This window comes from Mycobacterium sp. NGS57 (genome assembly GCF_059812405.1).
On record NZ_JCALCP010000005.1, the window covers coordinates 1 to 57,010 of the forward strand.

Annotated in this window: 54 protein-coding genes, 1 tRNA gene and 1 other RNA gene; 24 read left to right on the forward strand and 32 right to left on the reverse strand. The window is 69.5% G+C overall.

Annotated features, from left to right (window positions below):
- From AC5Y43_RS10910 to AC5Y43_RS10950, 9 genes are all read right to left on the reverse strand, one after another.
- A partial coding sequence (locus AC5Y43_RS10910) for a hypothetical protein (protein WP_499972248.1) occupies positions 1-272 on the reverse strand: 272 nt, incomplete at its 3' end.
- Positions 273-351: 79 nt separating this feature from the next.
- Complete coding sequence (locus AC5Y43_RS10915) at positions 352-570, reverse strand: hypothetical protein (RefSeq protein WP_499972249.1); 219 nt, start codon at positions 568-570, stop codon at positions 352-354.
- Positions 571-579: 9 nt separating this feature from the next.
- Positions 580-1,440 (reverse strand): TIGR03619 family F420-dependent LLM class oxidoreductase, encoded by an 861-nt coding sequence (locus AC5Y43_RS10920; protein WP_499972820.1) that lies wholly within the window; start codon positions 1,438-1,440, stop codon positions 580-582.
- The gene (locus AC5Y43_RS10925; protein WP_499972251.1) at positions 1,437-2,084 is read right to left on the reverse strand and encodes a PaaI family thioesterase; all 648 of its coding nucleotides are present in this window, start codon (positions 2,082-2,084) and stop codon (positions 1,437-1,439) included. Before AC5Y43_RS10925 ends, AC5Y43_RS10920 begins: the two co-directional genes overlap by 4 nt.
- The gene (locus AC5Y43_RS10930; RefSeq protein ID WP_499972252.1) at positions 2,081-5,059 is read right to left on the reverse strand and encodes a bifunctional [glutamine synthetase] adenylyltransferase/[glutamine synthetase]-adenylyl-L-tyrosine phosphorylase; all 2,979 of its coding nucleotides are present in this window, start codon (positions 5,057-5,059) and stop codon (positions 2,081-2,083) included. Before AC5Y43_RS10930 ends, AC5Y43_RS10925 begins: the two co-directional genes overlap by 4 nt.
- Before the next feature lie 38 nt (positions 5,060-5,097).
- Positions 5,098-6,438 carry a type I glutamate--ammonia ligase gene (gene glnA, locus AC5Y43_RS10935; protein WP_499972253.1) on the reverse strand — a complete coding sequence of 447 codons (1,341 nt, stop codon included), beginning with the start codon at positions 6,436-6,438 and terminating at the stop codon, positions 5,098-5,100.
- Between the two features lie 78 nt (positions 6,439-6,516).
- On the reverse strand, positions 6,517-8,073 hold the full coding sequence (locus AC5Y43_RS10940; protein WP_499972255.1) for an alpha/beta hydrolase: 1,557 nt from the start codon (positions 8,071-8,073) through the stop codon (positions 6,517-6,519).
- A gap of 145 nt (positions 8,074-8,218) precedes the next feature.
- Positions 8,219-9,784, reverse strand: coding sequence for an alpha/beta hydrolase (locus tag AC5Y43_RS10945; protein ID WP_499972256.1), 1,566 nt, complete (start codon positions 9,782-9,784; stop codon positions 8,219-8,221).
- A 39-nt stretch (positions 9,785-9,823) separates the two neighbouring features.
- Positions 9,824-11,212 carry a WS/DGAT/MGAT family O-acyltransferase gene (locus AC5Y43_RS10950; RefSeq protein WP_499972257.1) on the reverse strand — a complete coding sequence of 463 codons (1,389 nt, stop codon included), beginning with the start codon at positions 11,210-11,212 and terminating at the stop codon, positions 9,824-9,826.
- Between the two features lie 132 nt (positions 11,213-11,344).
- Here AC5Y43_RS10950 and panB point away from each other — a divergent pair, with 132 nt between their 5' ends.
- The 3 genes from panB (at position 11,345) to AC5Y43_RS10965 (ending at position 14,921) form a co-directional block, all read left to right on the forward strand.
- Entirely contained in the window at positions 11,345-12,178 is an 834-nt protein-coding gene (gene panB / locus AC5Y43_RS10955) for a 3-methyl-2-oxobutanoate hydroxymethyltransferase (protein ID WP_499972258.1), read from the forward strand.
- A 90-nt stretch (positions 12,179-12,268) separates the two neighbouring features.
- Positions 12,269-13,429, forward strand: a complete 1,161-nt coding sequence (locus AC5Y43_RS10960) for a cellulase family glycosylhydrolase (protein ID WP_499972259.1) — start codon at positions 12,269-12,271, stop codon at positions 13,427-13,429.
- A 22-nt stretch (positions 13,430-13,451) separates the two neighbouring features.
- A complete protein-coding gene (locus tag AC5Y43_RS10965; protein WP_499972261.1) occupies positions 13,452-14,921 on the forward strand; it encodes a CYTH and CHAD domain-containing protein in 1,470 nt (489 codons plus the stop codon).
- Positions 14,922-14,939: 18 nt separating this feature from the next.
- On the opposite strand, the gene rnpB is transcribed toward AC5Y43_RS10965, so the two are convergent.
- Positions 14,940-15,340: RNase P RNA component class A (gene rnpB, locus AC5Y43_RS10970), an RNA gene on the reverse strand.
- 110 nt (positions 15,341-15,450) lie between these two features.
- Between rnpB and AC5Y43_RS10975 the strand changes: the two genes are divergently transcribed.
- The 3 genes from AC5Y43_RS10975 (at position 15,451) to AC5Y43_RS10985 (ending at position 18,398) form a co-directional block, all read left to right on the forward strand.
- A complete protein-coding gene (locus AC5Y43_RS10975) occupies positions 15,451-16,626 on the forward strand; it encodes a cytochrome P450 (RefSeq protein WP_499972262.1) in 1,176 nt (391 codons plus the stop codon).
- Complete coding sequence (locus tag AC5Y43_RS10980; RefSeq protein WP_499972264.1) at positions 16,623-16,817, forward strand: ferredoxin; 195 nt, start codon at positions 16,623-16,625, stop codon at positions 16,815-16,817. The genes AC5Y43_RS10975 and AC5Y43_RS10980 overlap by 4 nt, the downstream gene beginning before the upstream one ends.
- A gap of 63 nt (positions 16,818-16,880) precedes the next feature.
- On the forward strand, positions 16,881-18,398 hold the full coding sequence (locus AC5Y43_RS10985; RefSeq protein ID WP_499972266.1) for a molybdopterin-dependent oxidoreductase: 1,518 nt from the start codon (positions 16,881-16,883) through the stop codon (positions 18,396-18,398).
- On the opposite strand, the gene AC5Y43_RS10990 is transcribed toward AC5Y43_RS10985, so the two are convergent.
- From AC5Y43_RS10990 to cobC, 8 genes are all read right to left on the reverse strand, one after another.
- The gene (locus tag AC5Y43_RS10990; protein ID WP_499972267.1) at positions 18,395-18,592 is read right to left on the reverse strand and encodes a hypothetical protein; all 198 of its coding nucleotides are present in this window, start codon (positions 18,590-18,592) and stop codon (positions 18,395-18,397) included. The genes AC5Y43_RS10985 and AC5Y43_RS10990 overlap by 4 nt on opposite strands.
- Before the next feature lie 28 nt (positions 18,593-18,620).
- Positions 18,621-19,094 carry a CAP domain-containing protein gene (locus AC5Y43_RS10995; protein ID WP_499972268.1) on the reverse strand — a complete coding sequence of 158 codons (474 nt, stop codon included), beginning with the start codon at positions 19,092-19,094 and terminating at the stop codon, positions 18,621-18,623.
- A gap of 92 nt (positions 19,095-19,186) precedes the next feature.
- A complete protein-coding gene (locus AC5Y43_RS11000; RefSeq protein WP_499972269.1) occupies positions 19,187-19,747 on the reverse strand; it encodes a nuclear transport factor 2 family protein in 561 nt (186 codons plus the stop codon).
- A 407-nt stretch (positions 19,748-20,154) separates the two neighbouring features.
- On the reverse strand, positions 20,155-20,430 hold the full coding sequence (locus tag AC5Y43_RS11005) for a hypothetical protein (protein WP_499972271.1): 276 nt from the start codon (positions 20,428-20,430) through the stop codon (positions 20,155-20,157).
- 249 nt (positions 20,431-20,679) lie between these two features.
- Positions 20,680-21,774: a bifunctional RNase H/acid phosphatase gene (locus AC5Y43_RS11010; protein WP_499972272.1), complete on the reverse strand. Its 1,095-nt coding sequence runs from the start codon at positions 21,772-21,774 to the stop codon at positions 20,680-20,682.
- On the reverse strand, positions 21,771-22,508 hold the full coding sequence (locus tag AC5Y43_RS11015) for a zinc ribbon domain-containing protein (RefSeq protein ID WP_499972274.1): 738 nt from the start codon (positions 22,506-22,508) through the stop codon (positions 21,771-21,773). Before AC5Y43_RS11015 ends, AC5Y43_RS11010 begins: the two co-directional genes overlap by 4 nt.
- On the reverse strand, positions 22,505-23,653 hold the full coding sequence (locus tag AC5Y43_RS11020) for a Nif3-like dinuclear metal center hexameric protein (protein WP_499972276.1): 1,149 nt from the start codon (positions 23,651-23,653) through the stop codon (positions 22,505-22,507). The genes AC5Y43_RS11015 and AC5Y43_RS11020 overlap by 4 nt, the downstream gene beginning before the upstream one ends.
- Positions 23,650-24,678 (reverse strand): Rv2231c family histidinol phosphate aminotransferase CobC, encoded by a 1,029-nt coding sequence (gene cobC / locus AC5Y43_RS11025; RefSeq protein WP_499972278.1) that lies wholly within the window; start codon positions 24,676-24,678, stop codon positions 23,650-23,652. The genes AC5Y43_RS11020 and cobC overlap by 4 nt, the downstream gene beginning before the upstream one ends.
- Positions 24,679-24,879: 201 nt before the next feature.
- On the opposite strand from cobC, the gene AC5Y43_RS11030 reads away from it, so the two are divergent.
- The 3 genes from AC5Y43_RS11030 to AC5Y43_RS11040 are packed head-to-tail and all read left to right on the forward strand — an operon-like array spanning position 24,880 to position 26,808.
- On the forward strand, positions 24,880-25,506 hold the full coding sequence (locus AC5Y43_RS11030; RefSeq protein WP_499972822.1) for an HAD-IA family hydrolase: 627 nt from the start codon (positions 24,880-24,882) through the stop codon (positions 25,504-25,506).
- Positions 25,499-25,990, forward strand: coding sequence for a low molecular weight protein-tyrosine-phosphatase (locus AC5Y43_RS11035; protein WP_499972280.1), 492 nt, complete (start codon positions 25,499-25,501; stop codon positions 25,988-25,990). The genes AC5Y43_RS11030 and AC5Y43_RS11035 overlap by 8 nt, the downstream gene beginning before the upstream one ends.
- Positions 25,990-26,808, forward strand: a complete 819-nt coding sequence (locus AC5Y43_RS11040) for an SURF1 family cytochrome oxidase biogenesis protein (protein ID WP_499972281.1) — start codon at positions 25,990-25,992, stop codon at positions 26,806-26,808. Before AC5Y43_RS11035 ends, AC5Y43_RS11040 begins: the two co-directional genes overlap by 1 nt.
- On the opposite strand, the gene AC5Y43_RS11045 is transcribed toward AC5Y43_RS11040, so the two are convergent.
- Entirely contained in the window at positions 26,790-27,722 is a 933-nt protein-coding gene (locus tag AC5Y43_RS11045; RefSeq protein WP_499972282.1) for a cobalamin biosynthesis protein, read from the reverse strand. The two genes, AC5Y43_RS11040 and AC5Y43_RS11045, sit on opposite strands and share 19 nt — an antisense overlap.
- 51 nt (positions 27,723-27,773) lie before the next feature.
- On the opposite strand from AC5Y43_RS11045, the gene AC5Y43_RS11050 reads away from it, so the two are divergent.
- Both AC5Y43_RS11050 and AC5Y43_RS11055 read left to right on the forward strand, forming a co-directional pair.
- Positions 27,774-28,589 carry an oxygenase MpaB family protein gene (locus AC5Y43_RS11050; protein WP_499972284.1) on the forward strand — a complete coding sequence of 272 codons (816 nt, stop codon included), beginning with the start codon at positions 27,774-27,776 and terminating at the stop codon, positions 28,587-28,589.
- Positions 28,589-29,374 carry an SDR family NAD(P)-dependent oxidoreductase gene (locus AC5Y43_RS11055; protein ID WP_499972285.1) on the forward strand — a complete coding sequence of 262 codons (786 nt, stop codon included), beginning with the start codon at positions 28,589-28,591 and terminating at the stop codon, positions 29,372-29,374. The genes AC5Y43_RS11050 and AC5Y43_RS11055 overlap by 1 nt, the downstream gene beginning before the upstream one ends.
- Before the next feature lie 41 nt (positions 29,375-29,415).
- Here AC5Y43_RS11055 and AC5Y43_RS11060 read toward each other — a convergent pair whose 3' ends face one another.
- Both AC5Y43_RS11060 and AC5Y43_RS11065 read right to left on the reverse strand, forming a co-directional pair.
- Positions 29,416-30,534, reverse strand: a complete 1,119-nt coding sequence (locus AC5Y43_RS11060; protein WP_499972824.1) for an epoxide hydrolase family protein — start codon at positions 30,532-30,534, stop codon at positions 29,416-29,418.
- A gap of 5 nt (positions 30,535-30,539) precedes the next feature.
- On the reverse strand, positions 30,540-31,205 hold the full coding sequence (locus AC5Y43_RS11065) for a nitroreductase family protein (RefSeq protein ID WP_499972287.1): 666 nt from the start codon (positions 31,203-31,205) through the stop codon (positions 30,540-30,542).
- 98 nt (positions 31,206-31,303) lie between these two features.
- Between AC5Y43_RS11065 and AC5Y43_RS11070 the strand changes: the two genes are divergently transcribed.
- The 3 genes from AC5Y43_RS11070 (at position 31,304) to AC5Y43_RS11080 (ending at position 36,226) form a co-directional block, all read left to right on the forward strand.
- Complete coding sequence (locus AC5Y43_RS11070; RefSeq protein WP_499972827.1) at positions 31,304-34,591, forward strand: LuxR family transcriptional regulator; 3,288 nt, start codon at positions 31,304-31,306, stop codon at positions 34,589-34,591.
- Between the two features lie 20 nt (positions 34,592-34,611).
- Positions 34,612-35,277, forward strand: a complete 666-nt coding sequence (locus AC5Y43_RS11075; protein WP_499972288.1) for an adenosylcobinamide amidohydrolase — start codon at positions 34,612-34,614, stop codon at positions 35,275-35,277.
- 163 nt (positions 35,278-35,440) lie between these two features.
- Positions 35,441-36,226, forward strand: coding sequence for a DJ-1/PfpI family protein (locus AC5Y43_RS11080; RefSeq protein ID WP_499972829.1), 786 nt, complete (start codon positions 35,441-35,443; stop codon positions 36,224-36,226).
- Here the strand turns inward: AC5Y43_RS11080 and AC5Y43_RS11085 are convergent.
- The 4 genes from AC5Y43_RS11085 to AC5Y43_RS11100 form a co-directional block, all read right to left on the reverse strand.
- Positions 36,186-36,257: transfer RNA gene (locus tag AC5Y43_RS11085), tRNA-Val, on the reverse strand. The genes AC5Y43_RS11080 and AC5Y43_RS11085 overlap by 41 nt on opposite strands.
- Before the next feature lie 60 nt (positions 36,258-36,317).
- Positions 36,318-36,779 (reverse strand): peroxiredoxin, encoded by a 462-nt coding sequence (locus tag AC5Y43_RS11090; RefSeq protein WP_499972289.1) that lies wholly within the window; start codon positions 36,777-36,779, stop codon positions 36,318-36,320.
- Positions 36,779-37,201 (reverse strand): DUF3052 domain-containing protein, encoded by a 423-nt coding sequence (locus AC5Y43_RS11095; protein WP_499972291.1) that lies wholly within the window; start codon positions 37,199-37,201, stop codon positions 36,779-36,781. The genes AC5Y43_RS11090 and AC5Y43_RS11095 overlap by 1 nt, the downstream gene beginning before the upstream one ends.
- A 90-nt stretch (positions 37,202-37,291) precedes the next feature.
- Complete coding sequence (locus AC5Y43_RS11100) at positions 37,292-37,882, reverse strand: Rv2240c family protein (protein ID WP_499972292.1); 591 nt, start codon at positions 37,880-37,882, stop codon at positions 37,292-37,294.
- A 127-nt stretch (positions 37,883-38,009) separates the two neighbouring features.
- Between AC5Y43_RS11100 and aceE the strand changes: the two genes are divergently transcribed.
- The 7 genes from aceE to AC5Y43_RS11135 all read left to right on the forward strand — a co-directional run bounded on the left by aceE (position 38,010) and on the right by AC5Y43_RS11135 (position 47,752).
- Positions 38,010-40,799 (forward strand): pyruvate dehydrogenase (acetyl-transferring), homodimeric type, encoded by a 2,790-nt coding sequence (gene aceE, locus AC5Y43_RS11105; protein ID WP_499972293.1) that lies wholly within the window; start codon positions 38,010-38,012, stop codon positions 40,797-40,799.
- 134 nt (positions 40,800-40,933) lie between these two features.
- The gene (locus AC5Y43_RS11110) at positions 40,934-42,259 is read left to right on the forward strand and encodes a PucR family transcriptional regulator (protein ID WP_499972295.1); all 1,326 of its coding nucleotides are present in this window, start codon (positions 40,934-40,936) and stop codon (positions 42,257-42,259) included.
- Positions 42,260-42,399: 140 nt separating this feature from the next.
- Positions 42,400-43,308, forward strand: a complete 909-nt coding sequence (locus tag AC5Y43_RS11115) for an ACP S-malonyltransferase (protein ID WP_499972296.1) — start codon at positions 42,400-42,402, stop codon at positions 43,306-43,308.
- Positions 43,309-43,396: 88 nt separating this feature from the next.
- The gene (acpM, locus tag AC5Y43_RS11120; RefSeq protein ID WP_066932760.1) at positions 43,397-43,744 is read left to right on the forward strand and encodes a meromycolate extension acyl carrier protein AcpM; all 348 of its coding nucleotides are present in this window, start codon (positions 43,397-43,399) and stop codon (positions 43,742-43,744) included.
- Positions 43,741-44,991, forward strand: coding sequence for a 3-oxoacyl-ACP synthase KasA (gene kasA / locus AC5Y43_RS11125; RefSeq protein WP_499972298.1), 1,251 nt, complete (start codon positions 43,741-43,743; stop codon positions 44,989-44,991). The genes acpM and kasA overlap by 4 nt, the downstream gene beginning before the upstream one ends.
- Positions 44,992-45,027: 36 nt before the next feature.
- On the forward strand, positions 45,028-46,290 hold the full coding sequence (kasB, locus tag AC5Y43_RS11130; RefSeq protein ID WP_499972301.1) for a 3-oxoacyl-ACP synthase KasB: 1,263 nt from the start codon (positions 45,028-45,030) through the stop codon (positions 46,288-46,290).
- 40 nt (positions 46,291-46,330) lie between these two features.
- Complete coding sequence (locus tag AC5Y43_RS11135; RefSeq protein ID WP_499972303.1) at positions 46,331-47,752, forward strand: acyl-CoA carboxylase subunit beta; 1,422 nt, start codon at positions 46,331-46,333, stop codon at positions 47,750-47,752.
- Between the two features lie 82 nt (positions 47,753-47,834).
- On the opposite strand, the gene AC5Y43_RS11140 is transcribed toward AC5Y43_RS11135, so the two are convergent.
- The 4 genes from AC5Y43_RS11140 to AC5Y43_RS11155 all read right to left on the reverse strand — a co-directional run bounded on the left by AC5Y43_RS11140 (position 47,835) and on the right by AC5Y43_RS11155 (position 52,132).
- Positions 47,835-49,361 carry an FAD-dependent monooxygenase gene (locus AC5Y43_RS11140; RefSeq protein ID WP_499972304.1) on the reverse strand — a complete coding sequence of 509 codons (1,527 nt, stop codon included), beginning with the start codon at positions 49,359-49,361 and terminating at the stop codon, positions 47,835-47,837.
- 62 nt (positions 49,362-49,423) lie between these two features.
- The gene (locus tag AC5Y43_RS11145; protein ID WP_499972306.1) at positions 49,424-50,014 is read right to left on the reverse strand and encodes a TetR/AcrR family transcriptional regulator; all 591 of its coding nucleotides are present in this window, start codon (positions 50,012-50,014) and stop codon (positions 49,424-49,426) included.
- Positions 50,015-50,045: 31 nt separating this feature from the next.
- A complete protein-coding gene (locus AC5Y43_RS11150) occupies positions 50,046-51,566 on the reverse strand; it encodes a glycerol-3-phosphate dehydrogenase/oxidase (RefSeq protein ID WP_499972307.1) in 1,521 nt (506 codons plus the stop codon).
- Positions 51,563-52,132 carry a TetR/AcrR family transcriptional regulator gene (locus AC5Y43_RS11155; protein WP_499972309.1) on the reverse strand — a complete coding sequence of 190 codons (570 nt, stop codon included), beginning with the start codon at positions 52,130-52,132 and terminating at the stop codon, positions 51,563-51,565. Before AC5Y43_RS11155 ends, AC5Y43_RS11150 begins: the two co-directional genes overlap by 4 nt.
- Positions 52,133-52,179: 47 nt before the next feature.
- On the opposite strand from AC5Y43_RS11155, the gene AC5Y43_RS11160 reads away from it, so the two are divergent.
- Both AC5Y43_RS11160 and AC5Y43_RS11165 read left to right on the forward strand, forming a co-directional pair.
- Positions 52,180-53,760, forward strand: coding sequence for an FAD-binding oxidoreductase (locus tag AC5Y43_RS11160; protein ID WP_499972831.1), 1,581 nt, complete (start codon positions 52,180-52,182; stop codon positions 53,758-53,760).
- Positions 53,757-54,668, forward strand: coding sequence for a diacylglycerol kinase (locus tag AC5Y43_RS11165; RefSeq protein WP_499972310.1), 912 nt, complete (start codon positions 53,757-53,759; stop codon positions 54,666-54,668). The genes AC5Y43_RS11160 and AC5Y43_RS11165 overlap by 4 nt, the downstream gene beginning before the upstream one ends.
- A gap of 44 nt (positions 54,669-54,712) precedes the next feature.
- On the opposite strand, the gene AC5Y43_RS11170 is transcribed toward AC5Y43_RS11165, so the two are convergent.
- A complete protein-coding gene (locus tag AC5Y43_RS11170) occupies positions 54,713-55,006 on the reverse strand; it encodes a hypothetical protein (RefSeq protein WP_499972832.1) in 294 nt (97 codons plus the stop codon).
- A gap of 138 nt (positions 55,007-55,144) precedes the next feature.
- On the opposite strand from AC5Y43_RS11170, the gene AC5Y43_RS11175 reads away from it, so the two are divergent.
- Positions 55,145-55,600: a nitroreductase family deazaflavin-dependent oxidoreductase gene (locus AC5Y43_RS11175; protein WP_499972835.1), complete on the forward strand. Its 456-nt coding sequence runs from the start codon at positions 55,145-55,147 to the stop codon at positions 55,598-55,600.
- 11 nt (positions 55,601-55,611) lie between these two features.
- Here AC5Y43_RS11175 and AC5Y43_RS11180 read toward each other — a convergent pair whose 3' ends face one another.
- Together AC5Y43_RS11180 and AC5Y43_RS11185 are read right to left on the reverse strand one after the other, a co-directional pair.
- Entirely contained in the window at positions 55,612-55,911 is a 300-nt protein-coding gene (locus AC5Y43_RS11180; RefSeq protein ID WP_499972838.1) for a DUF488 domain-containing protein, read from the reverse strand.
- A 42-nt stretch (positions 55,912-55,953) separates the two neighbouring features.
- Positions 55,954-56,709 carry a helix-turn-helix transcriptional regulator gene (locus AC5Y43_RS11185; protein ID WP_499972312.1) on the reverse strand — a complete coding sequence of 252 codons (756 nt, stop codon included), beginning with the start codon at positions 56,707-56,709 and terminating at the stop codon, positions 55,954-55,956.
- Between the last annotated feature and the right edge of the window lie 301 nt (positions 56,710-57,010).

The following is a 57,010-nucleotide window of genomic DNA, read 5'->3' on the forward strand; positions in this document are numbered from 1 at the left end:
TCTAGCGCAATGCGCACCTCCCGGCGTCGCCGTTCAGCGTTGTCGTGGCGCAGGGCCTTTTCCGCACGGAACGCGGCGGCCCACAGGCTTGTCGTCAGATAGGGATCGGCTCTGAGGCGTGACGGCCGCGCGGCATCCAGTTTTCGGTCGAAACTGTCGATCAGGTGACCGACTTCTGCTGGAACTGTCGCGGAGCGCTGCAGCAACTTCGTCGTGTCGTTGACGCTCTGCAGCAGCTCGCTGAGCCCGCTTTCCAGCGTCGTCGTAGTCATGTCGCTATGATACGACATATTTGCGCACGCCGCCCAGACTGCGTCTTCTCCCTGCTCCGAGACCCGAACTACGGTGAGATCAGCCGGGGCGGCGGCCCAGGATTCCGCGGGACATCCGGACCGGTTGGCCCTCGGCCATTTCGACGACCTCCAGCCAGCCGCCGGGGGCGATGTAGTGTCGCTCGACGTCCTCGCGGTGCATATGGATGACCAACACCCCCGCGTCGGTGACCTCGTAGTCGTCGAAGGCCCCGTAGTCGCGCGGTTCGCCGTTGCTGAACACCACCGTAAACGCCACGCGCAGAGTCTAACCGTCGAGCGCCAGGTCCTTGCGGAAGCGCTGCATGCCGTCGATCTTGTCCGCCAAAGACGCGTCCGGCCCGGCGTAAAACATCCACGGCATGGTGATGATGCCGGTGATGCCGGCATCGGCGGCGCGCCGGTAGTCGGCGGTGGTGAACGCGTCGGTCAGCGGCGTCAGGACGGTGAAATCGTCCATCGTCAAACCGTTTTCGGCCCGCAGCTGGCGCAGCCGGCCCACCGCCTCGATGGCGCGGTCGGTCTTGATCAAATCGCCGATCCAGCCGTCGTGGCGGGCGGCGCGGCGCAGCGCAATGTCGCTGAGCCCACCGACGTAGACCGGGATCGGCGGCGGGGTCGGCTGCATCTCGAGCCTCGGCGCCCGATAGAACTCGCCCTCGAATTCCGTCCAGCCCGGCGCCCACAGCGCCCGCATCAGCTCGATCATCTCGTCGGTGCGCCGGCCGCGGGCGTCGAACCGCTCCCCCATCAACGCGAACTCCTCGCGGCACCAACCGACGCCGATGCCGAGCTCCACCCGGCCCGACGCCAAAACGGCCGCGGTGCCAATGGCTTTCGCCGCCGAGTACGGATTGCGCATGGCGGGGATGTAGACGGTGTTCACGAACCGCAGCCGGGTGGTGACCTGGGCCAGCGCGCCGACGAGCACCCACGGGTCGGGCCAGTCGGTGAACGGCTGCCAGCGCCGCTCCCCGTCCTTGGTGTACGGGTACGGCGTGTTCAGGGTCTCCAGGTTGACGACGTGATCGGGAATCCCGATCCCGTCGTAGCCGAGATCGTCGGCGGCCTTGGCGATCTCGACGATCTCGGAGGTGTTCAGAAACGCGCTGCTGATGTAGAACTTCACGGCGATTCCCTCGCCCACGACGGCTCGATGAAGACGCCCTCCGCCTCGACGGTGACCCCTGCGGCGTCCGAGATCGTGCCGCGGGCAAAGACTTTGACGCCTTCCTTGCGGTCGATCCAGGCCTCGGACCGCAGCGGCCCCAGCGGGGTGCCGCGCAGGTACTTCACGGTGATGGTTCCGGTGAACCGCGGCTTGGACAGCCCCTCGCTGGCCGCTTCGCCCAGCATGTGGTCGAGGACCAGAGCACTCACCCCGCCGTGCACCAGCTTCGGCGGGCCCTCGTAGGCCACGCCGAGCACAAACTCGCTCCAGCACCGACCGCCGCCGTCGTGGTGGACGATGACGGGCGGCGCGATCGGATTGCCCAACCCGATCGCGGCGTTGCCCAGCGTCAACGGTCGCGCGTCGTCGACGCGGTAGCTCACCCCGGCCGGCCGGGTCCGTTGCCGCAACGACGCGGTGACGGCCTCGATCGCCGAGCGCGCCTCGGCGACGACGTCGTCGTCGGCCTCGGTGCGGATGGTGGCGTCGATGAGTTCCCGGACGGCGTCGGCGAGCGGCGCATACCGGGCCGTCGCCCGTTGCGCCTCGTCCGCGCTGACCACCTCGAAAATGGCATCCAACGCGCCGGCCTCCTGACTCAACTCCCGAACACCTTCCGCACGACGGCCTTCGCTCGCCGCGTCACCCGAAGATAGTTGTCCAGGAATTCGCTGCCGTCGTCGGTCGGCCAGCCCGCGGCCACCGCAACCGCGTTCAGCTGCCGGCCGGGGCCGGGCAGCTGGTCGGTGGGCCTGCCGCGGACCAGCACCAGCGCATTGCGGGCCCGGGTGGCGGTCAGCCAGGCCTGCCGCAGCAGGTCGACCTCGCCGGCGGGCACCAGGTCGGCCTCGGCGATCGCGTCCAGCGACTCCAGCGTCGACGTGTTGTGCAGGGCCGGGATCTCGTGGGCGTGGCGCAGCTGCATGAGCTGCACGGTCCATTCGATGTCGGCCAGTCCCCCGCGGCCCAGCTTGGTGTGGGTGTTGGGATCGGCGCCGCGCGGCAGCCGCTCTGACTCGACGCGGGCCTTGATGCGGCGGATCTCGCGCACGGCCTCGGCCGACACCCCGTCGGGCGGGTAGCGCGTCTTGTCGGCCATCAGCAGGAAGCGCTCGCCCAGGTCGGCGTCGCCGGCGACGGCGTGCGCGCGCAGCAGCGCCTGGATCTCCCAGGGCTGGGCCCACTGTTCGTAGTAGGCCGCGTACGACGCCAGCGTGCGGACCAGCGGGCCGTTGCGGCCCTCGGGGCGCAGGTTGGCGTCGACGTCCAGCGGCGGGTCGACGCTGGGGGTGCCCAGCAGCGTCCGGATCTGTTCGGCGACCGTCGTCGACCACCGGACTGCCTGCGAATCCTCGACGCCGGGGGCGGGCTCGCAGACGAACATCACGTCGGCGTCCGATCCGTAGCCCAGCTCGGCGCCGCCCAGCCTGCCCATGCCGATGACCGCAAGCGCCGCCGGCGCGCGGCCGTTTTCGGGAAGGTTGGCCCGGACCATCGCGTCCAGGGCGGCCTGCAGCACGGCCACCCACACCGCCGTCAGCGCCTGGCACACGTCGCGGACCTCGAGGAAGCCGAGCAGGTCCGCGGAGCCGATGCGGGCCAGCTCGCGGCGGCGCAGCGTGCGCGCGCCGGCGATCGCGCGCACCGGGTCGGGGTAGCGGGCCGCCGCAGCCACCAGCGCGCGTGCCCCCGCGGCCGGCTCGGTCTCGAGCAGCTTGGGCCCGGCCGGGCCGTCGCTGTAGTCCTCGATCACCCTGGGCGCTCGCATCAGCAGGTCGGGCAGGTAGGCGGAGGTCCCCAGCACGTGCATGAGCCGCCGCGCCACCGCCGGCTTGTCGCGCAGCGTGGACAGATACCAGTTCTCCCCGCCCAGCGCCTCGGACAGCCGCCGGTAGGCCAGCAGCCCGCCGTCGGGATCGGGCGCATACGACATCCAGTTCAGCAACCGCGGCAGCAGCACCGACTGCACCCGGCCGCGCCGGCCGCTCTGGTTGACCAGCGCCGACATGTGCTTCAGCGCGGTCTGCGGCCCCTCGTAGCCCAGCGCGGCCAGCTGCCGCTCGGCGGCCTCCGACGTCATGCCGTGCGAGATCTCCAGACCCGCCGGCCCGATCGACTCCAGCAGCGGCTGGTAGAAGAGCTTGGCGTGCAGCTGGGACACCCGCACGTTTTGGTGTTTGAGCTCCTCGCGCAGCACCCCGGCCGCGTCGTGCCGGCCGTCCGGGCGGATGTGCGCCGCGCGCGCCAGCCAGCGCACCGCCTCGTCGTCGTCGACCTCGGGCAGCAGGTGGGTGCGCTTGAGCCGCTGCAGCTGCAGCCGGTGCTCGAGCAGGCGGAGGAACTCGTAGGAGGCGGTGAGGTTGGCCGCGTCCTCGCGGCCGATGTAGCCGCCGTCGCCCAGCGCGGCCAGCGCGTCCACCGTCGAGGCCACGTGCAGCGAGTCGTCGCCGCGGCCGTGCACCAACTGCAGCAGCTGCACCGCGAACTCCACGTCGCGCAGCCCGCCGCTGCCGAGTTTGAGTTCGCGCCCGCGGACCTCGGCGGGCACCAGCTGCTCCACCCGCCGGCGCATGGCCTGCACCTCGACCACGAAATCCTCGCGCTCGCAGGCGACCCAGACCATCGGCAGCAGCGCGGCCAGGTAGCGCTCGCCGAGTTCGGCGTCGCCGACGGCCGCCCGGGCCTTCAGCAGCGCCTGGAACTCCCACGTCTTGGCCCAGCGCTGGTAGTAGGCGATGTGCGACTCGAGGGTGCGCACCAGCTCGCCGCTGCGGCCCTCGGGGCGCAGCCCGGCGTCCACCTGAAAGAAGGCCTCCGAGGCGACGTTCATCATCTCGCCGGCCACCCGCGCGCTCGTCGCGTCGGCCCGCTCGGCGACGAAGATGACGTCGACGTCGCTGACGTAATTCAGTTCGCGCGCACCGCATTTGCCCATCGCGATGACCGCCAGGCGCGGGGGCGTCTTGTCGCCGCACACGCTGGCCTCGGCCACCCGCAGCGCGGCCGCCAGGGCCGCGTCGGCCAGGTCCGACAGCTGCGCCGCCACCACCGTGAACGGCAGCACCGGCTCGTCCTCGACCGTCGCGGCCAGGTCCAGCGCGGCCAGCACCAGCAGCTGGTCGCGGTAGAGGGTGCGCAGCCGCGTCTGCGCCGAATCCGGGCCGGCCGCCCCGGCGCACTCGGTGAACGTCGCGAGCAGCTCATCGCGCGACGGCAGCCGGGCCTTGCCCCGCAACAACTTCCACGACTGAGGGTGGGCGGCCAGGTGATCGCCGAGCGCCAGCGACGAGCCGAGCACCGCGAACAGCCGCCCGCGCAGGTCCCGTTCGGTCAGCAGCGCGGCGTTGAGCTCATCCCATCCGGCGCCGAGTCCCTCCGACAGCCGCACCAGGGCGCGCAGCGCGGCGTCGGGATCCGGCGCGCGCGACAACGACCACAACCGGTCCACGCATTCGGGATCGTCTCGCTCGTACCAACCCAGCCGCGTCAGCCATTCCCCGGCGGTGGGATCGACCAACCCGAGCCGGCCCACGCTGGGCAGCCGGGGTCGTTCCGTCACGGGTTTGGTCACGACCACGACCGTAGCGCAACCGGGTGACCGCTCGGGCCGTGTCGCTACAGCGACAAATAGGTGCTCAACTCGTAGGGCGTGACGTGGCTGCGGTAGTTCGCCCACTCCGCGCGCTTGTTGCGCAGGAAGAAGTCAAACACGTGCTCCCCCAACGTTTCCGCGACGAGCTCGGAGGCCTCCATCGCCTTGAGCGCGCTGTCCAGGCTGGTGGGCAGCTCGCGGTAGCCCATCGTGAGGCGTTCCTCGGGCGTGAGGTCCCAGACGTTGTCCTCGGCCTGCGGGCCCAGCACGTAACCCTTCTCCACGCCGCGCAGCCCGGCGGCCAGCAGCACCGCGAACGTCAGATACGGGTTGCACGCCGAGTCGGGGCTGCGCACCTCGATCCGCCGCGACGACGTCTTGTGCGGCGTGTACATCGGCACCCGCACCAGAGCCGACCGGTTGGCCGCGCCCCACGACGCCGCCGTCGGCGCCTCGCCGCCCTGCACCAGCCGCTTGTAGGAGTTGACCCATTGGTTGGTGACCGCGCTGATCTCCGAGGCGTGCTCGAGGATCCCGGCGATGAACGACTTGCCCACATCGGACAGCTGCAGCGGGTCGTCGGCGCTGTGGAAGGCGTTGACGTCGCCCTCGAACAGGCTCATGTGGGTGTGCATGGCCGAGCCGGGATGTTCGGCAAAGGGCTTGGGCATGAACGACGCCCGCGCGCCGTTCTCGATCGCGACCTCCTTGATGACGTAGCGGAACGTCATCACGTTGTCGGCCATCGACAGCGCGTCGGCGAAGCGCAGGTCGATCTCCTGCTGGCCGGGCGCGCCCTCGTGGTGGCTGAACTCCACCGAGATGCCCATGGATTCCAGCGACTCGATCGCGTGGCGGCGGAAGTTGGACGCCGAGTCGTGCACCGCCTGGTCGAAGTAGCCGGCGTTGTCGACGGGCACCGGCCGCGTCCCGTCGTCGGGGCCGGGCTTGAGCAGGAAGAATTCGATCTCGGGGTGCACGTAGCAGGAAAACCCGAGGTCGTTGGCCTTCTGCAGCTGGCGGCGCAGCACGTGGCGCGGGTCCGCCCACGACGGCGAGCCGTCGGGCATGGTGATGTCGCAGAACATCCGGGCGGAGTGGTGGTGGCCCGAGCTGGTGGCCCAGGGCAGCACCTGGAACGTCGACGGGTCGGGGTTGGCCACGGTGTCGGATTCCGAGACCCGGGAGAAGCCCTCGATCGAGGATCCGTCGAAGCCGATGCCCTCCTCGAAGGCGCCTTCGAGTTCTGCCGGGGCGATGGCCACCGATTTGAGGTAGCCGAGCACGTCGGTGAACCACAGCCGGACGAAGTGGATGTCCCGTTCCTCGAGGGTGCGCAGGACGAATTCCTTCTGGCGATCCATGACCCGACACTAGGCAACGACTGTTAAATCCGTGTTACCGCCTCCCGGTCAGAACGGTCGCCGTCTCGGTTGAAGGGTTCAGGAACGGCACCGCAGCGCGGGCGGCAGCGCCCCGGCGACGAAATAGCGCACCACCGCGGTGTCCACGCATTGGTCGCCGTTGAACACCGCGGTGTGCTGGGTGCCGTCGTAGGTGATCAGCGGGGCGCCCAGTTGGCGGGCCAGGTTCACCCCGGCCTGGTACGGGGTGGCCGGGTCGTGCGTGGTGGAGACGACGACGGCCTTGCCCGGCGGGGCGGGCGGGGCGGCGTGCGGCCGGGACGTGGCCGGCACCGGCCACAGCGCGCACAGGTCGCGGGGGGCGTTGCCGGTGAACTGCCCGTAGCTCAGGAACGGCGCGACCTGGCGCATCCGTTGATCCGCGGCCACCCAGGTCGCCGAGTCCGTCGGTGTCGGCGAGTCGACGCACCGCACCGCGTTGAACGCGTCCTGGTCGTTGCCGTAGTGCCCGTTTTTGTCGCGGTCCTCGTAGTCGTCGGCCAGCAACAGCAGGTCGTCGGCGCCGGTGCCGTGCTGCAGCCCGAGCAGGCCGCTGGTCAGGTACTTCCAGTGCGCCGGGGTGTACAGCGCGTTGATGGTGCCGGTGGTCGCGTCGGCGTAGCTCAGGCCGCGCGGGTCCGAGGTGCGCGCCGGCCTGGTGACCAGCGGGTCGACCAGGGCGTGGTAGCGGTTGACGAACTGTGCCGGGTCGGTGCCCAGCGGGCATCGCGGCGAGCGCGCGCAGTCGGCGGCGTAGTCGTTGAAAGCCGTTTGGAATCCGGCCATTTGGTTGATGTTTTCGGTGACCGGGTCCACCGTCGGGTCGATGGCGCCGTCGAGCACCATCGCGCGCACGTGGGCGCCGAACCCCTCGAGGTAGGCGGTGCCCAGCTCGGTCCCGTAGCTGTAGCCGAGGTAGTTGAGCTGGTCGTCACCCAGCGCCTGGCGCACCATGTCCATGTCGTGCGCGGCCGAGACGGTGCCGACGTTGGCCAAAAAGCCGTTGCCCATCCGGGTGGCGCACTCCTGGGCCAGCTGACGGTAGAGCTGCTCGATGTGCGCCACGCCGGCCGGGCTGTAGTCGACCATCGGTTCGCGCCGGAACGCGTCGAACTCGGCGTCGGTGCGGCAGCGGACCTGCGGGGTCGAGTGGCCCACGCCGCGCGGGTCGAACCCGACGAGGTCGAAGTTGCGGCCGATGTCGGTGTCTTCGAGGTCCGGCGCCATGCTGGCGACCATGTCGACCGCCGACGCGCCCGGCCCGCCCGGGTTGATGAACAGCGACCCCATCCGTCGTCCGGTCGCGGGCACCCGGATGACCGCCAGCTTGGCTTGCGCGCCAACGGGATTGGCGTAGTCGACGGGGACGGACACGGTGGTGCATTGCGCGGTGGGGACGTCGCTGGTGTCGCTCAGGAACGGGGTGCAGTTGCCCCAGTTCTGCAGCCGCGCCGCCGCGGGCGGCGGGGCCGGGCTCGGGGTCTGGCCGGCGCCGGGTTCCGGGGTCGCGCCGGCCACCGGCGGTTGCGCGGCGACAAGCAGCCCGAACGACAGCAGCGCCGAGCTCAACGGTCTGCGGCGCGACATGGCTGTCAATGTTTGCAGCCGCGCATACCCGTGGAGGCGCGAAATGGTTACGCCTTGGTCTCGGCCCACCGGTTCGCCGAGCGTGCAACCATGGCGAAAAACCGGCCAAAATCAGCCGAAATCTCGCCACCACTTCACGTTCGGCGGAACCGACCTAGCACTTCGCGCCGCTCGGCGGCGTGTCGCCGCCGATCAGATACTCCGTCACGTAGTCGTCGATGCAGCTGTCGCCCTGGAAGACGACCGTGTGCTGGGTTCCGTCGAAGGTCAGCAGCGAGCCGCGCAGCTCCTCCGCCAGGTCGACCCCGGCCTTGTACGGCGTGGCCGGGTCGTGCGTGGTCGACACGATCACCGTCGGCGCCAGGCCCGGCGCCGAAATGGGGTGCGGCTTGCTGGACGGCGGCACCGGCCAGAACGCGCAGGTGCCCAGCGGCGCGTCCCCGGTGAACTGCCCGTAGCTCATGAAGGGAGCGATCTCGCGCGACCGGCGGTCCTCGTCGATCACCTTGGCGCGGTCCGTAATCGGCGGCTGGTCGACGCAATTGATCGCCACCCGCGCGTCGGTGGCGTTGGTGTAGTGGCCCTTCGGATCGCGGCGCATGTACATGTCGGCCAGCGCGAGCATGGTGTCGCCGTGGTGGTCGACCATCTCGGACAGGCCGTCGGTCAGGTGGTGCCACAGCGACGGCGAATACAGCGCCATGATCGTGCCCACGATCGCGTCGCTGTAGCTCAACCCGCGCGGGTCCTTCGTCGGCATCGGCCTGCCGACCATCAGGTTGTCGGGATCGACCAGCGGGTCGACCAGGCTGTGGTAGACGTCGACGGCCTTGGCCGGGTCGGTGCCCAGCGGGCAGGTCGGCTGCTTGGCGCAGTCCGCGGCGTAGTGGTCGAACGCATCCTGAAATCCCTTGGCCTGGCGCAGGTCCGCCTCGACCTGGTCGGCGTTGGGGTCGACGGCGCCGTCGAGGATCATCGCCCGCACCTTCGTCGGGTAGGCCTCGGCGTAGGCGGCGCCGATGCGGGTGCCGTACGAGTAGCCGAGGTAGGTCAGCTTGTCGTCACCCAGCGCCGCGCGGATGGCGTCCAGGTCGCGCGCGACGTTGACCGTGCCCGCGTTCGCCAGGAAGTCCTTGCCCATCTTGGCCACGCAGCGGTCGATGAACTGCTTGGTCTCGTCCTCCATGTGGGCCACCCCGGCGGGGCTGTAGTCGACGTTGGGCTCCCTGCGCAGCCGGTCGTTGTCGGCGTCGGAGTTGCACCAGATGGCCGGGCGCGACGAGCCCACGCCGCGGGGGTCGAAGCCGACCAGGTCGAAGCGGTCGCGGATGCGTTTGGGCAAACTCTGCACGACGCTCAGCGCGGCGTCGATGCCCGACTCGCCGGGCCCGCCCGGGTTGATCACCAGCGAGCCGATCCTGTCGCCCGTCGCGGGAAAGCGAATCATCGCCAGGGCGGCCACCTCGCCGTTGTCGAGGTGGTCGTAGTCGACGGGCACGGCCAGCTTGGTGCACATCGCGCCGCCGGGGATCTTGGCCTTGGGGTTGGACGAGCGACACGGCGTCCATTCGATCGCCTGGCCCAGCTTGGGCCCCTTCATGACGGCGCGCCCGGTGACCACGCGCAGGCAGCCGGCCACCGTCAGCGCCACGGCGGCGATCGCGGTCCAGACCAGCAGCGTGCGCGCGAAGTTACCCCGGCGAGACGACCCCATGCCCACCTATGCTGCCAGAGCGATCCTGAGATTCTGATTAACGGGCTAACCCGCGGCCGCCAGCAATTCCTCCATCGCCACCGGAAAGTCGTCGGCCATCGCCCACAGGTCCGGCAGCAGTTCCGGGCACGAGATCAGCCCGACGTCCAGCGTGCCGCACAGCGACATCACGGTCACGTTGAGCCCCGAACCGTGGAAGATCGGGCCCAGCGGATACATGGCCTTGACCTCGCAGCCCAGCAGGTACAGCGGGACCTGGGGACCCGGCACGTTGGAGACGACCAGGTTGTGCACCGGCATGCTCGAGGTCAGCCGCGTGCTGGCATACAGCCGCATGGCGACGCTGTAGACCGCCGGCGCGGCGAACTGCGACCAGTCCTGCAGCAGGGAGGCCCCGATGGCCGAACTGTGTTGCTTGGCAACCGAATTCGCCTCGGCGATGGCCTTCAGGCGCACGGCCGGGTCGGCGACCTGGGTGTGCAGGCTGGAGAACATGGCCGAAACCTGGTTGCGCCCGGGACGATCCGTCTTGCCGTGCACCGACACCGGCACAGAGGCCACCAGCGGCGCGTCGGGCAACGCGTTGCGCTCGGCCAGGTATTGCCGAAGGACCCCGGACACCAGTGCCATCACCACGTCGTTGACCTTGACGCCGAACCGGTTCTTCACGCGCTTGACGTCCTCGAGGTCCAGCTGGGCATACGCGATGTTGCGGCGGCCGGTGATCCTGGCGTTGAACGCGGTCCGCGGCGCGGCGAACGGCCGCGCCATGGCCTGACCCTCGAGGGCCTTGCGCGCGGTCGCAACGGCCGACGACACGGTTTGGGGCACCACGTTGGCCAGGTGCAGTGGCCGGCTGGCGAACCGGAGCAGGCCGCCCGCCGCGATCCGCCACCCGCTGGCACCGCCGACGCCGTCCACCGGATCCGGTGCGGGCGCGTCGGCTTCGGTCGCACACAGCTGCGACATCAGGTTGGCGCCGGTCACCCCGTCCACCCCGGAGTGGTGCACCTTGGTCATCACCGCCAGTCGCCCGTCGCGGCTGTCGGTGCCCGCCACGCCCTCGATGACCCACATCTCCCACAGTGGCCGGCGCCGGTCCAGCGGCAGCGACGCGATATGGCCGCAGATCTCCGACAGCTCATTGCGCCCGCCCGGCGCCGGCAGCCCGATGCGGTGCAGATGACGGTCGACGTGAAAGGACGCGTCGTCCACCCACACCGGGTGATCCAGATTCAGCGGATTGTCGGCGAGCTTCTCGCGGAACTGCGGCATCGCCTTCAGGCGCAGCGACAACGCGTCGCGCAGGCGGTCGAAGGTGTAGCCGCCCGGCATGGTCGACGTGTCCGCCTCGATGATCGAACAGACATGCATCGGCTGTGCGGAGGTCTCCAGGTAGAGGAAGCTGGCGTCGAGTCCGCTGAGCCGCTGCATAGGGCAAATGGTATGTCGCGCGCCACACCCCGGTGCAATTGCGCTGAACAGATGGCAGAATGGCGAAAGTCAGACGAACCCGGGGACCCCAAGCGGCCACGAGGATCGACCCGACCATTACCAGGGACAGTGATGTCTGAGCAAAACGTCTACGGTGCCAACGCGTCCAAGCCGACCAAGATTCGCACCCACCACCTGCAGAAAATGAAGGCCGAGGGCCACAAGTGGGGCATGCTCACGGCCTACGACTATTCGACCGCCCGGATTTTCGACGAGGCCGGCATCCCGGTGCTGCTGGTCGGTGATTCGGCCGCCAACGTCGTGTACGGCTACGACACCACCGTGCCCGTCTCGATCGACGAGCTCATCCCGCTGGTGCGCGGGGTGGTGCGCGGCGCCCAGCACGCGATGGTCGTCGCCGACCTGCCGTTCGGCAGCTACGAGGCGGGCCCGGCCGCCGCGCTGGACTCCGCCACCCGATTCATGAAAGAGGGCGGCGCGCACGCGGTCAAGCTCGAGGGCGGGGAGCGGGTGGCCGAACAGATCGCCTTGCTGACCGCCGCCGGCATCCCCGTCATGGCCCACATCGGCTTCACCCCGCAAAGCGTGAACAGTCTCGGCGGCTTCAAGGTGCAGGGCCGCGGCGACGCGGCGGAGCAAACCGTGCACGACGCGATCGCCGTCGCCGAAGCCGGCGCGTTCGCGGTCGTGATGGAAATGGTGCCCGCCGAGTTGGCCACCCAGATCACCGGCAAGCTCACGATCCCGACCGTCGGGATCGGGGCCGGCCCCAACTGCGACGCCCAGGTGCTGGTCTGGCAGGACATGGCCGGGCTGAGCGACGGCAAGCCCGCCCGCTTCGTCAAGCGCTTCGCCGACATCGGCGGCGAGTTACGCCGGGCCGCAGTGCAATACGCCCAAGAGGTTGCCGGCGGCACGTTCCCCGCCGAGGAGCACTGCTTCTAACCGCGGGCGCAAGTTTGCTGAAAACCCTTGTGTGACACGGTGGTACGCTTGCTCTGTACGCAATCCTAAATCCGTGAGCGGGGGTGGCTGGTGCGCCGCCGCACTGTCTTGAAGCTGCCGTTGCTGGTGGTGGGCGGCGCCGCCCTGGCCCGGGCACCACACGCCTTCGCCGGGTCGCCAAGATCGAGCCGGTGGTCCCCCGACCGCGCCAACCGGTGGTATCAGGGGCAGGGCTGGCTCGTCGGCGCGAACTACATCACGTCCAACGCCATCAATCAGCTGGAGATGTTCCAGCCCGACACCTACGATCCCCGGCGCATCGACATCGAGCTTGGCTGGGCACAGCTGCACGGGTTCAACACGGTGCGGGTATTCCTGCACGATCAGCTGTGGGCCGAGGATTCCCGGGGGTTCCACGACCGCCTCGCGCAGTTCGTCGACATCGCGGCGCGCCACGGCATCAAGCCGCTGTTCGTCTTCTTCGACTCGTGCTGGGATCCGTTCCCGCGCGCGGGCCGCCAGCGCGAACCCAGACCCGGCGTCCACAACTCCGGGTGGGTGCAGAGCCCGGGCGCCGAGCGCCTGGGTGACCCCGGTTACGCCCGCACCCTGCGCGGCTACGTCACGGCGGTGCTGACCCAATTCCGCGACGACGACCGCGTTTTGGGTTGGGACCTGTGGAACGAGCCCGACAATCCCTCGCACCACTATCGCGCCGTCGAGCGCGCCGACAAGCTCAACCTGGTCGCCGAGTTGCTGCCGCAGGTGTTCGCGTGGGCGCGCTCGGTCGGGCCCCGCCAGCCCCTGACGAGCGGCGTGTGGGACGGCGAATCGGAAGAGGATGCCGGGCTGCGCGACACGATCAGCGGCATTCAGCTCGACAACTCCGACGTCGTCACGTTCCATTCCTACCGCGAGCCCGCCGACTTCGAGGACCGCGTCGCGGAGCTCGAAGCGCACGGACGGCCGATCCTGTGCACCGAGTACCTGGCCCGCACGCTGGGCAGCACCGTCGAGGGCATCCTGCCAATTGCCAAGGCGCACAACGTCGGCGCCCTCAACTGGGGGCTGGTCGCCGGCAAGACCCAGACCTACCTTCCCTGGGACTCGTGGGACCATCCCTATCCGAGGCCGCCGGACGTGTGGTTCCACGACCTGCTGGGCCCCGACGGGCACCCCTTCCGGGACAGCGAAACCCAGACGATCAGCCAGCTGACCGGGGTGGCGATGCACCTCAACCCGTCCCCATAGGCGGGTGTGGCAGGCTGTGGCTGTGGCTGTGAAAGCGCCGAAAACCTCCCGCCACGTGGAGGTGGAGCGCAAGTTCGACGTCCTGGACTCGACGGTTTCGCCGTCGTTCGAGGGCATCGCCGCTGTCGCACGCGTCGAGAACGCACCGCACGAATCGCTGGACGCGACCTACTACGACACCCCCGCGCAGGACCTGGCGCGCAACAAGATCACGTTGCGGCGCCGCACCGGCGGCCACGACGCGGGCTGGCACCTGAAGTTGCCGGCGGGGCCCGACGCGCGTACCGAGGTCCGCGCGCCGCTGGACGCGGCCGGGCGGGACTCCGTGCCGGACGAACTGCGGGACATCGTGCTGGCGATCGTCCGCGACCGCCCGCTCGAACCCGTCGCGCGCATCAGCACCGACCGCGAAACCCAGGTGCTCTACGGCGCCGACGGGGCCGCGCTGGCCGAGTTCAGCAACGACCGCGTCACCGCCTCGGCCGCCGGGGACACCGGCGCCGAACAGCAGTGGCGCGAATGGGAACTCGAACTCACCAACGGTGCGGCCGACACCGAGCTGTTGGGCCGGTTGAGCAACCGGCTGCTCGACGCCGGCGCCGCGCCGGCCGGGCACGCCTCCAAGCTGGCGCGCGTGCTCGGCGCGCAGGTTCCGCCCAACGGGACGCGGCCACCCGCCGACCCGGTGCACCGCGCGGTGGCCGAGCAGGTCGCCGAGCTGTTGGTGTGGGACCGCGCGGTTCGCGCCGACGCCGACGACGCCGTGCACCAGATGCGGGTGACCATCCGCAAGCTGCGCAGCCTGCTGGCCGAGGCCGGATCGTCCGATGATGGCTGGCTGCGCGACGAGCTGCGCGAGCTGGCCACCGTGCTGGGCGCGGCCCGCGACGCCGAGGTGTTGGCCGAGCGCTACCAGCAGGCGCTGGACGCGCTACCGCCCGAGCTGGTGCGCGGGCGCATTCGCGATCGCCTCGTCGCGGGGGCGCGGCGCCGCTACCGGACCGGGCTGCGGCGGTCGTTGATCGCGATGCGCTCGCAGCGCTACCTGCGCCTGCTCGACGCCCTCGACGCCTGGGTGGCCGAGCGGCCCGCTACCGGAGGGCCGCCCGAGCCGGTCACCATCGACGCCGCCTACCGGAAGGTCCGCGGGGCCGTGAAGGCCGCCGCCCGGGTCGAACCGGACGCCGAGCACGAACGCGACCTGGCGCTGCACCGAATCCGCAAGCGCGCCAAGCGGCTTCGCTACACCGCGGCGGCCACCGGCGCGACGGCCGTGTCCGAACGGGCCAAGGCGCTGCAGACGCTGCTGGGCGACCACCAGGACAGCGTGGTCAGCCGCGAACACCTGATACATCAGGCCGAGGCCGCGCACGCCGCCGGCGAGGACACTTTCACCTACGGCCTGCTCTACCAGCACGAGGCCGACCTGGCCGAGCGATGCCGCCACCAGCTCGACGACGCGCTGCGCCACCTGGCCAAGGCCGTTCGCTAACGGCTCAGCGGGGCGGGGCGGACGAGCTGGCCTGTAAGCCGGATTCTGTTCCCCGCCGCCGCGGCATAAGCAACGGCAGCGGAGCGGCGACCATCCATCTGGACACACCGTTGCCGGGTGCCTCGAGCGGCCTACCCGCAGGCTCGGGCGAGCAGCCCTCGAGCGCCTGCGCGGCCGCACCGGGTGCGGCCTTCTTGGCCTTGCTTCGGGTGGGGTTTGCCTAGCCACTCCGGTCACCCGGAGTGCTGGTGCGCTCTTACCGCACCGTTTCACCCTTACCACCGCGAGGGTGGCGGTTTGTTTTCTGTGGCACTTTCCCGCGAGTCACCTCGGATTGCCGTTAGCAATCACCCTGCTCTGTGAAGTCCGGACTTTCCTCGAATCGCCTTGCGACGATCCGCGGCCGCCCGGCCAACTCGTCCGCGACGCTCCACGGTACTCGTCGCGCATTCCGCTGACCAGCGGCATTGACCATCGCGCAATTTAATTAGCCATTGCTAAATAAACATGTTGGTGCCACGCTGACCGCATGACGGAAACGGAAGGGTTTGTCGACCAGGCCATGATGGGCCTCGCCGAGCCGCAGCCCATGTACAAGGCGCTGCGCGAATCGACCCCGGTGCTCCGCTCGCCGCAGGCGGTGGTGCTCAGCCGCCTGGCCGACATCGAGATGGCGCTCAAGCACACCGAGCTGTTCTCGTCGAACATGGACGCCGTCGACCTCGGCAACGTGCGCCCGCTCATCCCGTTGCAGATCGACCCGCCCGACCATGCGAAGTACCGGCGCATCCTCGACCCGCTGTTCACCCCGCGCGAGATGGCCCGGCGCGAACCCCGCGTGGCCGAACTGGTCAACGAGATGATCGACCGCTTCGCCGGCCGGGGCGAATGCGACTTCCACGAAGAGTTCGCCGTGCCGCTGCCCTGCACGGTCTTTTTGCAGCTGCTCGGGCTACCGCTGGAGGACCTCGACCAGTTCCTGGTCTGGAAGGACGGGGTGATCCGCCCCGAGGGCGACTCCGGCTTCGACCGCCGCCACGAGGCGTCCGCGGGCGTGGCGCAACAGATCTACGACTACTTCGAGCGCGCGATCGACGACCACATCGCCAGCCCGCGCGACGACGTCCTGTCCGCCATGATCGCGGCGAACTTCAAGGAGGAGGGCGGGCCGCTGTCCCGCGAGGAGCTGCTCGACATCTGCTTCCTGTTCCTCATCGCCGGGCTGGACACCGTCACCGACTCGCTCGACTGCTTCTTCGTCTACCTGGCGCGCCATCCCGAACACCGACACCAGCTCATCGAGCAGCCCGACATCCTGCCCAGCGCCATCGAGGAGTTGTTGCGCTGGGAGACGCCCGTGCCGGGCGTGGCCCGCGTCTGCATGCAGGACACCGAGGTGGCCGGATGCCCGATCAGCAAGGGCGAACGGGTCAGCCCGCTGCTCGGCGCGGCCAACACCGACCCAGCCGAATTCCCCGACCCCGACCTGGTGGACTTTACCCGCAGCCCCAACCGCCACCGTGCGTTCGGCGGCGGCCCGCATCGCTGCCTGGGGTCGCACCTGGCGCGCATGGAGCTGCGGGTCGCGCTGCGCGAATTCCACCGGCGCATACCGGATTACGAGATCAAGCCCGGCACCCAGCTGACCTACACCGCGGCGCTGCGGTCGGTGGAGTCGCTGCCGCTGGTGTTCCCGGTGTCATGACCCGCGTGGTCGTCGACGCCGAGCTCTGCACCGGGCACGGCCGCTGCTACACCCTGGCGCCCGACGTCTTCGATGCCGACGAGGTGGGTCACTGCGTCGTGCGCGTCGAGGACGTCTCGGGCGACCTCGAGGCGCAAGCCGTCATCGGCGAACAAAACTGCCCGGAGGGTGCAATCACCCTGTCCCGCTGAGGATTCAGGCGTGCCGGGGCGAAAGGACAAGGCCCCCAAGAGGAACGCGAGTACAGTGGTTTGATGGCCGCCGCTCCGTCCAGCGATCGGATGATCGCCGGGGTCGCGGCAGCGGCCGTCTCGCTCGGCGTGGCCCAGCTGGCGGGCATCCCGTTCGGCGCGCGGGCCGATGCGCGGTCGGCGATCGGTTCGGTGGCCGTCGACCTGACACCGGGGCCTGTCAAAGAGTGGGCGATTCAGTCGCTGGGCTCGCTGGACAAGCTGTTCCTGGCCATCGTGGTGCTGGTGGCGATTGCCGCGATCGCCGCGATCGCCGGGACCCTCGAGACCCGGCGACGCCCACTGGGCAGCGCCGTGATCGCCGCGGCGGGGGTCCTGGGATGCCTCGCCGTGCTGTCGCGGCACGGTGCGACGGCACTCGACACGATCCCCACCGTCGTGGGCGCGGCCTGCGGCGTGGCGACCCTACGCGCGCTCACCCGCCGTTCCCCACCGGCTCCGGAGGACGGGCCGGACGCCGGCAGGCGCCGATTACTCGTGTGGGGGCTGCTCGGATTCGGGGTGGCGAGCGGGGTGGCGGGAGCCGTCCTCACGCGGTTGGTGCATTCGGTGGCCGCCGACCGCAGCGGCTTCGCATTTCCCCGGCCGCGCACCCCGGTGCCGCCGATACCCGCGGACGTGCAACCGAACGGCGTTGCGCTGCCGAGCTTTATCACCCCCAGCGCCGACTTCTACCGGGTGGACACCGCGCTCGTCGTTCCCCAACTCAGCCGCGGCGACTGGCGGCTGCGCATCCACGGCATGGTGGACCACGAAGTCACGTACGGCTTCGACGACCTCGCGCACTTCGAGGTCGTCGAAAAGGTGACCACCTTGACGTGCGTGTCGAACCCCGTTGGCGGCGAGCTGATTTCGACTGGCATCTGGACGGGCTACCGGGTGGCCGACCTGCTGGCCGCCGCGGGCGTGCACACGGATGCCGACATGGCGCTCTCGACGTCGGTCGACGGGTTCACCGCCGGCACGCCGGTGCAGGCGCTCACCGATGGCCGCGACGCGCTGCTGGCGGTCGGGCTCAACCGTGAGCCGCTGCCGATCGAGCACGGCTACCCGGCGCGGCTGGTGGTACCGGGGCTCTACGGCTACGTGTCGGCCACCAAGTGGGTCGTCGAGCTGGAGCTGACGCGCTTCGACAAAGCGGCGGCGTACTGGACACGGCAGGGCTGGGCGCCGCGGGCACCCATCAAGACCGAGTCGCGCATCGACGTGCCGACCGCCGGCCAGCAGGTGCCGACGGGACCGGTGATGTTCGGCGGGGTGGCGTGGGCACAGAATCGCGGCGTGCGGGCCGTGGAGGTCCGCATCGACGACGGCGAATGGCGGCCCGCGCAACAGGGTGCGAGCTACTCCAACGAGACCTGGCGGCTCTGGAGCTTTCCCTGGCAGGCGAAACGCCCCGGGGCACATAGCATCACCGTACGCGCGACCGACAACACCGGGGCCGTCCAAACCGCGGATGTGGCCAGTCCCGCTCCCGACGGCGCCACCGGCTGGCACACGGTGGCCTTCACCGTGGTCTAGGCGCGAAGTTTGCGCCAACTGAATGCGGCGATCACGATGCCGATCAGTGCCGTGATGGGACCGATGACCGACCAGGTCGTGGTGTTGCTCATCGGGCTACCACCGAGCACCCCGAATCCCTGCAGCGCCCAGATCAGGCCGAACAGTGCCACGATCACGCCGAGCGCGAACGTCACGACGAAAGTCCTTTTCATACCGGGATGCTAAGCGCTCGAGCCGGTTTTACGGACCGGCGAAATCCCCGACTGCGGTCATTTTCCGTCCGTCCGAGGCGGTGGCGAACCCGGCGGACGTGAAGGCGCAGTTCAGGATGATCGCGCGGTGCGGAGGACTCGCCATCCACTGGTCGACCGCCGCGCTGGGCGTCGCGGCGGGTCCGGTGGCCCAGTACACGATCTCGCCGGTGCGGTTGGCCCTGTAGCCCGCATCCGCGATGCGGGTCTGCGGGGAAGAGCCGTCCGAACCGGTGTGGCCGTCCACACCGTTCCTCAGCATGTCGTCGGCGTGCCGCTGCGCGGCCGCAGTCAACCGTGGGTCGTCGCCGAGCGTGCCGCACGTCTGGCGAACCCGGCTGACGCCGTTGAACACCGCGGCCGAATTGTCTGCTCGCGCAACAGCACCAGAACCGGTTCCCAGAGCGCTGATGAACGCGGTTCCCACCGCGCAGATGCCGACGATCTTGGCTTGCCTCGTCATGGTGCCTCTTGCCCCCGCACTGACTTGTTTCTGGCAAATCAATGCTATCCACCGCCGACTGTGAAAAGTCAAGGGTCGGCGGCAAGCGGGGCTCAGCGCGCGGCGACGAAGTCGCGGAACCGCTGCGGAACCTCGGATGCCTCGACCTTGGTGAAGAAGTCGGGCGTCGTGACGGCGCTGTAGGTTTCCTCGCCGACGATGAAGCCCTCGGCATCGAACGGCCAGACGATGAGCATGCGCAGCGTCAAGAGGTAGAAGGCGTTTTGGTCGTCGACGGGAAAGCCCCGCAGCGCCACGTCGGCACCGTAGTAGAGGGAGCGCATGTAGCCTTCGGTGACGATCGTGTCGTCGTCGACGACGATCCGGTCCATCGCCAGTTCGAGAAACCACTGGCCGCCTTTCACGATCGTCTCTTCGTAGAAGGTCCGGACCGCGGCCCGTCCCACCGGGCTCATGTCCGGCGGTGCGCCCCAGGCGACATACCGCGGCTCCACGGCCAGCGTTGACATCACGAGATCGAGGTCCAGCTTGGCCTCGCCCACGGCATGGTCGAGAAGCCGCCTGAGCATCAGCAGATGCCGGGGGTTGGTGGTCCTCGCGATCCGCTCTTCGATGAGCCGGAAAGTCTTGGTCGGGTCGATGAGCTCGGTCATGAAGGTCCTTCCCGCGGGCGACCTGACGAAGCTTTCCACGGCGCGACGAGTCGCGGGGGCTTTCCTCCCATTGGGCGCGAAAGCGGAACCGCAGCGATCGAGGGTGAACCTACGGCTTTCAGTGTGAACGGAGGGCGGGATCCCGGCGATCTTCCCCGCCCGCCATTCACATCCGAAGCCGAGGATTCACAATGGAAGCCCGGGGCGCACACTCGCCGCCCCAACGACCACCGCCGTCACACGAGCCACTCGAGCACCCTCGGGGCGGCCACCATCTTCCAGAAATGGATATCGCCTGCGATATCAAAGCCGAAAGCGAAGCGTGATATCGCATTCGCTATCGCAATTGGAACGACCTTGTGCCGAACTTTCCCGGTGCTGGTCTGACAGGTGCGACCGCGAAGCATTCACGCCTGACGGTCAACTACTTGCGGAGCGCGTGCCACGCCATGTCGGCGATGGCCGCGCAGAACCCGTCGTCGATGGGCTCGTCGGAGTAGAGGGCGCTGATGTTCAGCCGGCGCCAGCACCACCAGCATCACGGCGGCCAGCGTGTTGACGCCGTCGCGCAACTCTCCGCGCTCCCTGGCCCGATCGATCACCGCCCGCACCCCGTGAAAGCGGGCCGCCCAGAACATCTTCCGGGTCTGCTCGCCGTGATGCCCGGGACGGTCCATGGCCACCGCCCGCACCATGGTGCGACCAGCGCCCGGGCCAGGGCGAGCAGGTCTCCGCGCAATGAGCCGGCCCCAGTAGCGGTAGACCATCGCGGCGTCGAGGTGGTGGCGCTCCGCGAGGGCCTCGACGCTGAACCGCTCGGCCCACCCAACGGGCCAGCTCGTCGATCACCGCCGGCATCACCCGTGCCCGGACGTCGGGTGGGACGGATCCATCCGGCTGTTCAGACGGCTGCACCGCTGCCTCCATACGGCCTAAAGATAGCCCGTCTGGTTCACCAGGCGCACCGAAGACGCACCGTCGGAATAGAACTCGGCGATACTCAACGACGCCAGGTCGAGGTGCAACCGGTACAGGATGCCCGGCCCGGCATCCAGCGCCAGCCGCAGCAACATTTTGATCGGCGTCACGTGTGAGACCACCAGCACCGTCTCGCCCGCCTGCGCGGCGACGATCCGGTCGCGCACCCGCAGCACGCGATCCAGCACCGCATCGAAGCTCTCCCCGCCCGGCGGCGTCGTGGCGGTGTCCCGCAGCCAGCGCCGGTGCAGCTCCGGATCGCGTTCGGCCGCTTCGCCGAACGTCAGCCCCTCCCACGCGCCGAAGTCGGTCTCGATCAAGTCGTCGTCGACGGTGACGTTGAGACCCAGCGCCTTGGCGGCCGCGGCCGCGGTGTCGTAGGCCCGCTGCAGCGGCGACGAGAACACCGCGGCGATCCCGCCGCGCTCCGCGACGTACCGCGCCGCCGCCCCGGCCTGCTGGCGGCCCAGATCGGTCAGCGCCGGGTTGCCCCGCCCCGAATAGCGCCGCTGCGCCGACAATTCGGTCTGTCCGTGCCGCAGCAGCAACAACCGGGTCGGGATGCCGCGCGCGCCGGTCCAGCCGGGGGCCGTCAGGGCTTGCTCCGCAACAGCTTTCGCGGGTTTCCGAGGCTTGCTCTCGATGCCGGCCGCGGCGTCCATCGCCTCGTTGGCCAGCCGGTCGGCGTGCGAGTTGCGGGCCCGCGGGACCCAGGCATAGCTGATCCGGTCGAACCGCGACGCCAGCTTGCGGGCCTGCGCGTGCAGGTCGATCAGGTCGGGATGCTTGACCTTCCACCGTCCGCACATCTGCTCGACCACCAGCTTGGAGTCCATGAAGACCTCCGCCTCGGTGGCGCCCATCGTCGCGGCGTCGGCCAAACCCGCGATCAGGGCGCGGTATTCGGCGACGTTGTTGGTCGCGACGCCGATCGCCTCTTTGCTCTCGGCCAGCACGGCCGACCGGTCGGCGCTGCGCACCACCGCGCCGTAGCCGGCGGGGCCGGGGTTGCCGCGCGAACCGCCGTCGGCCTCGACGACGACCTTCATTGCTCGAATCCCCTTACGCGCAGCAGGATCGCGCCACACTCCGGGCACCGCACCAGCTCGTCCTCGGGCGCGGCGGAAATGCGGGACAGCTCCCCGCGGCCGATCTCGATGCGGCACGCGCCGCACCGATGCCCGAGCAGCGGCCCCGCGCCCGGCCCACCCCCGGCGCGCTGCCGTTCGTACAGCGCGGACAGCGCGGGATCCAGGTTGGCGGCCAGCGTGTCGCGCCGCGACGAATGCGCCTGGCGGGCCTCGTCGATCTCGGCGACCGCGGCATCGACGGCGTGCTGCGCGGCTTCCAGCTCGGACTGCAGCGCCTCGACCGCGCCCTCCTCGCAGGTCAGCTCGGTCTGCAGCTCCTCGCGGCGTTCCATGACCTCCAGCAGGGAGTCCTCCAGGCTGGTCTGGCGCCGCATCAGGGTCTCCAGCTCGTGCTGCAGATCAGCCAGTTGCTTGGCGTCCGTGGCGCCGGATTTCAGCAGCGCGCGGTCGCGGTCCTCGCGCTGGCGCACTGCCTCGATCTCCGACTCGAATCGCGTCACCTCGGCGTCCAGGTCTTCCACCGCGATGCGCAGCGCGCCCAGCCGGTCACTGGCGGCGGTGTGGTCGGCCCGGATGCGGTCCAGGTCCTGCCGCTGCGGCAGGTGGGTGGCCCGGTGCGCGATGCGGGACAGCTCCGCGTCCAGCTTCGACAACTCGAGCAGCGACAGTTGCTGCGCCACTTCGGCTTTCATTGCCGGGACCCCCCATCTCCCTTTTCGCGGTAACCGAGTTCCCACGGGTCGGTGCGGATCGCGCTCACCCGCACCGCCAGCGCCTCCCCGAAACGGGACCGCAGTATGCCGGCGGCCTGCTCGCACCACGGGAATTCGCTCGCCCAGTGCGCCACGTCGACCAGCGCGACGTCGGACGCCCGGAGATGCTCGTCGGCCGGATGATGGCGCAGGTCGGCCGTGACGTAGGCCTGCACGCCCGCGCCGGCGGCCGCGGCCAGCAGCGAGTCGCCCGCGCCGCCGCACACCGCGACCCGCGACACCGTCGCTTCGGGATCCCCCGCCGCGCGCACGCCCCAGGACGTCGGCGGCAACGCGGCGCCGACCCGGGAGACGAAGCTGCGCAGCCGTTCCGGTTGCGGCAGCGTGCCGACGCGGCCCAGCCCGGCGTCACCCGGCGGCGGCGCCAACGCGAGGATGTCGAACGCGGGTTCCTCGTAGGGATGGGCGGCGCGCATCGCGGCCAGCACGGCGCCCCGCGCCCGCGCCGGTGCGACGACCTCAATGCGGTCCTCGGCCACCCGCTCGACGCTGCCGACGCTGCCCACCGCGGGCGAGGCACCCTCGTGCGGCAGGAACTGCCCGATGCCGCTGACGCTCCAGCTGCAGTGCGAGTAGTCGCCGATGTGTCCGGCGCCGGCGTCGAACACGGCCTCCCGCACCGCGTCCGCGTTCTCGCTCGGGACGTAGACGACCCACTTGTCGAGATCGCCCGCGGCGGGCAACGGTTCGAGCACGGCCTCCACGGTCAGCCCAAGGGCCTCGGCCAGCGCGTCGGACACGCCCGGGGTTGCCGAGTCGGCGTTGGTGTGCGCGGTGAACAGCGAACGCCCCGTGCGGATCAGGCGATGCACCAGCGCGCCCTTCGGCGTGCTGGCCGCCACGGTGTCGACCCCGCGCAGCAGCAACGGGTGATGGGCCAGCAGCAGGCCGCCCTGGGGAACCTCGTCGACGACGGCCGGCGTCGCGTCGACGGCGACGGTCACCGAGTCCAGCGCCTCGTCGGGGTCGCCGCACACCAGACCGACGGAATCCCACGACTGGGCGAGCCGCGGCGGGTACGCCTCGTCCAGCGCCTCGATGACGTCGGCCAGCCGCACGCTCACCGCAGCACCTCACCGATCGCGTCGGTCAACAGCGGCCACTCGGGCCGCACCGCCGCCCGCAGGTACCGCCCGTCCAGCCCGGCGAACGTGTCGCAGCGGCGGATAGCTATCCCCTTGCGCTCCAAAGCGTTTCGCAGCGCCTCGGCGTCCGGCGTGCGGAACAGCACGAACGGGGCCCGGCCGTCGACCACCTCGACCCCCGTCGCCGCCAGGCCGGCGACCATCGCGGCACGGATCTCGGTCAACCGGGCCGCACCGGCCGCCGCCTCAGCCACGGCCCGCGGCTCGCAGCAGGCCGCGATCGCCGTCAGCTGCAGCGTCCCCACCGGCCAGTGCGCGCGCCGCGCGGCCAGCCGCGCCAACAGGTCCGGCGCTCCCAGTGCGTAGCCGACCCGCAGCCCGGCCAGCGCCCAGGTCTTGGTGAGGCTGCGCAGCACCAGCACGTCGGGCAGCGAGTCCCCGGCCAGCGACTCCGGCTCGCCGGGCACCGAATCGGCGAACGCCTCGTCGATCACCAGAATCCGGCCCGGCCGGCGCAACGCGAGCAGCTGCGCGCGGCCGTGCAGCACCGAGGTGGGGTTGGTCGGGTTGCCCACCACCACCAGGTCGGCGTCGTCGGGCACGCGCGCAGCGTCTAGCCCGAACGGCGGCGCCAGAACGACGTGCTGCACCGGCACCCCCGCCGCCTCCAGCGCCACGGCCGGCTCGGTGAACGACGGCGCGACGATCGCCGCCCGCGCCGGGCGCAGGTTGGGCAGCAACGCAAACCCCTCCGCGGCCCCGGCCAGCGGCAGCACCTCGTCGCGGCTTCGGCCGTGCCGCTCGGCGGCGGCGTCCTGTGCGCGGCGCGCGTCGTCGGCACCCGGGTAGCGCGCCAGGTCTTTTAGGCGCGCGGCCAGGCGCCGCGTCAGCCACTGCGGCGGTTGCGAGTGCCGGACGTTGACGGCGAAGTCGAGCATCCCGGGCGCGACGGCCTGATCGCCGTGATAGCGCGCCGCAGGCGGGCTCGGGTTCAGAGTCGCCATCAGTGAAACACTAGTTGCGCTCGCAAGCGCGGCGTTGGGGGTGCCCCCGCGAAGCTGGGGACCGGGCGCCGCGGATCGCAACCATCGATCAGTGGGCCGCCGCAAGCGCGTGGCAGGAACACCATCGCACCGGGATGCGGCCATCCCCGACGCATCTTGGACAATGGTCTGGTGACAGGCGCCACCGCAACCGCGCAGCTGGTGATCTTCGACCTCGACGGCACGCTGACCGACTCGGCCGAAGGGATCGTGGCCAGCTTCCTGCACGCGCTGGGCCACATCGGCGCGGCGGTGCCCGAGGGCGACCTGACCGCACAGATCGTCGGCCCGCCGATGGACGACACCCTGCGGTCGATGCTGGGCGAGTCCGCCGAGGAGGCGATCGCGGCCTTCCGCGCCGAGTACGGCGCCCGCGGCTGGGCGATGAACACCCTGTTCGACGGGATCGAAACACTGCTGGCCGACCTGCGCACCGCCGGCGTCCGGCTGGCAGTGGCGACGTCCAAGCTGGAACCGACCGCGCGGCGCATCCTCGCCCATTTCGGGCTCGACCGGCATTTCGAGGTCATCGCGGGCGCGGACCCCGACGGCTCCCGCCAGACCAAGGAGGAGGTGCTGGCCCACGCACTCAAACAGCTCGAGCCGCTCCCCGAGCGCGTCCTCATGGTCGGCGACCGCAGCCACGACGTGCACGGCGCGGCCGCCCACGGCATCGACACCGTGGTGGTCGGCTGGGGCTACGGGTCAACGGACATCTACCCGTCCTCCAGCGGCGCTGTCCGGCACGCCGCGACCATCGAGGAGCTACGGAGGGCGCTGGGTGTCTGAACCACTGCACATCACCTTCGTCTGCACCGGCAACATCTGCCGGTCGCCGATGGCCGAGAAGGTGTTCGCCGACCAACTGCAGCGGCGCGGCCTGGCCGACGCGGTGCGGGTGACCAGTGCGGGCACCGGCAACTGGCACATCGGCAGTTGCGCCGACGACCGCGCCGCCCGGGTGCTGCGCGCGCACGGTTATTCCACCGACCATTGCGCCGCTCAGCTCGACGAGGACCACCTGTCGGCCGATCTGGTGATCGCCCTGGGCCGCAACCACGTTCGGATGTTGCGGCAGCTTGGCGTCGAGGACGACCGGATCCGCATGTTGCGGTCGTTCGACCCCCGCTCGGGCAGCCACGCCCCGGACGTCGAGGATCCGTACTACGGAGACCCGCAGGACTTCGAAGAGGTGCTCGCGGTCATCGAGGCCGCGCTGCCCGGTCTGCACGCCTGGGTCGACGAACGGCTCGCGGGGAACGGACACGGCTGATGCGGCGCCTCGCCTTCCTGCTGCGCCCGGGCTGGATAGCGCTGGCGCTGGTGGTCGTCGCCTTCACCTACCTGTGCTTCATGGTGCTCGCGCCCTGGCAGCTCGGGAAGAACACCAGGACGTCGCGGGAGAACCACCAGATCGAATCCTCCCTCAACACCCCGCCCGTGCCGCTGAAAACCGTGCTGCCCCAGCAGGACTCGGCAGCTCCGGGCGCGCAGTGGCGCCGGGTGACGGCGACCGGGCACTACCTGTCCGACCTTCAGGTGCTGGCGCGGCTGCGGGTCGTCGACGGCGACCCGGCGTTCGAGGTGCTGGCGCCGTTCGCCGTCGACGGCGGGCCCACCGTGCTGGTCGACCGCGGCTACGTGCGGCCCGAGCAGGGCTCCCATGTGCCCGCGATCCCCCGGCCGCCGGCCGAGCCCGTGACGATCACGGCACGGCTGCGCGATTCCGAACCCGCCGCACCGGGCAGGGACCCGTTCGTCGGAGACGGTGTGCAGCAGGTGTATTCGATCAACACCGCACAGGTCGCTACGTTGACCAAGGTCCCGCTGGCCGGGTCCTATCTGCAATTGGTCGAGGGCCAGCCCGGCGGGCTGGGCGTAATCGGTGTGCCACACCTCGACGCCGGGCCGTTCCTGTCCTACGGCATCCAGTGGATTTCGTTCGGCATCGTGGCGCCGATCCTGTTGGGCTACTTCGTGTACTCCGAAATCCGGGTCCGGCGGCAGGAAAAGCAACAAGCCGCGGGGGCTCCCGCGACCCCCCAGACCGTGGAGGACAAGCTCGCCGACCGCTACGGCCGCCGGCGGTAGGCCAATAGCCCGACGCACAGCGCGGCCGTCGCCGCCTGCACCACCCGCGACAGCGCCACCGCGCGGCGCAGGTCGGCCACCGCCGGCGCCCGACCGTCCCCGAGCGTTGGCCGGATCTGCAGCTCGTGGCGATATTGGGTGGGCCCGCCGAGCCGGACGCCCAGCGCCCCGGCGAACGCCGCCTCGACCACACCGGCGTTGGGGCTGGGGTGCCGGGCGGCGTCGCGGCGCCAGGACTGCACCGCGCCCGAGCCCGAACCGCCGACCAGCGGCGCGCACACCACCACCAGCCCCGCGGTCACCCGCGCGGCGAGATAGTTGGCGAGGTCATCCAACCGCGCTGCGGCCCAACCGAATCGGAGATACGGCGGGGAGCGGTAGCCGATCATCGCGTCCAGCGTGTTGATGGCGCGATAGGCCAGCACCCCGGGCACCCCTGCCACCGCCGCCCACAGCAGCGGCGCCACCGCCGCGTCGGAGGTGTTCTCCGCGACCGATTCCAGCGCCGCGCGCGTCAGGCCCGCGCCGTCCAGCCGGGCAGGGTCGCGCCCGCACAGCGACGGCAGCAGCCGCCGGGCGCCCTCGACGTCGCCGCCCTCCACCAGCCGCGACATCTGCAACCCGGCGCGCGCCAACGACGTTCCGCCCAGGCACGTCCACGTCGCCGCCGTGAGCGTCCAGGGCCCGCCGCGGCGTTCGGCGACCGCGCCCAGCAGGGTCACCGCGCCCACGGTCAGGCCCACGTGCACCGCGCCGGCGGCCCGCTCGTCGCGGTAGGTGGCCCGCTCCAGCGTGGCGACGGCGCGACCGAACAGCGCGACGGGATGGCCCCGCTTCGGGTCGCCCAGCGCGAGGTCGGCCAGGTAGCCGGCGAACACGCCGGCGGCCCGGGTCCGCCACGTCGTCGCAAACATTCCCGCAGCGTCTCATACATGGTGTACTCGACGAATGAGGTCACAGCCGTCATGAAGCGCCCAGCGACCCGGGTCGCCGACCTGCTGAACCCGGCGGCGATGTTGTTGCCCGCCGCGAACGTGATCATGCAGCTGTCCCTGCCCGGCGTCGGTTACGGGGTGCTGGAAAGCCCGGTGGACAGCGGCAACGTCTACAAGCATCCGTTCAAGCGGGCCCGCACCACGGGGACCTACCTGGCGGTCGCGACGGTCGGGACCGAGTCCGACCGGGCCCTGATCCGCGCCGCGGTGGACGGCGCGCACCGCCAGGTTCGTTCGACGTCGGCAAGCCCGGTGTCCTACAACGCTTTCGACCCCAAGCTGCAGCTGTGGGTGGCCGCATGCCTGTACCGCTATTTCGTCGATCAGCACGAGTTCTTGCACGGCCCCCTGGATGACGCCACCGCCGACGCCGTCTATCGCGACGCCAAGCGGCTGGGGACCACGCTGCAGGTGGCCGAACGCATGTGGCCACCGGACCGGGCCGCGTTCGACGAGTACTGGAAGCGTTCGCTCGACGAGCTGCACATCGACCCGCCGGTGCGGGAACATCTGCGCGGGGTGGCCTCGGTGGTGTTTCTGCCGTGGCCGTTGCGAGCCCTGGCGGGACCGCTGAACCTGTTTGCGACGACGGGGTTTTTGGCGCCGGAGTTCCGCGAGATGATGCGACTGGACTGGTCCCCCGGCCAGCAGCGCCGGTTCGAGTGGCTTTTGGCCGCCCTGCGGCTGGCCGACCGGCTCATCCCGCACCGCGCGTGGATCCTGGGCTACCAGGTTTACCTGTGGGACATGCGTTTTCGCGCACGCCGGGGTTGGCGGATCGTCTAGTGGGACGTCTCGCCGGCAAGGTCGCCATCATCACCGGTGCCGGCTCGGGTATCGGGTGGGCGGCCGCCAAACGATTCGCCGGCGAAGGCGCCCGCGTCGTGTGCGCCGACATCAGCGGGCAGGAAAGCGACATCGCCGAGCAGCTCGGCGATGTCGGCGTGCCGGTGCACGTCGACGTGACCGTCGCCGACGACGTCCAACGCATGATCGCCGCTGCCATCGACAGTTTCGGCCGCGTCGACATCCTGCTCAACAACGCCGGATTCGGTGGGCCGCACGCTGCACTGGCCGACATCGACGAAGCGGTGTTCGACACCATCCTCGCGATCAACCTCAAAGGCGTGTTTTTGGGCATGAAATACGCCATCCCGGCGATGCTCGACGGCGGCGGCGGGGCGATCGTCAACACCGCCTCGGCGTCCGGGCTGGTCGGCTGGAAAGGTTTGTCGTGCTACGCCGCGGCCAAGGCGGCGGTGGTGCAGATGACGAAATCGGCGGCGCTGGACTACGCGAAGACGCGCGTGCGGATCAACGCGATCTGCCCCGGCATGACCTTTACCGGGATGGCCGGCGCCAAGCCCGACGCCGAGGTGCCGCCCGGCGACTACCTGCCGACACCGATGGCGCGCTGGGGTGACCCCGCCGAACTCGCCTCGGCCGCACTGTTTCTCGCAAGCGACGAGGCGTCGTTCGTCACCGGGGCGGCGCTGGCCGTCGACGGCGGCTATTCCGCCAGCGGCCCGATGCTCGCCCGAGATGGCGCGAGCAGACACAAAAGCTCCTGAAACACCGGCGTGTCGGGTGCTTTTGCGTCTGCTCGCCCCACTTAGCGCACCGTCGCGAAGAACGCGCGGAGGTCCTCGACGAACAGCTCCGGCTGTTCGAACGCGGCGAAATGCCCGCCGCGCGGCATGTCGGTCCAGTGGGTGATGTTGTAGGCCGGCTCGCACCAGCTGCGCGGCGGTTTCAGCAGTTCGCCCGGGAAAGCCGCGACGCCGGTGGGCAACTCGACGCGATCCATTTGTCCCCACGCCCGGAAGCTCTCCCAGTACAGCCGCGCCGACGAGGCGCCGGTGCCGGTCACCCAATACACCATCACGTTGTCGAGCAGCTCATCCCGGGTGAACGCGTTTTCGGGATGCCCGTCGCAATCCGCCCAGGCCCAAAACTTTTCGACGATCCACGCCAGCTGCCCCACCGGCGAATCGACCAGCCCGTAACCCACCGTCTGCGGCCGGGTGGACTGCTGCTTGGAGTAGCCGGTGCCCCACTTACGGTGCTCCGCCAGCCCGGCCATGGCCCGCTGCTCCTCGGGGGTCGGGTTGGCCATCGATTCCTTGGTGGGCCGCCCGATCGGCATGTTCAGGTGGATGGCCGCGCAGTGGCCCCGGTTTCGGCCGATCTGGGTGGTGACCGCCGCGCCCCAGTCGCCGCCCTGGGCGCCGTAGCGGTCGTAGCCCAGGCGCAGCATGAGCGCCTCCCACGCCTCGGCGGTCTTCTCGACGCCCCACCCGGTGCGGGCGGGCTTGCCCGAGAAGCCATAGCCGGGAAGCGACGGGCACACGACGTGGAAGGCGTCCTCCGCACGCCCGGACGGCGGATTGGTCAGCGGCTCGATCACCTTGTGAAACTCGACAATCGAGCCGGGCCAGCCGTGGGTGATCACCAGCGGGAAGGCGTCGTCGTGCGGCGAGCGTTGGTGGACGAAATGGATGTCGAGCCCGTCGATGCCGGTGACGAACTGGTCGAAGCGGTTGAGCGCGGCCTCGCGCGGGCGCCAGTCGTAGTCGTCGGCCCAGTAGCCGGCCAGCTCGCGGGTGTAGGCCAGCGGCATGCCCTGACTCCAGTCGTCTACGCATTCGGCTTCGGGCCACCGGGTGCGCGCCAATCGCGACCGCAGATCGTCGAGGACGTCGTCGGAAACGTCGATGCGAAACGGCTTCACCGCGTTCACGATCGCCCCTGCCGAAACGCCCGGTTGCCGTACCGGTCGAGCGAAACGATCTCCCCGACCGGGCGCCGCGTGGTGGGCCCGTATTTGCCCATCGGCCACCCCAGGGGAATCACCGCGCACGGCGTGACGTTTCGCGGCAAGCCCAGCGCGCGCTTGACCAACAGCGTGCTCCACAGCGGCATGGTGATCAGCGCGGCGCCCAACCCCGCCGCGCGCGCCGCCAGCAACAGGTTCTGTACCGCGGGATAGATGGAACCGTAGGAGCTGCTCGCCGCGATGGGGGGCCAGGGCACGACGACACCCCTCAGGCACGCGACGACGACCACCGGGATGTCGTCGAAGTGCTCCGTCTGCCATCGCACGGCTTTCAATGTCCGCTGCCACTTGTCGTCCGGGTGGCGCTTGAGGGCCCGGTTGTAGGCGGGCCCGACGAGTTTCATGGCCGTGCGGCACAACTTGCCCAGCTTCGCGACAACCGCGCGGTCCTTGACCACGACGAACTCCCAGTTCTGCGCGTTCGAACCGGTCGGCGCCTTGGTCGCCAGCTCGAGCAGATGCAGGACCAGCGCGTCGTCGACGGGGTCGGGCTTGAGGCGGCGGATCGCACGCTGGGTCCGCATCGCCTCTTCGAGGGGCATGTTCAGGGGTGCTTGTTGGGTCATGGCCATGATTCAACACGGCCGGCCGGACGCAGCGCCTACGCGTCCCGGCAGCGCAAATGTTGGCGATTTCGCTGATGTTCGGTGCCGCGGGCGGCCGCATGCTGACTAGCATGAGCGAAGTTAGCTGGAGCGACCCAGGGATGGACGCGGTCATGGGCGACCTTCCGACCGGAACGGTCACGTTGCTGCTGGCCGACGTCGAGGGTTCGACCCGGTTGTGGGAGACCCAGCCCGACGTCATGCGGGGCGCGATCGCGCGCCTCGACCGGACCCTGTCCGGCGCCATCGCAACCCACCACGGCGTGCGGCCCGTCGAGCAGGGCGAGGGCGACAGTTTCGTGCTCGCGTTTGCCCGTGCCGCCGACGCGGTGGCCTGCGCGCTGGAGCTGCAGCGGGCGCCGCTGGCGCCGATCAAATTGCGCATCGGCGTGCACACCGGCGACATCCAGATGCGCGACGAAGGGAACTACATCGGCCCGACGATCAACCGGACCGCGCGGCTGCGTGATTTGGCCCACGGCGGCCAGACGGTGCTATCGGGCGCGACGGAACCGCTTGTCGTCGACCAACTCCCGGACGGCGTCACGCTGACCGACCTGGGCACCCACCCGCTGCGCGACCTGCCCCGCCCCGAGCGCGTCGTCCAGCTCTGCCACGCTGATCTGCACAACGATTTCCCGCCACTGCGCACCGCCAATGTCGTTGCCGCCGAACATCTTCCGGCTCAGCTCACCAGTTTCATCGGACGCCAAACGGAAATGCAGGGAATCCGCGCGACCCTGGCCGAAAACCGGCTCGTCACCCTGACCGGCGCCGGTGGCGCCGGCAAGACGCGGTTGGCCATCCAGGTCGCCGCTCAGGCGGCCGGCGAATTCGCCGACGGGGTCTGGTACGTCGACCTGGCACCAATCACCGATCCCGATGTGGTGCCGGTGACGGTGGCCCGCGCTCTGGGTCTGCCCGACCAGCCGGGTCAGCCGACGATGGACGTGCTGCGCCGGTTCATTCGCGATCGCCACATGCTGATGCTGCTGGACAACTGCGAGCACCTGCTGGACGCCAGCGCCGGACTGATCATCGACCTGCTGGGCGTCTGTCCGAGACTGACGCTGCTGACCACGAGCCGCGAGCCGATCGGCGTGACCGGCGAGGTGAGCTGGCGGGTGCCGTCGCTGTCGTTGGCGGACGAAGCCATCGAACTCTTCACCGATCGCGCCCGGCGGACCAAGCCCGACTTTCGGGTGAGCGCCGATAACGCCGAGGCCGTGACCGAGATCTGCCGCCGGCTCGACGGGCTGCCGCTGGCCATCGAGTTGGCCGCCGCGCGGATCCGTGCGTTGTCGCCGACGGAGATCCTGACCAGCCTGCACGACAGCTTCCGCCTGCTGACCGGCGGAGCGCGCACCGCGGTGCGTCGACAACAGACGCTGCGCGCCTCGGTGGATTGGTCCCACGAACTGCTGTCCGAGCCCGAGCAGCGATTGTTCCGCCGGCTGGCGGTGTTCTACGGCGGGTTCGATCTCGACGCCGCCCAAGCGGTCACCGACGAGATGGAGCGCTACCAGGTGCTCGACCAGCTCATGCTGCTGGTGGACAAGTCGCTCGTCGTCGCCGAAGACGGCCCGCACGGTACGCGCTACCGACTGCTGGAAACCGTCCGCCAATACGCGCAGGAAAAGCTCGTCGAGTCCCGGGAAGGCGACGGCGTACGGACCCGTCATCGCGACCACTGCACCGCGACGGCCGCCCTGCTCGACACGCCGGGTGACGCCGACCACGAACGGCGAATCGAGTGGGCGGAAACCGAAATCGACAATTTGCGAGCCGCTTTCGCGTGGAGTCGGGAGCTTTCAGAAGCTGAGCTCGCGCTCGCCTTGGCGTCGTCACTGCAACCGCTGTGGTTGACGCGTGGACGCATCCAGGAAGGACTGAACTGGCTCGGCACCGCCCTTGCCGATGCGGGCGAGGCGATTTCGGCGCCCTACGTGCGAGCGTCGGCGAACAAGGCCCAACTGCTCTCCCAGCTCGGCAGGGCCGACGTCCTCGATGAGGCCGTGCGAATCTTGGCGGTGGCGCGCGAATTTGGCGACCCTTCGCCCGTGATGCGGACGCTGACCGCCTGCGGGATGATCGCTGCCAACGATGCCGACACCGCACGGCTGTACTACACCGAGGCGGCCGGTATCGCCCGGGATCTCGGCGATTTGCCGACGTTGGCTCAAATCCGTGCCCACCAGGCTATTTCGGGCCTCATCGGCAACGAATCGCTTTCTGCTGTTCAGGCCGCCGCGGAGGAAGGACTTCGGACAGCGGCAGACATCGACGACGCCTTCGTCTCCCGCCAGTGCCGCTTGGCGCTGGGCTGGATGGAGCTATTCGGTGTCGACCCGCGCGGCGCGGCAGTTCGGTTGGGTGAGGTCGCCGAGGATTCGGCCGCGGCCCACGACGCCATGTACGCGATGTACACGCGCGTGCTTCGGGCATATGCGCTCGCCCACACGGGGGATGTGGCCGGTGCTCGCGTTGCCGCGGAGGCGGCGCTCCGCAGCGCATCCGCGCTCTTCGAATTCTACGAAGGTCCGGTCCACACCGCGTTCGGCATCGCCCACCTGGCGGCAGGAGACGCGGCCGCGGCGTGGCAAGCCTACGAAGCAGCGCGCCGCCGCAGCGGCCTGGATCGCATGATCGCCTCGACCTTCTGCTGGGCACCGTTGGCGCCGTTGGCGTGCGGCGATCTCGCCGCGGCTCGTCGCTGGGCCGACGACATAGTTGCGGTGACCAACGGCCGCGGCCTGTCGCTCTCGTTGGTGTCGCGCGCATGCGTGGAGATCGCGCAGGGCGAACTCGACGCCGCCGAACGCGATGCCTCCGACTCCCTCGACCTGGCCGCCCACCTCGAGGCTGACCTCGTGGTCCCCTCTGCTCTCGACTGCCTCGCCATGGTCGCGGGTGATGCCGGCAACCATCGGGTCGCGGCACGCCTGTTCGGCGCGGCCGACACCGCCCGCCAGAGCATGGGATTGGTGCGATTCAAGGCGCTCGAAGCCGAGGACGATCGCAGGATCGCCACGGTTCGAGAAGCGCTGGGCGACAGCGACTTCGACGCAGCATGGGCCGAAGGAGCGGCGCTATCGATCCAGGAGGCGATCGCCTACGCGCAGCGCGGCCGTGGCGAACGCAAGCGCGCCGCCACCGGCTGGGCGTCGCTGACCCGCGCCGAGCTCGACGTCGTAAGGTTGGTCAGTGCGGGCCTGGGCAACAAGGACGTCGCCGCCCGGTTGTTCGTCTCGCCGCGCACCGTGCAGGCACACCTCACCCACGTCTACAGCAAGCTGGGGCTGACCTCGCGGGTGCAGCTCGCCCAGGAGGCCGCGCGTCACAGCTGACCGTGCGCGAGGATGGGACCGTGCATCCCAGGCTGACCGAGCGGGTCGAACAAGCTCGACGGCTCCCGGTCCTCGTCTGGGAATTCGCCGAGCCCCGGCTGTGCATCTCGTCGGGCCCGCTCGGCGGCGGCATCGGCGCCCGCGACTGGTTGATCAACGCCACGGTCCCGCTCGATTACGACCGGATGGACCCGGACCACCACCTGACCGAGATCGGCGCCGGGCTCGGGCTCGTCGGCACCGGCGGTGGGCTGCTCACCGCTGTCGACGTGACCCGCCATCACCTGGCCGCGGACGGCGGCGTGCACGCCGCCGCCACCGTCGGCCTGTCCAGCCCGGCCTGGGCGGCCGCGCCCGACCACCACTTCCGCCGCGAGGCGCCGTACCGCGTCGGCACGATCAACGTCGTTATCGCGGTGCCGGTGCGGCTGTCGCAGGGCGCCCTGGTCAACGCCGCGGCCACCGCGACCGAGGCGAAGGTACAGGCGTTGCACGAGACCGGGATACGAGCCACCGGGACCGCCTCGGACGCGGTCGTCGTGCACTGCCCGACGGACGGGACACCGGAGGCATTCGGCGGACCCCGCTCGGCATCCGGCGCCCGCATCGCGCGGGCGGTGCATGCCGCCGTGCTCGCCGGCGCCCGCTCGTGGATCGCGGAGCACTTCGAGGAGCCGCGAGTGTAAGCGGTTGTCACGGCGCGGCGTGGGTATCGCTGACAACATGCCAACGACGATGCGGCCGCGCGTGCTTGTGGTGGTGTCAGCGGCCGACCGGATTCCCCTACGAGGAGGTCGCAGCGAGCTGACCGGCACCTATCTGGGTGAGCTGGTCGAACCGACCGACGCGATGCGGGAGGCTGGATTTGAGCTCGCGTTCGCCACACCGGGCGCGAGGATTCCCACCATCGACGGCACCTCGTGCAGTCTGATGTACTTCGCCGGCTCGCGGAAAAAGCGCGACGCCGCCCTGAGCAGCTACCGGGAGCTCCTCGAACTCGGCCTGGCGACGCCGGCCAAACTGGAAGAAATCGCCCACGACGCCCGGCGCCTGGACGAATTCGACGCGATGTTCGTGCCGGGCGGTCATGCGCCCCTGGTCGACCTGCTGCACCGCGACGCATTCGCCGACTCCCTCAACGACGACTTCGGCGCGCTTGTTCGGTACTTCCACGACGCCCAACGGCCCACCGGGCTGATCTGTCACGCCCCGGCCGCACTCGCGGCGGCCCCCACCATCGAGGGCCGCTGGACCTACCAGGGCTACCGCATGACCTGCTTCAAGACGGGGGTGGACACGATGTTGTCGACGATCCCGTTGGCGCGCCGCTTCCGCGGACATCTCAAAGACGACCCGACCGAGTTGCTCAAATCTCGCGGCGCCAAGGTGGAACAGACGGTCCTGCCGATGGGCAGCAAGGTCGTCGAGGATCGCGAACTGATCACCGGCCAGGACCCCTATTCGGCGAAGGCGTTCGGCGCGGCCTTCGTCAGAAAGGTCCGCGCCTCCTTCCATGGACCGCGAGCCGAACCGCACCGCGAAAATACGCCGCCGAAATCGCAGCCAGGTTCGGCTCGCGAGCGGGCCAGAACAGTGGGCGCGGACGGTATCGAACCGCCGACCGCTGGTGTGTAAAACCAGAGCTCTACCACTGAGCTACGCGCCCTTGAAGCCGACTTGAACCCCGCCGCAGGCTACACGCCCACCGACCAGGCACCCAAAAAATCTAAGCCTTCAAAGCAGCTAAAGCATCCGTCCATAACCCCTGGTCGCGGGCCTCGCCGGGCTGCTTCATCTCGGCGAACCGAATTATCCCCGACCGATCGACCACGAAAGTCCCGCGGTTGGGATATCCGGCGTCGGCGTTGAACACGCCGTAGGCCTCGCTGACGGCGCCGTGCGGCCAGAAATCCGAGAGCACCGGGAACGTGAACCCGCTCTCCAGCGCCCAGATCTTGTGCGTGGGCGGCGGCCCCACCGAGATCGCCAGCGCCACGCTGTCGTCGTTCTCGAACTCCGGCAAATGGTCGCGCAGCAGGTCCAGCTCGCCCTGGCAGATCCCGGTGAACGCCAGCGGGAAGAAGACCAGCAGTACGTTCTTGGCGCCGTGATACGAGCTCAGCGTGACGGGCTGCTGGTTCTGGTCGCGCAAGGTGAAGTCGGGGGCGGTGGTGCCAACGGGCAGCATCAACGCTTCCCGGCCCGGGACTTCGGCTGCACCAGCCGGCTGCCACTCCAGTTGCCCAGGTTGACCGACGAGGTCGGCATCAGCCCGGCGGTCGGTGCCGCCTCGGCGATCTCGGCGGGCAGCACGTGGCCGGGCTTGCCGGTCTTGGGCGTCAGCACCCAGATCACGCCGTCCTCGGCCAGCGGGCCGATCGCGTCCATCAGGGTGTCCACCAGGTCGCCGTCCCCGTCGCGCCACCACAGCAGCACGACGTCGGTCACGTCGTCGCTGTCCTCGTCGAGCAGCTCGCTGCCGCAGGCCTCCTCGACCGCGGCGCGGATGTCGTCGTCGGTGTCCTCGTCCCAGCCCCATTCCTGGACGACTTGGTCGGGTTGGATGCCCAGTTTGCGAGCGTAGCTCGGGGCGTCATCCGCCGCGACCACCGTGGAGCCTCCTACATCTGTCCGCAAGCTATTTCCGCGCTGCTGTGCGAATTATGGTCGCACAGCCAGAACGCGGTCCATAGCGGTGCCTCAGAACGATCCCAGGCAGAGTTTCAGCGCCTTCGTCTTGGTGTCGTTCAGCTGGTCCACGCGCCTGTTGAACTCCGGAATCGACGCGTGCGTGCCGATGGCGTTGGCCACCCCGTGGGCCGCGTCGACATACGCGTTGAAAGCGTCCTTGAGCTGCTGCGACAGCGCGTCGCTGAAGCTATTGGACACGGTAGTGGCGCTGTCGTTGAGCGCGCCGATCGCGGGGCCCTCGGCCGGGCCGGTGTTGCGGCCACCGTTGAATGCCGAGACGTAGGCGTTCACCTTGTCGATCGCCTCCTTGCTGGAGGTTGCCAGCGAGTCGCACGAGGTGCGCACCGCTCGCGTCGTCAGGGACTGCTGGCGCTGCGACTCCTTGACCCGCGACGTCGCCGACGAGGCCGACACCGACGCGGACACGGACTGCCGGTAGGCCGGGGCGACCTTGGTATCGGGCGTGGCCGTGCCGTTGGTGACGGAGGTACACCCGACGATCCCCATGACCACCGCCGCGACACAGCCCAGCGCCAGCGCGCCTCGCCGGGGGATGTCCCCCACGTGCCTGCGTGCGACGGCACGCCATCCGATGAGCACGTTGCTGACGTTACCGGGTGCCCATCCCGCACCCCCGGGACGCACCGAGTTACCTCCCCGAACGCCGGTGCGGCACGATAGAGGGATACAGCGCAAACCGTTACACCGCCGACTACAGGAGCGGAAGTTGACCACCGAGTTCGCTCGCCACGACCTGGCCAAAACCCCAAGCAGCGCAAGCGAACCCGATCGCGTTCGGGTCATCCGCGAAGGTGTGGCGTCCTACCTGCCCGACATCGACCCCGACGAAACCGCCGAGTGGCTGGAGTCCTTCGACCAACTGCTGGAACGCTCGGGGCCGTCGCGGGCCCGCTACCTGATGCTGCGGCTACTCGAACGCGCCGGCGAGCAGCGGGTCGCGATCCCGGCGCTGACGTCGACCGACTACGTCAACACCATCCCGACCGAGCTGGAACCGTGGTTCCCCGGCGACGAGGACGTCGAGCGCCGGTATCGGGCCTGGATCAGGTGGAACGCGGCGATCATGGTGCACCGCGCCCAACGGCCGGGAATCGGCGTGGGCGGCCACATTTCGACCTACGCCTCATCCGCGGCGCTCTACGAGGTCGGCTTCAACCACTTCTTCCGCGGCAAGTCCCATTCCGGTGGGGGCGACCAGATCTTCATCCAGGGGCACGCATCGCCGGGCATCTACGCCCGCGCGTTCCTCGAGGGCCGGCTGAGCACCGACCAGCTGGACGGTTTCCGCCAGGAGCACAGCCATCCCGGCGGTGGCCTGCCGTCCTACCCGCACCCGCGGCTGATGCCCGACTTCTGGGAATTCCCGACGGTGTCGATGGGCCTGGGCCCGATGAACGCGATCTACCAGGCGCGCTTCAACCACTACCTGCACGACCGCGGCATCAAGGACACCTCCGACCAGCACGTGTGGTGCTTCCTCGGCGACGGCGAGATGGACGAACCGGAGAGCCGCGGCCTGCTGCACGTCGCCGCTCTGGAGGCGCTGGACAACCTGACCTTCGTGATCAACTGCAACCTGCAGCGCCTCGACGGCCCGGTGCGCGGCAACGGCAAGATCATCCAGGAGCTGGAGTCGTTCTTCCGGGGCGCCGGCTGGAACGTCATCAAGGTGGTGTGGGGCCGCGAGTGGGACGCGCTGTTGCACGCCGATAAGGACGGCGCGCTGGTCAACCTGATGAACACCACCCCCGATGGTGATTACCAGACCTACAAGGCCAACGACGGCGCGTACGTGCGTGACCACTTCTTCGGTCGCGATCCGCGCACCAAGGCCCTCGTCGAGCACATGACCGATTCGGAGATCTGGAACCTCAAGCGCGGGGGGCACGACTACCGCAAGGTCTACGCCGCCTACCGCGCCGCCGTCGAGCACAAGGGGCAGCCGACGGTGATCCTGGCCAAGACCATCAAGGGCTACTCGCTGGGCGCGCATTTCCAGGGCCGCAACGCCACGCACCAGATGAAAAAGCTTGCCCTGGAAGACCTCAAGTGGTTCCGCGACGCCATCCGGATCCCGGTCAGCGACGCCCAGCTCGAGGAAGACCCCTACCTTCCCCCGTACTTTCACCCCGGTCCCGAGGCGCCCGAGATCCGGTACCTGCTCGACCGGCGTCGCGCGTTGGGCGGCTTCGTGCCGGAACGGCGGACCAAGGCCAAGGTCCTGGCACTGCCGCGCCGCGATACCTACAAGGCGCTCAAGAAGGGCTCGGGAACCCAGGAGGTGGCCACCACCATGGCCACCGTGCGCACGTTCAAGGAACTGTTGCGCGACAAGGAAATTGGGCCCCGCATCGTGCCGATCATCCCCGACGAGGCGCGCACGTTCGGAATGGACTCGTGGTTCCCGAACCTGAAGATCTACAACCGCAACGGTCAGCTCTACACGTCCGTCGACGCCGAACTCATGTTGGCGTACAAGGAAAGTGAAGTCGGCCACATCCTGCACGAGGGCATCAACGAGGCCGGGTCCGCCGCTTGCTTCACCGCCGTCGGCACGTCGTATGCGACGCACAACGAGCCGATGATTCCGATCTACATCTTTTATTCCATGTTTGGGTTCCAGCGCACCGGCGACGGCCTGTGGGCCGCCGCCGACCAGATGGCGCGCGGCTTCCTGCTCGGCGCGACCGCCGGGCGCACCACGCTGACCGGTGAGGGCCTGCAGCACGCCGACGGCCACTCGCAGCTGCTGGCGTCCACCAACCCGGCGGTGGTGTCCTACGACCCGGCGTTCGCCTTCGAGATCGCCTACATCGTGGAGAGCGGGCTGGCGCGGATGTTCGGGGAGAACCCGGAGAACGTGTACTTCTACATCACCATCTACAACGAGCCCTACGTGCAGCCACCGGAGCCGGAGAACTTCGATCCCGAGGGCGTGCTGCGCGGCATCTACCGCTACCGCGCCGCCACCGAGCAGCGCACCAGCAAGGCGCAGCTGCTGGCCTCCGGGGTCGCCATGCCGTCGGCGCTGCGGGCGGCCGACATGCTGGCCGCCGAGTGGGACGTCGCCGCCGACGTGTGGTCGGTGACCAGCTGGGGCGAGCTCAACCGCGACGGCGTCGGCGTCGAGCGGGCCCGCCTGCGCCACCCCGACCAGCCGGCCGGCACCCCGTATGTGACCCGGGTGCTGGCGGACGCCGCCGGCCCGGTCGTCGCCGTGTCGGACTGGATGCGCGCGGTGCCCGAGCAGATCCGGCCGTGGGTGCCCGGCACCTTCGTCACGCTGGGCACCGACGGGTTCGGCTTCTCCGACACCCGGCCCGCCGCGCGGCGCTACTTCAACACCGATGCCGAGTCGCAGGTGGTCGCGGTGCTCGAGGCGCTGGCGCGCGACGGCGAGATCGACCCGTCGGTGCCGGTCGCGGCCGCCCGGCAGTACCGCATCGACGACGTGCTGGCCGCGCCGGAACAGACGTCCGACCCCGGCGTGGCCTGACCCAACACAGTCCCGTCCTCCCCCGCCGAGCGTGCGGCCAGCCGCACGTTGGAGCTCGAGCGTGCGGACAGCCGCACGCTCGTCGAGCGCCCGTCTTGGCGGAAACTTCCAGAAAACTCGCGTAGCTTTTAGGGGTGAACGACAACGCCTTCGCCGGCCCGTTTGCCAAACACCCCCGCTCGCCGCTCGAGCAGCTGGACACCGTCCCGGAATCGCTGCTGCGCCGGCTCAAGCAGTACTCGGGCCGGCTGGCCACCGAGGCGGTGTCGGCCATGCACGAGCGGCTGCCGTTCTTCGCCGACCTGGAGGCCTCCCAGCGGGCCAGCGTGGCGCTGGTGGTGCAGACGGCCGTCGTCAACTTCGTCGAGTGGATGCACGACCCGCACAGCAACGTCAGCCACACCGCGCAGGCCTTCGAGCTCTTCCCGCAGGACCTGACCCGCCGCATCGCGCTGCGCCACAGCGTCGACATGGTGCGGGTGACCATGGAGTTCTTCGAGGAGGTGGTGCCGCTGCTGGCCCGCTCCGAGGAACAGCTGACCGCACTCACCGTGGGAATTTTGAAGTACAGCCGCGACCTGGCGTTCGCCGCCGCCACCGCCTACGCGAACGCGGCCGAGGCCCGCGGCACCTGGGACAGCCGGATGGAGGCCAGCGTGGTCGACGCGGTCGTGCGCGGCGACACCGGCCCCGAGCTGCTGTCCCGCGCCGCGGCGCTGAACTGGGACACCACCGCGCCGGCGACGGTCGTGGTCGGCATCCCGGCGCCCGGGCGCGACGGCTCGGTCGGGCCGGACGACAGCCAGCGGGCCAGCCAGCACGTCCGCGACATCGCCGCCAACCACGTCCGCGCGGCCCTCACCGACGTGCACGGCACCTGGCTGGTGGCGATCGTGTCGGGCCAACTGTCACCAACCGACAAATTCCTCCGCGACCTGTTGCAGGCGTTCTCCGACGGCCCGGTGGTCATCGGGCCCACCGCGCCCATGCTGACCGCGGCCTACCACAGCGCCAGCGAGGCCATCTCCGGGATGAACGCGGTCGCGGGCTGGCGCGGTGCGCCGCGGCCGGTGCTGGCCCGGGAATTGCTGCCCGAGCGGGCCCTGATGGGCGACGCGTCGGCGATCGTCGCTTTGCACACCGACGTGATGGGGCCGCTGGCCGACGCGGGGCCGACGCTGATCGAGACGCTCGATGCGTACCTGGATTGTGGCGGCGCCATTGAGGCCTGTGCCAGAAAGTTGTTCGTTCATCCAAACACGGTGCGCTACCGACTCAAGCGCATCACCGACTTCACCGGGCGTGATCCCACCCAGCCCCGCGACGCGTACGTGCTGCGTGTGGCGTCGACGATCGGCCAACTCAACTATCCGGCGCAGCCGGCCGGCGCCGCCGCCGGCACCGTGACTCCGGCTCCCGTGCCGGTCAGAGGCGGTATTGTGGGCCCGGCCGAACGATAGTGATCTAGCCAACATGTCGCGGCGCGGTATCAAAACCGTAGCTTACCGAGCCGTTTTGTAGGTTGTACACAAAAAGCTAAGACGAGGTTCATAATCTGTTACACCCGCCAAAATCGTTTCCACAGTGTTCTCTTAGACACGTGATCGCATTTCTTGCGCCCGGACAGGGCTCGCAGACCGAGGGGATGCTGTCGCCGTGGCTGGAGTTGCCCGGGGCGGCCGACCAGTTGGCGCTGTGGTCCAAGGCGAGCGGCCTGGACCTGGTCCGGCTGGGGACCACGGCGTCGGCCGAGGAAATCACCGACACCGCGGTGACGCAGCCGCTGGTCGTGGCCACCACGCTGCTGGCTCACCAGGAGCTGAGCAAGCGGGGCGTGGTCAGCGACACCGGACTGATCGTCGCGGGTCACTCCGTCGGGGAGATCGCGGCCTACGCGATCGCCGGCGTGATGGCCGCCGACGACGCCGTCGCGCTGGCCGCCACCCGAGGCGCCGAAATGGCCAAGGCCTGCGCCCTCGAGCCCACCGGCATGTCGGCGGTGCTCGGCGGCGACGAGGCCGAGGTGCTCAGCCGCCTCGAGCAGCTCGAACTGTTCCCCGCCAACCGCAACGCGCCCGGCCAGATCGTGGCCGCGGGCCCGCTGACCGCGCTGGAGAAGCTGGCCGAGGACCCGCCCGCCAAGGCGCGGGTGCGCGCCCTCGGCGTGGCCGGGGCGTTCCACACCAAGTACATGGCTCCGGCCCTGGACGGCTACGCCGCCGCGGCGGCCGCCGTCGTGACCGCCGAGCCCACCGCCACGCTGCTGTCCAACCACGACGGAAAGCCCGTCGCCTCGGCCGCCGCGGCGATGGACACGCTCGTCGCCCAGCTGACCCAGCCGGTGCGCTGGGACCTGTGCAACGAGTACCTGCGTGAGCAGGATGTCACGGCGATCGTGGAGTTCCCCCCGGCGGGGACGCTCACGGGTATCGCCAAACGCGAACTTCGGGGGGTGACGGCCCGTGCCGTCAAGTCACCCGCAGACCTGGACGAGTTGGCCGACATCTAAGCCGCCGGCTCCGCCAGGACAATAACAACTGCAAACAACTGCAATCTCAATCAGGTTTGCACACAACACATTACGAAGGGAATAGGCTGTGGCCGTCACTCAGGAAGAAATCATCGCCGGTATCGCCGAGATCATCGAAGAGGTGACCGGTATCGAGCCCTCCGAGGTCACCCCGGAGAAGTCGTTCGTCGACGACCTGGACATCGACTCGCTGTCGATGGTCGAGATCGCGGTGCAGACCGAGGACAAGTACGGCGTCAAGATCCCCGACGAGGACCTCGCCGGCCTGCGCACCGTCGGTGACGTCGTCGCCTACATCCAGAAGCTCGAGGAAGAGAACCCCGAAGCCGCCGAGGCGCTGCGCGCCAAGCTGGAGACCGAGAACCCCGAGGCCGTCGCGAACGTCAAGGCGCGGCTGGAGGCGGACAGCAAGTGACAAAGCCTTCCACTGCTAATGGCGGTTACCCCAGCGTTGTGGTAACCGCCGTCACGGCGACGACCTCGCTCGCGCCGGACATCGAGAGCACGTGGAAGGGTTTGTTGGCCGGAGAGAGCGGCATCCACGTCCTCGAAGACGATTTCGTCACCAAGTGGGACCTGCCCGTCAAGATCGGTGGACACCTCAAGGAGCCCGTCGACGTCCACATGGGCAGGCTGGACATGCGGCGCATGTCCTACGTCCAGCGGATGAGCAAGCTGCTGTCCGGTCACTTGTGGGAGAACGCGGGCAGCCCGGACGTCGACCCCGACCGTTTCACGGTCGTGGTCGGCACCGGCCTCGGTGGTGCCGAGCGGATCGTCGAGAGCTATGACCTGATGAACGAGGGCGGCCCCCGCAAGGTGTCGCCGCTCGCCGTTCAGATGATCATGCCCAACGGCGCCGCGGCCACCGTCGGCCTGCAGCTGGGGGCCCGCGCGGGCGTGATGACGCCCGTGTCGGCCTGCTCGTCGGGCTCGGAGGCCATCGCCCACGCGTGGCGTCAGATCGTCATGGGCGACGCCGACGTCGCCGTGTGTGGCGGCGTGGAGGGCCCCATCGAGGCGCTGCCCATCGCGGCGTTCTCGATGATGCGCGCCATGTCGACCCGCAACGACGAGCCCGAGCGCGCGTCGCGTCCGTTCGACAAGGACCGCGACGGCTTCGTGTTCGGCGAGGCCGGGGCGCTCATGCTCATCGAGACCGAGGAGCACGCCAAGGCCCGCGGCGCAAAGCCGCTGGCCCGGCTGATGGGTGCCGGCATCACCTCGGACGCCTTCCACATGGTGGCGCCCGCGGCGGACGGCGTGCGCGCGGGTCGTGCGATGACACGGGCTCTCGAGCTGGCGGGCTTGTCCGCCAAGGACATTGACCACGTGAACGCGCACGGGACGGCGACGCCGATCGGTGACACCGCGGAGGCCAATGCAATTCGGGTCGCCGGCTGCGAGCGGGCGGCGGTCTATGCGCCGAAGTCGGCGCTGGGCCACTCGATCGGCGCGGTTGGCGCGCTGGAATCTGTTCTGACGGTATTGAGCCTGCGGGACGGCGTGATACCGCCCACCCTGAACTACGAGACCCCCGATCCCGAGATCGACCTTGATGTCGTCGCGGGCGAACCTCGCTACGGCGAGTTCCGTTACGCGATCAACAACTCGTTCGGGTTCGGCGGCCACAACGTGGCGCTCGCGTTCGGGCGTTACTAAAGCTGGCCGAACACGGAAGGAACTTTCGTTAGACCAATGACGACATCGCCTGAGCTGGTTACCGGGAAAGCGCTCCCGAATGTGGTCGTCACCGGCGTTGCCATGACGACCGCACTGGCCACTGATGTCGAGGGCACCTGGAAGTTGTTGCTCGACAGCCGAAGTGGGATCCGTAAGCTCGACGACCCGTTCGTCGAGGAGTTCGACCTGCCGGTGCGCATCGGCGGACACCTGTTGGAGGAATTCGACAGCCAGCTCACCCGCGTCGAACTGCGCCGGATGAGCTACCTGCAGAAGATGTCCACCATCCTGGGTCGCCGGGTGTGGGAGAACGCGGGCGCCCCCGAGGTCGACACCGATCGGTTGATGGTGTCGATCGGCACCGGCATGGGCTCCTCGGAGGAGATGGTCTTCAGCTACGACGACATGCGCGCGCGTGGGATGAAGGCCGTGTCGCCGCTCGGCGTGCAGAAGTACATGCCCAACGGGGCGGCGGCGGCGGTCGGGCTGGAGCGGCACGCGAAGGCCGGGGTCATCACGCCGGTGTCGGCGTGCGCGTCGGGCTCGGAGGGCATCGCCCAGGCGTGGCGCAACATCGTGTTCGGCGAGGCAGACATCGCCATCTGCGGCGGCGTCGAGACCAAGATCGAGGCCGTGCCGATCGCCGCGTTCGCTCAGATGCGCATCGTGATGTCCACCAGGAACGACGACCCCGAGGGGGCCTGTCGCCCGTTCGACAAGGACCGCAACGGTTTCGTGTTCGGCGAGGCCGGCGCGCTCATGGTCATCGAGACCGAGGAGCACGCCAAGGCCCGCGGGGCGACCATTTTGGCCCGGCTGATGGGGGCGAGCATCACCTCCGATGGCCACCACATGGTGGCGCCGGATCCCAACGGTGAGCGCGCCGGGCACGCGATGAGCCGCGCGATTCAGCTCGCCGGGCTGACGCCCGGCGACATCGACCACGTCAACGCCCACGCCACCGGCACGTCGGTGGGTGACTTGGCCGAGGGCCGGGCCATCAACAACGCGCTGGGCTCGAACAAGCCGGCGGTGTACGCACCCAAGGCGGCGCTGGGCCACTCGGTCGGCGCGGTCGGCGCGGTGGAGTCGATCCTGACCGTGCTCGCGCTGCGCGATCAGGTGGTTCCGCCGACACTGAACCTGCAAAACCTCGATCCGGAAATCGATCTGGACGTGGTGGCGGGCAAGCCGCGGCCCGGTGAATACCGGTACGCGATCAACAACTCGTTCGGATTCGGCGGGCATAACGTCGCACTCGCCTTTGGGCGGTACTGACCCGTCCGTACGCCGGGCAACTCGGAACAGGAGATTTGCGATGACGATCATGGCCCCTGGGTCGGTTGGCGAGTCGCTCGACCCTCGCGACCCCTTGTTGCGTCTGAGCAATTTCTTCGACGACGGCAGCGTGGAGCTGCTGCACGAGCGCGACCGTTCCGGTGTGCTCGCGGCGGCCGGCACCGTTAATGGCTTGCGCACCATCGCGTTCTGCACGGACGGGACTGTGATGGGCGGCGCGATGGGCATCGAGGGCTGCACGCACATCGTGAACGCCTACGACACCGCCATCGAGGAGCAGAGCCCGATCGTGGGCATCTGGCACTCGGGTGGTGCCCGGCTGGCCGAGGGGGTGCGGGCGCTGCACGCGGTCGGCCTCGTGTTCGAGGCCATGATCCGCGCATCGGGTTACATCCCACAGGTTTCCGTGGTCGTCGGCTTCGCCGCCGGCGGCGCGGCCTACGGGCCCGCGCTGACCGACGTCGTCGTCATGGCGCCCGAGAGCCGGGTGTTCGTCACCGGGCCCGACGTGGTGCGCAGCGTCACCGGTGAGGACGTCGACATGGCGTCGCTCGGCGGTCCTGAGACCCACCACAAGAAGTCGGGCGTATGCCACATCGTCGCCGACGACGAGCTCGACGCCTACGAACGCGGCCGCCGGCTGGTCGGGTTGTTCTGCCAGCAGGGGCATTTCGACCGCAGCAAGGCCGAGGCCGGGGACACCGACATCCACGCGCTGCTGCCCGAGTCCGCCCGGCGCGCGTACGAGGTGCGCCCGATCGTGACCGCGATCCTCGACTCCGACACCCCCTTCGACGAGTTCCAGGCCAACTGGGCCCCGTCCATGGTGGTCGGGCTGGGCCGGCTGTCGGGTCGCACCGTCGGCGTGCTGGCCAACAACCCGCTGCGCCTGGGCGGCTGCCTGAACTCCGAAAGCGCCGAGAAGGCGGCACGTTTCGTGCGGCTGTGCGACGCGTTCGGGATCCCGCTGATCGTGGTCGTCGACGTACCGGGCTATCTGCCGGGTGTCGACCAGGAGTGGGGCGGCGTGGTGCGCCGCGGCGCCAAGCTGCTGCACGCGTTCGGTGAGGCCACCGTCCCCCGGGTCACGCTGGTCACCCGAAAGACCTACGGCGGGGCCTACATTGCGATGAACTCGCGTTCGCTGAACGCCACCAAGGTGTTCGCGTGGCCGGACGCCGAGGTCGCGGTGATGGGCGCCAAAGCCGCCGTCGGCATCCTGCACAAGAAGAAGCTGGCCGCCGCGCCCGAGCACGAGCGCGAAGCGCTGCACGACGAGTTGGCGGCCGAGCACGAGCGGATCGCCGGCGGCGTGGACAGCGCCATCGAGATCGGCGTGGTCGACGAGAAGATCGACCCGGCCCACACCCGCAGCAAGCTCACCGAGGCGCTCGCCCAGGCGCCCGCCCGTCGCGGCCGCCACAAGAACATCCCGCTGTAGGCGTTGCCGCGCGTCCCTGCCGCCCCCTCTCACCGCCAGCCGAACCGCACTGCGAAATATCGCGGGAAATTTCGCGGTGCGGTTAGGCTCGCGGCCGGCACAGGGTACGCGTAAGCGCTTGGCGCAGTTCGCCTTCCGGGTCGCTCGGCAGCCCCTCGGCGCGCCAGCCGACAAAGTCGTCCGGGCGCACCAGCAGCGCCCCGTCGGCGGCCAGTCCGGTGGCGGCCGCCCAGGCATCGCCGCGAACGCACTGCGCGTCGACCGGCACGGACGCCGCGGCCGCACACCATCGCTCGTCACCGGTCAGCAAGGTGAACCCGGGGCCCACCAGGTCGAGCGTCGAAACGCCGTCGCGCACCCACACGTGCGGGACGCGGGTTCCGGGCTGCCCGCGCAACTCGTCCACCAGCGCAAGGCCGTTCGAGCCGTACCGGTAGCCGATGAGCAAGGAAAACATCGAGCACTCTTCGTCGGCCGGCAATTGCGGTCGGTCGTCGCTCAACCGAAGCAGGCCGATACTCGGGCCGGTCAGCGACTGCCGGGCGGCGAATTTGCCGACCGGGTGCCGTTCGGCGTGGTAGGTGTCGAGGAGCCCCGGGGCCGCCGTCCCCTGCAGGACCGCCGCCAGCTTCCAGGCCAGGTTGTGCGCGCTCTGGATCGCGGTGTTGGCCCCGCCCGCCTTGAACGGGGGCATGGTGTGGGCCGCATCCCCGACGAGAAACACCCGGCCACAACGGAATTGGTCGGCCACCCGCTCGTAGGGCTGCCACGGTGCGACGTCGACGACCTCCACGTCGACCGGCTCGCCGACGGCCTTCACGATCAGCTCCCGGCAACGCTGCGCGGTAAACGCATCCACGGTCTCCCCCTCGCCGGGAAAGTACGTGGTGATGAACATGCCGAGGTCGTCACGCACCGGCAGAAAGATGCCGTCCACGTCCGCGTTGCGGACCTGCACCGCATCGCCATCGCCCAAGTCGGGGACGAACTTTCGCCACGCCGCCCTGAAGTAGACGAAGACAATGTAGATCGGCAGTGCCCCGTAGCCCGACGTCGTCACGCCCAGCCCGTCGCGGATCGGGCTGTGCACGCCGTCGGCGGCCACCAGGTAGTCGGCGCGCACCGTGTGTAGCTCTCCCGAATCCCGTTGCCGCACCGCGGCTTCGACACCGGACTCGCCCTGTTCGAACGAGCAAAGCTCGGTGTCGTAGCGCGCCCGGCCACCGCGCCCCCGGAGGTAATCGAGCAGGATCGGTTCGAGCGCGCTTTGCGGACAGTATTGCCCGGACGGCTCGGGGCTCAGCCCCTCGAACGGCGAGAAGATCGCCGCGACGTCGAACGCCCGGGATACCTCGGCGCTGTTCAGCGTCGGCTTGCTCAGCATGTCCGAGACTCCGTCGGCGACGGCATGGATCTCGTCGGCCAGTCCCAAACCCCGCAGGATCTCCAGGCTGCGGAAGCTCAGGTTGCGGGCTTTCGGGTAAATGAACACCTCGCGGCGTTTTTCCACCAGCAGCGAGCGAACGCCGTGCTTGGCCAGCAGCGCCGCGGTGGTCAGGCCGGCCGCGCCGGCGCCGACGATCAGGACGGGAACCCGCTCGACGGTCATCGCCACCTCCTGCCTTAGACGGAACTTATTAGTTCCGCCTATAGCCACTGTGGCACGTCCCGCTAGGCGCCGGCAAGCGGCAGGATCACGTCCTCGATCACCCGCCGGACAAAGACGCGGTCCATCGGGCGGCCGGTCATCACCCGCAGCACGTTGAGGCCCAGGGCCACGTCGGGGATCAGGCTCAGGTCGCGCCCCGCCGGGAGCTCGCCGCGGGCCACCGCGCGGTCGAGCACGCTGCGCACGATGTGGCGCGGCGGCGACAGCACGAGGTCGTCCAGGGCCGCCGCGAGGACGGGATCGCGCATCGCCGCCGTCGCGACCCCGACGATGACCTGAATCATGTTGAGCTCCGCGGCATCGAAATCCGGCACCGCCGCGATCAACGCCTCGATGTCGCCGGCGAGGCTGCCGGTGTCGGGCACCTCGACGGCACCCCGCCGTCGTCGCCAGTGGGCGATCGCCTCGGCGACCACCACCGCCTTCGACGGCCAGCGGCGATAGATGGCGGCCTTGCCGACGCCGGCGCGGGACGCCACGTCGTCCATGCTCAAGCGGTCGTAACCGTGTTCGGCCACGCCCGCCAGCGCCGCATCCAGGATGGCCGCGTCCAGGGACCGGTCGAGACGTCGCGGACGGGATGCACGCGCCACCCGCTCACCTCCTCGATACGGATCAGTTCCGTTAAAGATACTCCCGCGCCACGTCGACGACCCGCTCACGATCCGATCCCACCAGGCCGATGCGGGTCCGCCGGTCCACGATGTCGGAGACCTCCAGGGCGCACTCGTGGGTCACCGCGTACTCGAACTCCGCCCGGGTGACGTCGATGCCTTCGGCGACCGGGTCGGTCGGGCGCCCGCAGGTCGCGGCGGCGACGACGTTGGCTGCTTCGGCACCGTAGCGCGCTACCAGCGACGGCGGCAGACCCGCCGACGACGCATCAGAACCCGGATTCGAAGGCGCCCCGATCAAAGGCAGGTCGCGCGTGCGGCACTTCCCGGCGCTCAGCCGCCGCAGGCCGACGGCGCGATCCACGACATCTTCTGCCATGTAACGGTATTCGGTGAGCTTGCCGCCGATCACGCTGATGACGCCGGAGGTCGCCTCGACGACGGCGTGCTCGCGCGACACGTCGGTGGTGCGGCCCGCACCGGTGTCGATCAGCGGCCGCAGCCCGGCGTAGGCGCCGAGTACATCGCTCACGCCGAGCGAGGCCCCCAGCGCCGTGTTGACCGTTTCCAGCAGGAACGCGACCTCGTCCGCGGAGGGCTCCGGCACGTCGGGGATCGGGCCGGGTGCCGCCTCGTCGGTCAGGCCCAGATAGACCCGGCCCAGCTGCTCGGGCATGGCGAACACGAAGCGGTTCAGCTCGCCGGGAATCGGAATGGTCAGGGCCGCAGTCGGATTGCCGAAGGTAGCGGCGTCGAACACCAGGTGGGTCCCGCGGCTGGGCCGCAACCGCAACGACCCGTCGATCTCCCCCGCCCACCCCCCGGCCGCGTTGATCACCGCACGGGCCGACACGTCGAACGACTCTCCGGCGCGCCGATCGGTCAACCGCACCGAGGTGCCGGTGGCCTCGGAGGCTGCGACGTAGGTCAGGATCCGGGCACCGTGCTGCGCAGCGGTGCGCGCGACCGCGACGACGAGCCGGGCGTCGTCGATCAACTGCCCGTCGTAGGCCAGCAGGCCACCGGAGAGGCCGTCGCGTCGCACGGTGGGCGCCATCTCCACCACCCGCGAGGCCGGCACCCGTCGCGAGCGCGGCAGCACCGACGACGGCGTGCCCGCCAAGACCCGCAAAAGGTCGCCGGCCAGGAACCCAGCGCGCACCAGCGCCCGCGAGCCCCGTCTCATCGACGGCAGCAGCGGCACCAGCTGGGGCATCGCGTGCACGAGATGAGGCGCGTTGCGCGACATCAGGATTCCGCGCTCGATGGCGCTGCGCCGGGCGATGCCCACGTTGCCGCTCGCCAGGTAGCGCAGGCCACCGTGGACCAGTTTCGAACTCCAGCGGCTGGTGCCGAACGCCAGGTCGTGCTTTTCCACCAGCGCCACGCGCAGCCCGCGCGACGCGGCGTCCAATGCGATCCCGGCGCCGGTGATGCCCCCGCCGATCACGACCACGTCCACCGGCTCCCCGTCGGCCAGCGCGGCAAGGTCGGCGGCGCGGCGCGCGGCGTTCAGGGCCGACGGGCTCACGACAGGTACCCGTTCAGCGCGCACGCCAGTTCGGTGGCCAGTGCGTCGACGTTCAGGATCGGCCGGACGATCCGTTCGGACTGGATGGTCGACTGCGCGATCAGCAGCACCATGGTGGCCATCTGCATCGCATCGCCGGCGCGGACGCTGCCGTGGCGTTGGGCGGCGCACAGCCGCTCGGCCAGGGCGTCGATGAGCATCTGCTGGCTGGCGCCGAGGCGTTCGGTGATGTAGATGGGGGCCAGCTCGGAGTGCAGCACCGACATCACCAGGTCGTCGCGCCGCAGCAGGTCGGCCACCGTGACGATCTGTCGCACCAACGATTCCCGGTCGTCGCCGAGCAATGGGGCGTCGCGCAGCACGGCGGTGATGTGCCGGGTCAGCAGCGCCGCCACGATCGACTTGGTGTCCGGCCAGCGGCGGTACACGGTCGGCCGGCTGACGCCCGCCCGCCGCGCGATCTCGGCCAGGGTCACCCGGTCTACCCCGAAATCGACGACGCAGGTGGCCGCCGCCGACAGGATCCGGTCCCCGGTATCCGCCGGAGCGTTACTGATTGACAGCATATGTAATACTGTAACGCATGACGCACCCCGAGCAACTCCTCCCGCCGATGAAATGGGACGCGTGGGGGGATCCCGCCGCGGCCAAGCCGCTGTCCGAGGGCATCCGCTCGCTGCTGAAACAGGCTGTGGGGCTTGAGGATTCACGTCTCCAAGAACTCGACGCCGACCAGGTGCGGCTCACCCCGTCGAGGTTGCCAACCTCCGATGCCGACGCGCTGGCCCGTATCGTCGGCGCCGAATACTGCCGCACAACCGACCGCGACCGGCTCCTGCGTGCCGGCGGCAAATCCACCCTCGACCTGCTGCGACGCAAAGACAACGGAGTCCAGGACGCGCCCGACGCCGTGCTGCTCCCCGCTGACGACGACGCCGTCGCCGCGGTCCTGCGGTATTGCTCCGAGCACCGCATCGCGGTGGTCCCGTTCGGCGGCGGCACCAGCGTGGTCGGAGGGCTCGACCCCATCCGCGGCGAGTTCGGCGCCGTGGTGTCGCTGGACCTGCGCCGCCTCGACGAGCTCATCGAGCTCGACGAGGTCTCCGGCCAGGCCGTGCTCGGGGCCGGACTCACCGGGCCGGACGCCGAACGGCTGCTCGGCGCAAAAGGCTTTTCGCTCGGGCATTTCCCGCAGAGCTTCGAATACGCCACGATCGGCGGCTTCGCCGCGACGCGATCGTCGGGGCAGGACTCGGCGGGCTACGGCCGATTCAACGACATGGTGCGCGGCCTGCGGATGGTCACCCCCGTCGGCACCATCGACCTCGGCCGCGGCCCGGACTCGGCGGCGGGCCCCGACCTGCGCCAGCTGCTGCTGGGCTCGGAGGGCACGTTCGGCGTCATCACCCAGGTTCGGCTGCGCGTGCACCGCATCCCGGAAGCCGTCCGGTATGAGGCGTGGTCGTTCCCCGACTTCGAGACCGGCGCCGCGGCCCTGCGCGCTGTCACCCAAAACGCCACCGGCCCCACCGTCATTCGGCTCTCCGACGAGGCCGAGACCGGGGTCAACCTCGCGACCACCGAGGCGATCGGCGAATCCCAGATCACCGGCGGCTGCCTGGGCATCACTGTGTTCGAGGGCACCGAGGACCACGTCGAGAGCCGGCACGCCGAGACCAGCGCGCTGCTGGCGGCCAAGGGGGGCACGTCGCTGGGCGAGGGACCCGCACGGGCGTGGGAACGGGGCCGGTTCGGCGCGCCGTACCTGCGCGACGCGCTGCTGTCGGCGGGCGCGCTTTGCGAGACCTTGGAGACGGCCACCGACTGGGCGAACGTGCCGAAGCTGAAAGCCGCTGTCACCCAGGCGCTTACGGGTGCGCTGGCCGATTCGGGCACGCCGGCTCTGGTGATGTGCCACATCTCGCACGTCTACCCCACCGGCGCCTCGCTGTACTTCACCGTCGTCGCCGGACAGCGGGGCAACCCGATCGAACAGTGGCAGACGGCCAAAAGGGCCGCCTCGGACGCGATCATCGCCAACGGCGGCACCATCACGCACCACCACGCCGTCGGCGCCGACCACCGGCCCTGGATGCGCGAGGAGGTCGGCGACCTGGGCGTGCAGGTGCTGCGCGCGGTCAAGACCACCCTCGACCCGGCCGGAATCCTCAACCCGGGCAAGCTGATTCCGTGACCAAACGAGAAGTCGGCAAGGTCACCGCGCTGACCAATCCGGTATCGGGGCACGGCGCCGCAATCAGCGCCGCACAACGAGCGATCGCGCGGCTGCACGAGCGGGGCGTGCAGGTCACCGAGATCATCGGCGACGACGCCCAGGACGCGCGCCACCTCGTCGGCGCCGAAATCGAGAGGGGCACCGACGCGGTGATGGTCACCGGCGGCGACGGCGTCGTCTCCAACGCGCTGCAGGTGCTGGCGGGCACCGGCGTCCCGCTGGGCATCGTTCCGGCCGGCACCGGCAACGATCACGCCCGCGAATTCGGCCTACCCACAAAGGATCCCGAGGCCGCCGCCGACGTCGTCGCCGACGGATGGACGGAAACCATCGACCTGGGCCGGATCACCGACAGCGCGGGAACGGCCAAATGGTTCGGCACCGTCGCCGCCGCCGGCTTCGACTCCCTGGTCACCGACCGGGCCAACCGGATGAGCTGGCCCCACGGACGGTTGCGCTACTACCTGGCGATGCTCGCCGAGCTGTCGCAGCTGCGGCTGCTGCCGTTCCGAATGGTGCTCGACGGAACGAAAGAGATTGACGCCGACATCACACTCGCGGCCTTCGGCAACACCCGCAGCTACGGCGGTGGGCTCTTGATCTGCCCGAATGCCGATCCCACCGACGGCCTGCTCGACATCACCATGGCGCATTCGGCATCCCGCACCAAGCTGGTTCGCCTCTTCCCCACCGTCATGAAGGGCACCCACGTCGACCTCGACGAGGTCACCACGGCGCGCGCCAAGTCGATTCATGTCGAGTGCCCGGGCATCAACGTCTACGCCGACGGCGACTTCGCCTGCCCGCTGCCGGCCGAGATCTCCGCGGTGCCCGCCGCAGCGCAGATTCTTCGTTCCCCGCGGTGAAGTTCAGACGGTGTGGTGCCGCCCCCCGGGCACGCCAGTGCCCTTCATCGCAGGTTGCCAATCTGGCTGCCGAGGTCGTCGAGGTAATCGTCGTAGGCGGCGATGACGTCGTCGAGGTCCAGTTGCTTTGGTAGATCGTCGGGACGCTGGCGCGTGGTGAGGTAGTCGATGGTGGCGGCGATGACGCGCGTTTCGTCGGCGTCGGGTCCGGCGATGCGCGCGACAACCTCTGGCGTGGCTCGTATCCGGATGGTCACGCGGTCCTCGCCCTGGGCGACACGCACGAGATAGTCGTGGTCACCGAGCGCTTCGATTTCGGGCCTTTCGATATTTTTCATGGCCGTTTCCTGCTTCCCGAATGCGCGTCGCGACATCCCGATGCGCCAACCTGTACCAACCTATTTTAACGGGTTATAGTCATTTAAAAAATACCGCCGCGGTGACGCGTGTGGCGTCGACTTCGTTATACTCGGAGCATCGCACCCAAACGGCCCCCCATCCTTATTTCGGTTTTGGCTCCGCGTCTGCTGAAAGCGATTTCCAAGGCGAACGTGGCGATTTATCGCGCCACCGACGGCCGCCTCGCCGGCCACGAGTTGGGGCTGCCCCTGTGTCTGTTGACCACGACCGGCCGCAAGAGCGGGTTATCCAGAACGACTCCACTGATATTCATGGCCGACGGTGACCGACTGGTTCTGGTGGCGTCGCAGGGTGGCCTGCCCACTCACCCGATGTGGTTTCTGAACCTTCGCGCCAACCCCGATGTGCGCGTGCAGATCCGAGCGCAGACTCGCAGCATGCGTGCGCGCGTCGCCGACGACGCGGAACGCACACAACTGTGGCCGCGACTCGTCGCGCACAACCCGCGGTGGGCCAGATACCAGTCGTGGACCGACCGAGTGATTCCGGTGGTGGTCTGTGAGCCGGCGTAGCGCCTACGCGGTCAATTGGTGCCCGAGGGTGTGCTCGTAGCCAGGAGATCGGCGAGGACCGCGGCTTCACTGATATCAACAGCTTTGGAGGCGGTCAGCAGAGTCAACGTCTGCCGCTTCATCAAGTCATGAAGATGCGCCAGTGCTTTCGTGCGTTCAGAATCGGTCAACTCGCGACGGTAACGACGGACAAACTCGTCGAACAACTTCGGGTCGTGGTGGTACCACTTGCGCAGTTCGGTGGACGGAGCGATGTGCTTGCACCACTCATCCAGCTGGGCCCTGGCTTTGCTCATGCCCCGGGGCCAGATCGGACGTGCCGCGGTCGGGTCAACACCTCACTTGTCGGCGTTTCACTCACCTGCCACCAGCGTGGCCAGGCAGAGTTGCGGCTTGACAAACGGCTCGAGGCGAGCCTGCAGTGCCGGGCGTGGGGACATCGGCAGGCCTTGGTGGGTCGGTGAATTGTCGAGGATGCCCTGCAGCAGCCCCAGATGCACTCCGCAAACCACCTCGGGGCGGGAGGAGGCCAGATCCCTGACCGGGCAGGCGTGCATCCGGATGGTCCGCTGCCGCCGATGCGGCGGGCCACTGCCGGCCCGCGGGGATGTTGGCTCTGCCCCGGCGACGAGTTCGGGAGCGAACCCCAACCCGGCGAGAGCCCGGGTGGTGTCCACCGCCACTCGGTCGAGCACGTCGTCGGCGTCGGCCTCCGCCGTCTCCTGGGGAACCGCCAACCGGGTGGCCCATTTCTGTCCGGCACGCTGTGCACGGCGAGCGCGGGTTTCCTCCGTCCTGCCCAACTCCATCGCCAGGACCTCGGCCAGAGTCCGATAGTCCATCCCTACCTCGGTCGCTCGATAGCCGGTGCGGGGCCGACCGCGGCCGGGTCGGTTCATTCGGGTGCGCACGATCACCCCCTCGTCACAGAGGGTGTCCAGGTGAAACCGCACCGTCGTGACGTGCAATCCCATCTCCGCAGCAAGCTCGACGGCATCGATCGCACCGTCGTGCTGGCGCACCAACGCCAGCACCCGTTCACGTTGTCGGTTGCGAGGCAGTCGATCTCGTCGTGGCCGCCCCGCTCGCGTGTCTGTCTCGCCGTCCACCTCGCGCCTTCCATCGACGTTATTTAACGGATATACTTCCCTTATATTAGCAGTGTCGGTCCACGGAAAGAGGTGGTGGGCGTGACAGTCGTGGCGTTCGCCGACCAGAAGCGGGCGCGAGGACGGATGCTCGTGGCCGCCGTGGCGCTCGCGTGTTTGGCCGCGTTGACTCCGCGCACGCTTAACGAGGCAGAGGTCAGAGTGCGGAGGACTCCGCCACCACCGAGAACAGCATCGAGCGACGCACGCGTCACGCGGCGGACCGGACCGGTCTGCGACGCCATTTCCGCGGTCACGATGC

Coding starts and splice junctions, on each gene's coding strand:
- AC5Y43_RS11000 (WP_499972269.1), bottom strand. CDS start 19,747: ATGACCGAGCTCATCGACCCGACCAAGACTTTCCGGCTCATCGAAGAG.
- cobC (WP_499972278.1), bottom strand. CDS start 24,678: ATGGCGACTCTGAACCCGAGCCCGCCTGCGGCGCGCTATCACGGCGAT.
- AC5Y43_RS11045 (WP_499972282.1), bottom strand. CDS start 27,722: ATGTTTGCGACGACGTGGCGGACCCGGGCCGCCGGCGTGTTCGCCGGC.
- AC5Y43_RS10985 (WP_499972266.1), top strand. CDS start 16,881: ATGGCCGCCGCTCCGTCCAGCGATCGGATGATCGCCGGGGTCGCGGCA.
- AC5Y43_RS11070 (WP_499972827.1), top strand. CDS start 31,304: ATGCTGACTAGCATGAGCGAAGTTAGCTGGAGCGACCCAGGGATGGAC.
- AC5Y43_RS11080 (WP_499972829.1), top strand. CDS start 35,441: ATGCGGGAGGCTGGATTTGAGCTCGCGTTCGCCACACCGGGCGCGAGG.
- AC5Y43_RS11090 (WP_499972289.1), bottom strand. CDS start 36,779: ATGCTGCCCGTTGGCACCACCGCCCCCGACTTCACCTTGCGCGACCAG.
- AC5Y43_RS11040 (WP_499972281.1), top strand. CDS start 25,990: ATGCGGCGCCTCGCCTTCCTGCTGCGCCCGGGCTGGATAGCGCTGGCG.
- AC5Y43_RS11065 (WP_499972287.1), bottom strand. CDS start 31,205: ATGACCCAACAAGCACCCCTGAACATGCCCCTCGAAGAGGCGATGCGG.
- AC5Y43_RS10990 (WP_499972267.1), bottom strand. CDS start 18,592: ATGAAAAGGACTTTCGTCGTGACGTTCGCGCTCGGCGTGATCGTGGCA.
- AC5Y43_RS10950 (WP_499972257.1), bottom strand. CDS start 11,212: ATGCAGCGGCTCAGCGGACTCGACGCCAGCTTCCTCTACCTGGAGACC.
- kasB (WP_499972301.1), top strand. CDS start 45,028: ATGACGACATCGCCTGAGCTGGTTACCGGGAAAGCGCTCCCGAATGTG.
- AC5Y43_RS11010 (WP_499972272.1), bottom strand. CDS start 21,774: ATGAAGGTCGTCGTCGAGGCCGACGGCGGTTCGCGCGGCAACCCCGGC.
- AC5Y43_RS11050 (WP_499972284.1), top strand. CDS start 27,774: ATGAAGCGCCCAGCGACCCGGGTCGCCGACCTGCTGAACCCGGCGGCG.
- panB (WP_499972258.1), top strand. CDS start 11,345: ATGTCTGAGCAAAACGTCTACGGTGCCAACGCGTCCAAGCCGACCAAG.
- AC5Y43_RS11170 (WP_499972832.1), bottom strand. CDS start 55,006: ATGAAAAATATCGAAAGGCCCGAAATCGAAGCGCTCGGTGACCACGAC.
- glnA (WP_499972253.1), bottom strand. CDS start 6,438: ATGGATCGCCAGAAGGAATTCGTCCTGCGCACCCTCGAGGAACGGGAC.
- AC5Y43_RS11015 (WP_499972274.1), bottom strand. CDS start 22,508: ATGAAAGCCGAAGTGGCGCAGCAACTGTCGCTGCTCGAGTTGTCGAAG.
- AC5Y43_RS11140 (WP_499972304.1), bottom strand. CDS start 49,361: ATGACCGTCGAGCGGGTTCCCGTCCTGATCGTCGGCGCCGGCGCGGCC.
- AC5Y43_RS11135 (WP_499972303.1), top strand. CDS start 46,331: ATGACGATCATGGCCCCTGGGTCGGTTGGCGAGTCGCTCGACCCTCGC.
- AC5Y43_RS11155 (WP_499972309.1), bottom strand. CDS start 52,132: ATGCTGTCAATCAGTAACGCTCCGGCGGATACCGGGGACCGGATCCTG.
- AC5Y43_RS11160 (WP_499972831.1), top strand. CDS start 52,180: ATGAAATGGGACGCGTGGGGGGATCCCGCCGCGGCCAAGCCGCTGTCC.
- AC5Y43_RS10975 (WP_499972262.1), top strand. CDS start 15,451: ATGACGGAAACGGAAGGGTTTGTCGACCAGGCCATGATGGGCCTCGCC.
- AC5Y43_RS10980 (WP_499972264.1), top strand. CDS start 16,623: ATGACCCGCGTGGTCGTCGACGCCGAGCTCTGCACCGGGCACGGCCGC.
- AC5Y43_RS10995 (WP_499972268.1), bottom strand. CDS start 19,094: ATGACGAGGCAAGCCAAGATCGTCGGCATCTGCGCGGTGGGAACCGCG.